This is a genomic window from Kineococcus esterisolvens (genome assembly GCF_050871405.1).
GTDB lineage: Bacteria > Actinomycetota > Actinomycetes > Actinomycetales > Kineococcaceae > Kineococcus.
Window position 1 is genome coordinate 57,672 of sequence record NZ_JBJLRI010000005.1, and the last position, 57,671, is coordinate 115,342.

A 57,671-nucleotide genomic window follows, 5' to 3' on the forward strand; every position below is an offset into this window, starting at 1 on the left:
GCCGTCGTCGGCCTGCTGCCGTGGCTGTCCGGGCGCGACCCGGCGCTCACCGTGCTGCGCGGGCGCTCCGCCGAGCAGGAGGCCACGCCGGAGGCGCTGGCGGCGGTGCGCGAGCAGCTCGGCCTGGCCGACGGCCCGCTGGCCCTGCTGGTCCGCTGGGCCGGCGGCGCGGTGCGCGGCGACCTCGGCACCTCCTGGGTCAGCGGCGCCGAGGTGCTGCCCGGGGTGCTGTCGGCGCTGGGGGTCTCGGTGACGCTCATGGCGTTCTCCTTCGCCGTGGTGCTGGCCGTGACCGCCGCCGTGGTGGCCCCGTCCCTGGCGGGCGTGCTGCGCGGTGCGCCGCGGCGCACCTCGGGCGCCGCCGCGGCGGCGCTGACCGCGCTGCCGGAGTTCCTGCTGGCCACCGCGCTGCTCGTCGTGCTGGCCGTGTGGGTGGGCTGGTTCCCGCCCTACGGCTGGTCGGGGTGGTCCAGCGCGGTGCTGCCGGCGCTGGCGATGGGCCTGCCCGCCGGCGGCCTCGTGGGCCGGCTCATCGCCGACGCGGTCGCCACCTCCGGCGCGGAGGCGTGGGTGACGACGTGGACGGCTGCGGGCGCCCCGCGCGGTGCGCTGGCTCGCGGGGTGCTGCTGCGGGCGGTGCCGCCGGTGCTGCCGCAGGTGGGCCTGGTGGTCGTCGGGCTGGTCGGCGGGGCGGTCGCGGTCGAGCGGGTCTTCGCGATCCCCGGCCTGGGCCGCACCACGTTGGGGGCGGCGCAGACGCAGGACCTGCCGGTGCTGCAGGCCGGGATGCTCGCGCTCATCGCGCTGGGCGCGCTGCTCGGCGTGGCGACCGACCTGGTGCGCCGCCTCGTCCTGGGCCGCGCCGCGCGCGCCGGCGGGCTGGTGATCCCCTCCTCCGGGCACGCGGTGCGCGGCCGGGACCGGCTCGTGCCGCTGGCCGCGCTGGTGCTCCTCGCCGCCCTCGTGGTGGGCGGGTTCGCCGGGGACCCCTACGCCGCCGACCGCGGGCGGCTCACCGCGCCGTCGGCGGACCTGCTGCTGGGCGCCGACGCCTCCGGTCGCGACCTGCTGGCCCGGCTCGGGCAGGGCGCCGGCACCACGATCGCCACCGCGGTGCTGGTCTGCCTGGCCAGCTACGTCGTGGGCCTGCTGGCGGGGCTCACGCCCGACCTGACCGCCGGGCCGGTGGAGGTCGCCAACGCCGCTCCCCCGGTGATCTCCGGGCTGTTCGTCGCCGCCGTCACCGGGCCGTCGGCCACCGGCGCCGCGATCGCCGTGCTGCTGGTCAGCTGGGCCCCCCTGGCCTCGCACACCTCCGCGCTGGTGGCCGAGGCGAACGCGCAACCGCACGTGCGGGTGCTGCCCGTGCTGGGTGTCGGACGGGCACGGGCCCTGCTCGTGCACGTGCTGCCGATGGTCGCCGGGCCGGTGCTGCGCAACGCGTTCCTGCGCCTGCCGGGCGTCGCGCTGGCCCTGGCGGGGCTCGGTTTCCTGGGACTGGGCCCGCAGCCGCCGACGCCCGACTGGGGCCTGGTGCTCGCCGAGGGCGTGCCGTACGTCGAGCGCGCCCCGTGGGTCGTGCTGGCGCCGGCCGCCTCGCTGGTGGCGCTGTCGGTGCTGGCGGTCAGCGCCTCGGCGCTGGCACCGGCACCGCGCGGGCGAGGACGGCGAGACCGGCGGCCGACGCCAGCGGCAGCAGCGCCAGCAGTGCCCACGGCGTGACGGCGCCGGGTTCGAGCAGCGCACCGGCTCCCGCCGAGCCCAGCAGGACCGCCAGCCCGCCGGCGGAGGCCAGGGCCCCGTAGTGGGCGCCGACGTGCCGCTCACCGGCCAGCGGAGGGACGAGGTCGCGCGCCACCGGCCCCGCCAGCGCCGAGCCCAGGTGCAGCAGCACCACGAAACCCGCCGCGGGGGCCAGGGCGGGCACCCACCCCGGCACGGGCAGCGCGATCGCGGCGGCCACCAGGGCGAACGCGGCGGCGGTGACGGTGAACCCCAGCGGCAGCGCGGTCGCCGGCCCGCGCCGGCGCGCCCAGCGGGCCAGCGGCACCTGCAGGCAGACGGTCACGACGGCCGCCAGCACGAACGCGGCTCCCAGCGCTTCCTGCGAGCCGGTGGCGCGCTCCAGCTCCACCGGCAGGGCCAGGTACATCTGGTTGTAGGCCAGCAGGAGCGTCGAGTACAGGCCCGTGAACACCAGGAACCGGCGGTTCCGCAGGACCGCGCCCCACCCCGCGGACACCGACACCTCCCGCGGCGCCCCAGCACCCTCGCGCGGGGCCCACCGGGCGTTGGCCGCGAGCACCACGGCGAAGATCGCCGCGGCGACCAGGCAGGTGGTGGTGAAGTCCACCCCCAGCAGCGCCGCGCCCAGTGCCGGGCCGAGCAGGGAGCCGACCTTGCCGACGACGGCGTCCAGCGCGAACAGCTCCGCGCGGGTGACGCCGCCGGCGTCCTCCAGGCGCCGGCCCTCGTGGGCCAGTCCGGTCTCCACCGCCGGGGAGAACAGGGCGGCCGCGAAACCCGTCAGCACCGTCCCGGCGAACACACCGGGCAGCGACGTCGCCCACCCCAGCACGCAGAAACCGGCGATGCGCACCGCGCAACCGGTCAGGAGCACGCGGCGCACGCCGAAGCGGTCCGTCAGGGCACCGCCGATGAGGAACAGCCCCTGCTGGCTGAAGGTGCGCACCCCGAGCACGACGCCGACGAGCCAGCCCGCGATCACCAGGTCCTGCGACAGGTGCACGGCCAGGAAGGGCACGACGAGGTAGAAACCGACGTTGAAGGCGAGCTGGCTGGCCAGCAGCAGGCGCACGCCGGCGGGCAGGCGCCGCCACGATCCCCGCCGCCGCTCGGTCGAGGGTTCGCTCACGCGGCGGGGTCGGGACGGGTCACAGCCCGACGCTACCCACCGGGACGCCCCTGCCGGGGAACGGCCACCGGGCTGCGCAGCACCGATCGCAGCACGAGGAAGTTGACCAGGCCGACCAGCCCGGTCACGACGTGCACGACCAGCAGCCCGCTGAGGTCGCCCGCCCCCGGCACCAGGTGGTGCCACGCGGTCAGCGCCGAGGTGCTCAGCACCAGGCCGGCGACCGCCGCGGCGCCACCGACGCCGTGCCCGGCGAACCAGGGGGTGCCCGGTGCGGCGCGGAAGGTGAACCGGCGGTGCAGCTCGTTGGCCACGAGCGTGGAGACCACCGTGGCGGACACGTTCACCGCAGCCACGGGGAGCGGCGCCCACGCCCCCAGCAGCAGGAACACCACCGCGTGGGCGGCGTTGCCGGCCAGGCCGGCCAGCACGAAGCGCGGCAGCGCCCGCCCCCCGGGGGCCCGCCGGGGCGCTGCCGGCACGCACGGGGCGGACGGGGTGCGTTCCGGGGAGGTGGGCGCCGGTGCGTCGCGGGTAGCGGTGTCCACGGCACCACCCTCACGCACGGGGGGTGCCCACCGCGTCCTCCCCCGGCACGGTCCTCACGTCCACCCGGCGGTGGACCCGACGACGTGCCGCGTCCACCGACCGTGACGACCGGGGCGGCACCCCGCCACGCGCCCGGGAGCAGCGGTGGGGCGCTCAGCCCTGCGTCGCCGGTCCCACGTCCTCCTGGCTCCCGGGGTCGGGCACCCCGCTGACCACGCGGGTGCCCTCCACCGCCGCCTGCGGCGAGCCGCCCACGGCGGACAGCGCCGCGATCAGCGCGGCGAAGGTCAGCGTGGTCGCGGTGGTGCGCATGCGGTCCCCCTGGTGACGGCGTCGTCCGGTGCCGGTGCAACGCGCGGGCCCCCGCCCCGTGTTCCACGACGTCCCACCGGGTTCCAGCGGCTCGTCACGCCCGGTGGGCGCCGAGCAGCCAGGCGACCTCGCGCTGCAGCAGCCCCCGCCGCGAGGGGCTGTCGTAGGAGCGGGGGTCGTGGCCGAGCGCGTCGTACAGCACGCGGCCCGGACCGCCGGACTGCCACACGACCGGGTGCTCGGTGCCGTCGTGCTCGGTGGTCAGCAGGACCCGCGTCCCCGGCTCGGGCTCCAGCAGGCAGTAGCGCTCGTCGAACGCCTCGACGGCGTCGAGACCGGCGGTGACGGGGTGCTCCTCGCCCGGGACGGGGCGGAAGGTCGCCGGCCCGATGGGCGGGTGCGTCGAGCGCCCGGGGACCCACCGGCCGCCGACGAGCGCCGCCCAGCCGGGGGCGTCGGTGAAGGTGTTCGCGGCCTGGTGCAGGGCGAGCAGCGGGACCCCCTCCCCGGTGACGAACGCGGCGAGCCTCGCGTGGAACGGCGCCCACGCCTCGTCGTCGCCGTCCCAGCCGGGGTCGACCCGGCCCGTGCCGGCGACGACGGCGAGCAGGGCGAGCCCGTCGGCGTCGTCGAGCGCGGCCGGGGCCGTGCCGCGCACCTCGGGCTCCAGCCCCGCCGCGGCCAGCGCACCCGCCAGCAGGTGCCCGGTGGCCGCGTCGTCGTGCCACCGGTCCTGGTAGCGGCCGCGGCCCACGAGCACCAGCGCCCGTCCGGTCATCGGGGTCCTCCTCGTCGTCGCCCGCTGCGTCGCCGCACGCTGCGTCGTCGCCTCCCGCCGCACCGTACGGGAAGGGGGCGCGGGGACGGCGCGGTCGCCCCCGGCCCCTCAGAGCAGGTCCGCGAGGTCGGCGGCCCACTCCTCCTCCGGGGAGCCGGGTCCGCCGGCGTCCGGGCGCGGCTCGAACCACACCACCTTGCCCGGTCCGCCGCCCACCGGCGGTTCCTCGACGCCCCAGGCGGTGGAGACCGACCCCACCAGCCGCAGCCCGCGGCCCGTCTCGGCGCCCGGGCCGAAGCGGCGCTCCTGCACGGGGGTGCCGGAGGAGTCGGCCACCTCGATGCGCACCCGCCCGCCGGGCGCGGTCCGGACGCTGACGGTGGCGGTGGTGCGGGCGTGCAGGACCACGTTGGTGACGAGTTCGGAGACGCCCAGCTCCGCGGGTTCCTCCAGCTCCTGCGCCCCGGCGTCGCGCAGGACCCGGCGCACGTGCCGGCGGGCGGCGGAGACGGCGCCGGCCTCCGGTTCCAGGTGCAGGGCCGGCCCCGCGGGGCGCCACGCCCCGCCCCCGGCCCCCGGGTCCACCGGTCCGGGCCGGCGCCAGGGCCGGGGCGCCCCGCCCGCGAGCTGGTGCGCGAACTCCCCGAGGAGCCAGTCCCGGTAGGCGACGAGCGCGGGCGCCGGGGGCAGGGTGAGCAGGTGCTCCTGCGCTCGGCAGAAGTCGTCGGCCTCCTCCAGGGCGGTCAGCAGGCGGTCCGCCAGGGCGGACGCACCGGCCGGCACGTGGTAGGTGACGTCGCAGGACTCCCGGCCGGCCTCCGCGGCGGCGGCCACGACCTCCGTGGGCCGCGCCAGCAGGCGCGCGTAGGTGCTCTGCAGCTCCGCCGAGAGGTCCAGCAGGCGCTGCGGCGGAGCGGGTGCGGAGGTGCGGCGGGCTCCGGCGCGCAGCAGCGCCAGTTCCCGCAGGAGCCCCTCGGTGTGCTGGACGAACTGCGTGCCCAGGTGCAGCGGCAGGTTCGCGAGGTGCACCCGGGACAGCTCCTGCCCCGGTGGGGGGGCGGGCGCGTCGGGGGTCCCCAGGCGCGCGGCGAGGACGGCGATGTCGTCCTCGCCGCTGGGGGCGGCGCACTCCAGCAGTTCCCGGCACAGCCGGTCCAGGGGTTCGCGCTCCAGGCCCGCGGCGGCCCGCTGCAGCCGCTGCAGGCCCTCGGTGAGGGACTCGCCGGGGTGCTCGACGAGCCCGTCGCTGTAGAACACGAGCACCGCCCCCGCGGGCAGCGCGGCGTGCGAGTCGTGCCGCGGCAGGTCGGCGACCCCGACGGGCAGGTCGGCCTCGGCCTGCAGGAAGCGCGGTCCGGCGCCGGGCACCAGCAGCAGCGGCGGCGGGTGCCCCGCGCAGGACCACTCGGCGCTCCACCCGCCGGGGCCGGGCCGCACGCGGGCGTGGACCAGGGTGACGACGTCCTCGGGGGCGAACCGCTGCAGCACCCGGTCCAGGCGGGTGAGGACCTCCGAGGGACGGGTGACGCGGTCCGCGGCGATCGCGCGCAGCTTGTGCCGGACCGCCCCCATGCGGGTGGCGGCGTGCAGGTCGTGCCCGGCGACGTCGCCGGTGACCAGGGCGACGCTGCCGTCGGCGAGCGCGAACGCGTCGTACCAGTCGCCGCCGACCTGGGCGAGGTCGCTGGCCGGCCGGTACAGCCCCGCGAGCCGCAGCCCACCGATCCGCTCGGGCAGCTCCGGCAGCAGGGCCCGCTGCATCTGCTCGGCGCGGTGCTGCTGGCCCTGCAGGAGCCGGGCGGTGTCGACCGTGGCGGCCGCCCGCCCGGCGAGGTCGGCGACGAACGCGACGTCCTCGTCCCGGAAGGGCCGGCCCGCTCCGGTGCGCACCAGGGTGAGCGCCCCGAGGGTGCGTCCCCGGGCCCGCAGGGGCGCGACGATCCCCTCGGTGGCGCCGAGGGAGCGCACGAGCGAGAGGCGCTCGGTCCACGACGCGTCGGCCGGGTCGTCCAGGGCGGCGAAGTCCCGCACGTGCCGCAGCGGGCCACCCAGCAGGACCGCCGCCAGGGGGCTGCGCGCCTGCGCCTCCAGGGGCGGCAGCGGGCCCAGCTCGGCGCGCAGGCGCTCCTGGACGACCGGGTCGTGGTGCACCAGCGCCACCCGGCGGGCGCGGGCACCGTCCTGCTCCAGCAGGTCGATCGCCACCCAGTCCGCCAGCGCCGGGGTGACGCGCCGGGCGAGCGCCTCCAGCGCGGGGTGCAGGTCGGCGGGGGCCTCGGCCAGGAGCTGGGAGACGTCGGCGAGCAGGGTCAGGCGCAGGTTGGCGGCCTCGGCCAGCACCAGGCGCCGACCGCGGCGCGAGGCCTCGTCGCGCTGGGCGTGGACGTCGTGGAAGGTGAGGACCCCGCCGGTGAGGGTGCGGGCGAGGACGACGGGCGCGAACGCCCAGGAGACGAGCAGCAGCGAGCCGTCCTCGCGGACCAGGACGTCCTCGTGCTCGGAGGCGGGACGGGCGGCGGCGAGAGCGGCGACGACGGGGCAGTCCTCGCGGGCGAGGGGGCGGCCGTCCGCGCGCTGGTGGTGCAGCCGCTCGTGCAGGGGCTCGCCGAGCAGGTCGCTCTCGGAGTAGCCGAGCAGCACCTCGGCGCCGGGGGTCAGGGCGGTGACGAGGCCGTCGCGGTCCACGGCGATGACGGCGACGGACTCGCCGTCGAAGAGGGAGGGCAGCAGCGCGGCCTCGATGGCGACCCGGGTGTCGCGGCTCTCGCCGCGGGGGGCCGCGGTGGCGCCCGGCCCGGGGGACGAAGCACCCACCGCTGTCACGCTGGGTAGCTGCTCATTCACTCAGCGAATGCTACGGGGTCGGCACCCCGGAGCCGGTCAGAGCTTGTTCAGCTTCAGCCCGTTCACCTGGCGGACCTCGCCGGAGGAGAAGCGGACGGTGACCCACTCGTCGGCACCGATGGACACCACGGTGCCCATGCCGTGCCGGTCGTGGGTGACGCGGTCGTCGGGAGCGAAATCCTCCGCCTGCGGCCGCGGTGGTGCAGGGGCGAACGGGCTCGTCGGGAGGTGACGCCGGGTCGCACTCGCGCGGGGGGACATGGTTCGAGTGTCCCCCACGCGGCGACCCCCTGGGAACAGCTGGCGCCGGACCGGCTCGCGCACCCGCCGGATTCCCACCCGTTCGCCGCACCCGCCCCGCCGCCGCTCGCGGCGGGGCGGCCCGGGCCCGACACTGGGGTGGTGGACTCGACGACGGCAGGTGGACGGGACGGCGCGCTGCTGTCGTGGTGGGCGGCGGCGTCCCCGGCGCAGCGGCGGCAGGTCGCGTCCCTGCACGACGGCGAGGCCCTGCCCCGGCACCTGGCGCGGTCCATGGCCGAGGCCGGGGTCGGGCTGGAGCTCGTGCTCGTCGCCGAGCACGACCGCATCGTGCGCCGCTACGGGCAGCCGGCCCGGCTGAGCACCCTGGGCGAGCCCCCGCCCGCGCGGTAGCCGGCAGCGGGCGGGCCCCGTGGTGGGCGCGGGTCGCCGGCACGTGGTTCAGCGGGCGGGCCGGGCGCTCCTGCGAGAGCCTGGGCGCTTCCACACCACCCCGCTCAGGCCTGCGCCCGCAGGGATGGCGGGACTGCTCCAGGGAGGTTCCCCGTGTCCGAACGTCAGACCCTGATCCGCTCCATGCACGACATCGGCCTGGCCGCCTGGTTCGGCGGCTCGCTCTTCGGGGCCGTCGGCCTCAACGGCGCCTCCGCCGCCGTCTCGGACCCCGCAGACCGCACGCACGTCGCCACCGCCGGCTGGGCTCGCTGGGCGCCCGTGAACGCCGCCGCGATCGCGGTGCACGGCATCGGCGGCGTCGGGCTCATCCTCGGCAACCGCGGCCGGGTGGCCGGACAGGCCGGCACGCGCGGCAACACCGTGGTGAAGGCGGCGATCACGCTGGCCGCGATGGGTGTGACGGCCTACTCCGGCTCCCAGGGCGCGAAGCTGGGCAAGGACTCCCACGCCCCCGCCGCCTCCGGGGTCGACCCCGCCGAGGGCACCCCCGAGGACGTCGCCGCAGCGCAGCGCCGGCTGAAGGTGCTGCAGTGGACCATCCCCGCCCTGACCGGCGTGCTGCTGGTCATGGGTGCCCAGCAGGGCGAGGACCAGAAGGCCGGCCAGGTGGCCAAGGGCCTGCTGGGCAGCCTCAAGCACTGACCCCGCCCGGCGCCGGCCGGCCCCGCCCGCGCCGCCGGCCACCGCGGCCGGCGGCGCGGGCGGGTCCGGCCGCGGCTCAGCGGACCGGGGCGAACCCGGGCGCGGGGTCGGCGCCCACCGCGGCCGGTCCGTGCGCCCGGGCCGGGCCCAGCACGCGCTCGGCGTACTCGCGCGCGGGCAGCGGGCGCGAGAACAGGTAGCCCTGCCCGAAGCGCACGCCGAGCTCGACCAGGCGCGCGCGCTGCGCGGGCGTCTCCACCCCTTCCGCCACGACCTGCAGGTCCAGCGCGGCGGCCATGGCCTGGACGCCGGCGACGAGCTGGGCACCGTCCCCGGTGACCGCGCTCACCACGGAGCGGTCCAGCTTCAGCACCTGCACCGGGAAGCGGCGCAGGTAGCCCAGGGACGTGTACCCGGTGCCGTAGTCGTCCAGGTGGATCTCCACCCCCGCGGCGCGCAGGCCGGCCAGCGACGCCGCGGCCGGACCGTCCTCCGACACCTGCTGGTGCTCGGTGATCTCCAGGTGCAGCTGCGACGCGGGCACGCCCGCGTCGGCCAGCAGGGACAGGACGCGCCCGGCCAGCGCCGGGTCCTCCAGGCTGCGGCGCGTCAGGTTCACCGCCACCGGCAGCTCCCGCCGGCCCTGGTCGCGCCAGCGGGCCAGCTGGTGCACCACCTCGTGCAGCACGACGTCGTCCAGCTGCGCGTCCAGGTCGTTCGTGCTGACCAGGGCCAGGAAGGCGTCGGGCGGCAGCAGTCCGTGCTCCGGGTGGCGCCAGCGCACCAGGGCCTCGGCACCGACCACCCGGCCCGAGGCCAGGTCCACGAGCGGCTGGTGGTGCACCTCCAGCTGCCCGACGTCGGGGGCCCGCCCCGCCAGCAGCCGGCGGACCTGCGTGCTGAGGGCGTAGCGGCGGGCCACCTCCTCGCGCATGGCGGGGTGGTAGGTCGCGACGCGGTCACCGCCGGACGTCTTCGCCGCGTACATCGCCACGTCGGCGCGGGTGAGCTGCTCGGCCAGCGGACCCGGCGGCCCGGCGTCGGGCAGCGCGGCGCCGACGCTGCCCCCGGTGCGCAGCACGAGGCCGCCGACGACGACGGGGTCGCGCAACTGCTCGAGGACGCGCTCGGCGACGTCCCGGGCGCTCGCGGCGGCGGCCAGGACGACGAACTCGTCCCCGCCCAGCCGAGCCACCAGCTCGTCCGGGCCGGTGGCCGCCAGGAGCCGCTCGCTCACCTGGAGCAGCAGGGCGTCGCCGACATCGTGGCCGTGGGCGTCGTTGACCTGCTTGAAGTCGTCCAGGTCCAGCAGCAGCAGCGCGCACGGCTCCTGCGCGGCCCGCTCGGCGTGCACGCGGGCGAGACCGCGCCGGTTGGCCAGGTCGGTGAGCGGGTCGTGCTCGGCCAGGTGCTCGCTGGCGCGCAGGGCGGCCGCGGCCCGCAGCAGGCACAGTCCCGCCACGAGCGTGCCGGTCACCGGCACGGACCAGCCCGGCAGGCCCGGGACGCCGCGGGCCTGCGCCACCCACCACAGCGCCGCGGGCACCGTGACCAGGGGCAGCAGCCCCAGCAGGGCCGCCGAGGGGCTGCGGCGGCGCGCGAACGTCTCGGCGGCGAAGGCCGCCGTCATCGACGGGTGCAGCGCGGCGACCGCGAACAGGGCCAGGGACACCAGCCCCAGGCTCTGCACCGGGTGGCCGGGCGGGGCCGGGCGGCCACCGCTCAGCGCGCAGGTCAGGTCGTAGAGCACGGTGAGCAGCGAGGCGGTGAGCAGCAGCCACGAGCTGACCGGCAGGGCGCGGCGCGAGACGGCGAAGCGCAGCAGCAGCCCCAGCAGGGCGACGTCGAGGCTGGCCACCAGGACGCCCGCCACGTCGTCGTGGTCGGCGAGCACCACCGCCACCAGCTGGGCGCCGACCAGCGTCAGGACCGCGGCGATGACGACGAGGTCGAGCCGGCCGCCGGGCGAGGGGTCGCGGCCACCGGTGCGCCCGCGCACCACGTGCAGCACGATCCCCGCCGCCACCGCCTGACCGGCCCACAGGAGGCCGCTCGCGACCCCGGGGGCCGGGTGGAACCGTCCCAGGCACGCACCGGCACCCCACGCCGCCAGCATCAGCGCCACCAGCCACCACGCGGCCCCGCGCGGGCGGTGCAGCGCCACGCCGACCCCGATCACCAGCACCGAGGCGGTCGGGACGACGAGCACCGCCGGTGCCCGCCAGGCGGGGACGGCCTGCACCAGCACCGCTGCGGCCAGGACCACGGCGAGCAGCAGCCAGGTCGCACGGGCGCTCCACACGGCGCGGCTGGTGGTCACGCTCCACCGTCGGCTCCCCGCGACGACGGCTTGACCCCGCCTCCCCCGGACGGGTGCGGGCGCGGGCGGTGCCGGCCCCGTCCGCGCCCCTCCCCGCGGGGTGCTGTGATGCACGGGCGCGCCGCGCGCACCGCTGCCGTGGCCCGACGAAGGAGGCACCACCGTGCGAGAGACCCCCGCCCCGGGCGCGAACCCCGCCGCGCCGGAGTTCCCCACCGACCCCGCCGCGGTGAGGGACCCCCCTCCGCCCGGGGTGCTGCACGGGCGCTTCGCCGGGCGGACCGTCGTCGTCACCGGCGCGGCGGGCGGGATGGGCCGGGTGACCGCGCTGCGCCTGGCGCGCGAGGGCGCGCGGGTGGTCGTCACCGACGTCGCCGCGGAGGCGCTGGAGCGCTTCGCGGCCGAGCACGCCGACCTGGACCTGGTGCCGGTCGCCGGCGACGTCACCCGCGAGGGGGACGTGCAGCGCGTGCTGGCCGTCGCGGGCGAGCGCGTGCACGGGCTGGCGAACGTGGCCGGGGTCATGGACGGTTTCCTGGCCCCGTCCGAGGTGGACGACACCACCTGGGAGGAGGTCCTCGCCGTCAACGTCACCGCCCCGATGCGCCTGACCCGCGCGGTGCTGCCGCGCATGGTCGAGGCCGGCGGCGGCGCGATCGTCAACGTCACCTCCGAGGCGGGCCTGCGGGGTGCGGCTGCCGGCGCCGCCTACACCGCCTCCAAGCACGCGCTGATCGGCCTGACCCGCAGCACCGCCGTCATGCACAAGGGCCAGGGGGTGCGGGCCAACGCGGTGGCGCCCGGCGGCGTGCTGACCGGCATGGAGGCGCCGATGCGCTCCCGGCTGGCCCCGGCCGTCCTCGGGCCGGTGCTGCAGACCGTCGTGCCCGCGCCGGCGAGCCCCGAGCAGGTCGCCGCGCTCATCACCTGGCTCCTCAGCGACGAGGCGTCGAACGTGAACGGCGCGATCGTGCCCTGCGACGGCGGGTGGTCGGCGATCTGACCGGGACGGGCCCCGGGACCGCAGCGGTCCCGGGGCCCGTCCGCGGGGCGGTCAGGAGTACAGCGCCTCCACGTCGGCGGCGAAGGTGCGCAGCACCTCGTGGCGCCGCATCTTCAGGCTGGGGGTGAGGCAGTCGTTCTCCACGGTGAAGTCCCCCTCGAGCACCCGGAACCGGCGGATCGACTCGGCCCGGCTGACCAGGCCGTTGGCGTGGTCGACCGCCGCCTGCAGCTCGGCGAGCACCGCGGCGTCGTCCTTCGCCGCCGCGACCGTCAGCCCGCCCCGGCCGTGCAGCTGGCCCCAGGCCGCCACCGCCGCCTCGTCGAGGGTGACGAGGCAGCCGACGTAGGGGCGCCCGTCGCCGACGACGACGCACTGCGAGATCAGCGGGTGCGCGCGCAGGCGGTCCTCCAGCGGGGCCGGGGCGACGTTCTTGCCGGCGGCGGTGACGATGATCTCCTTGGCGCGCCCGGTGATGGTGAGGTTCCCCGCCTCGTCGAGGGAGCCGAGGTCGCCGGTGCGGAACCAGCCGTCGCGGAACGCCTCCGCCGTCTCCTCCGGGCGGTTCAGGTACTCCTTGAACACCCCGATCCCGCGGCAGAGGATCTCCCCGTCCTCGGCGATCGCCACCTCCGTGCCCGGCAGCGGCAGCCCGACGGTGCCGATGCGCTGGTCGCCGGGGCGGTTCACGCACGCCGGCGCCGCCGTCTCCGTCAGCCCCCAGCCCTCGAACACGGTGATCCCCGCGCCGCGGAAGAAGTGACCCAGGTACTCCCCCAGCGACGCCCCGCCGGAGACGGCGCGGGTGAGGCGCCCGCCCAGGGTGGTGCGCAGCTTGGCGTACACCAGGCGGTCGAACACGGCGTGCCGCGCCCGCAGCACCCGGCCGGGGCCGCCGGTGTCCAGGGCCCGCGAGTACGCCACCGCCGTCGCCTCGGCCCGGGCGAACAGGGCCGCGCGCGCCCGGCCGCCGGTGGCGGCCTTGTGCTGGGCGGCGGCGTGGACCTTCTGGAACACGCGCGGGACGGCCAGGACGAACGACGGGCGGAAGCTCTGCAGGTCCGCGACGAGGTCCCTGGTGTCGGGCGCGAAACCCATCCGCACCCGCGCCGACAGGCACAGCACCTCGACGAACCGTGCCAGCACGTGCGCCAGCGGGATGAACAGCAGGGTGGAGGCCCCCGGCTCGTCGAGCATGTCCGGCATCACCGCGTGGGCGTTGCGCGCCAGGTCGACGAAGTTCGCGTGGGTCAGCACGCAACCCTTGGGCCGGCCCGTGGAACCGGAGGTGTAGACGATCGTCGCCGTGTCCGAGGGGCCGGCGCTGGTGCGGGCCGCCTCCAGGGCCTCGTCACCCACCTCGCGGCCGGCGGACGCCAGCGCTTCCAGCCCGCCCTCGTCGAGGGTCCACGACTCGCGCAGGGTGGGCACCTGCTCGCGCACGCCCGCCAGCAGCGCGGCGTGCTCCGCCGTCTCCACCACGCAGGCCACGGCGCCGGAGTCGGACAGGACCCAGGCCACCTGCTCGGGCGAGGAGGAGTCGTAGACGGGGACGCTGACGGCGCCGGCGAACCAGCAGGCGGCGTCCACGACGGTCCACTCGTAGCGGGTGCGGGACATCAGCCCCACCCGGTCACCGGGCTGCACCCCGGCGGCCAGCAACCCCTTGGCCACCGACCGCACCGTCTCCAGGAACGCGCTCGTGGTGACGTCGGCCCAGCGCCCCGCGGGGTCCTTGCGGCTCAGGCAGTGCGCCTCGGGGGCGTCGCGCACCCAGTCCAGCAGCAGGTCGCTGAGGTTGCCGCCGGCGGCCGGGACCACCTGCGGGGGCTGGCTGGAGACCACCAGCGGTGCGCCGCTCCCCGACCGCGCGGTCGTCGTTGCGGGGCTGCGCGGCGTCGTCGTCGACACCTCGGCAGACGTCATCGGCTGCTCCTCGGTCCACGTCCCCGACCGGCGGGGGCGTCCTGCTGGTCCCCGGATGATGCGCCTGCACCCCCGGCCGGTCAAGGCGACGCACCCCGGGCGGCGCAGCGCCCCCGCCGCAGCACCTCGCGGGGGTGCTGCGCCGGGGGCGCCCGCGGCCCCGGGCGCGCTCAGGCGGTGGCGCCGGCGTTCTCCTGCGCGGCGGTGAGCGCCCGCGGGTCCCGCGTGCGTGCCGCGGCGATGACGGCGGCGCCGATCACACCGGCGACGGCGAACATCACGAAACCCCACCTGGACGCACCGGCGGCGATGAGCAGGCCACCGATCCAGGGGCCCGCGACCGCGCCCCAGCGGCCGATGCCCGCCGCCCAGCCGACGGCGGTGGCGCGGCTGCGCGCCGGGTAGGTGGTGCCGACCGCGGCGTACACGAGGGTCTGCGCGCTGAACAGCCACGCGCCGGCCAGGAAGACCACGAGGTAGATCAGCAGCAGCGGCATGCGCAGGGGGAGCAGCCCGACGGCCACGGCGGTCAGCAGGAACCAGACCACGGCCACGGTGCGGGCGCCGATGCGGTCCGCCAGGCGGCCGGCGACGAGCATGCCGACGATGCCGCCGACGTTGATGACGACGAGGAAGCTGACCGCGGAACCGAGCTCGTAGCCGGCGGCGCGCATCATCGTGGGCAACCAGGTGCTCACGCCGTACACGAGCACCAGGCCGAAGAAGGAGCCGATCCAGAACAGGACGGTGACCTTGCGCAGCCCGGGGGCGAACAGCCCGCGCAGCCCGGAGCGGTCCGTCTCGCCCTCGGAGCGGGCCGGCGCGTACGCCTCCAGCGGCACCCCGTAGCGGGTGGCGACGCGCTGGGCGCGGTCGGTGCGGCCCTCGGCGATCAGGAAGGTGATCGACTCGGGCAGCATCACCCACAGCACCGGCAGCACGAGCACCAGGGGCAGGGCACCGAGCCAGAACACCGCGCGCCAGCCCAGCGCCTCCACGACGCTCATCGCGAGCACACCGGCCAGCGCACCGCCGGCCTGGTGGGCGGTCATGAGCAGCGTCACGGTGATGTTCTTGCGACCCGCGGGTGCGAACTCCAGGACCGTGGTGATGGCGGTGGGCAGCAGCCCGCCCAGACCGAACCCGGCGATGAAGCGTGCGGCGCCGAAGGCCGCGGCCCCGGGGGCCAGCGCGCAGCCGGCCGAGGCCAGGGAGAACACCGCGACACCGGCGAGCAGGATGCTCCGCCGCCCGACGCGGTCGGTGATGACGCCGGAGGTCAGGGCGCCGAGCAGCATGCCGAACGTGGTCAGGCTGCCGATCTCGCCGGCGGTGGCCGCGTCGAGGCCGAAACCCTCGTCGGCGAGCACCGCGGGCAGCACCGCGCCGTAGGAGAACAGGTCCAGGCCGTCGACGAGGACGGTGAACCAGCACAGGGCCAGGACGCGGGTGGCGAGGCGGGCCGTGGCGGGTGAAGCGGTCAGCGGGGATGGCGAGGACATCGTCGTACCTCCGTCGGAAGGATCGTGTTCGACGGGCGCAGGCCCGTGGTGGCGCGCTCAGCGCGCGGCGGAGCGGTCGCGCAGCTCGGCCAGCAGGTCGTGCGCGGCGGTGGCGACACGGGGCTCGACCCCGAGCTCGCGCAGCTGCTCGGCGGCGGCGGCCATCTCGTCGGTGCGGCGGCGGGCGTGGGTGTGGGTGCCCTCGACCAGCCGGACCAGGGTGCTGCGGTCGAAACCCGCGAGCTCGTCGGCGACGTTCTCGCGCAGCCAGTCCTCCACACCCGCGGCGCGGGCGCCCTCCAGGGCCTCCACGACGGCCGCGGCCAGGCCCTTGTAGAAGACGCTGCGCAGCAGCTTGCGGCAGATCGCTGCACCGGGCGGGCCGTCGAGGACGTCCACGGACGCGCCCCAGCCGCTCAGCAGCCGGGCGTACCGCTGCGCCCCGGGGCCGGAGACCACCATCGGAGTGCGCAGGCCCTTGCCGGGCACCGGCGCCATCAGCGCGACGTCGGCGACCGGGACGTCCCGGCCGGCGAGCCGTTCGGCGAGCTGCTGCTTGACGCCCGGCGAGGCGGTGTTGAGGTCGGCCCACACGGTCCCGGGGCGCAGGGCGTCCAGCGCCGCCTCGAGCGCCGGCAGCGCGTCGTGGGAGCTGTTGACGCTGAGGACCAGGTCGGCGTCGCGCACCGCGTCGCGCTCGTCGCGGCGCGCGGCCACGCCGGCCGGCGCACCGGCCACGGGGTCGTACCCGCGCACGTCGGCGCCGGCGGTCGCCAGGTCGCGGGCGATCTCCGAACCGGCCTCACCGAGTCCCAGGACGGCGACGCGCGCGGTCGAGGAGACCTCGGTCACCACGCGTCGCCCTCGGCGGGGTCGCTGGCCACCGTGACGCGCTCGCCCTGCGGCACGGGCGGGGTGCCGTGGGTGTGGAAGGACTCGATGGTCTTCAGCCCCCACGCCTGCCCCTTGGCCCGTTCGGCCTCGGTCCAGTCCACCGGCTGCCAGTCGGGCGCGATGACGAGGCGGGCGCCGGCGTTGCACAGCTCGATGCGGTTGCCGCCGGGCTCGTAGACGTACAGGAAGAACGTCTGCTGGATGGCGTGCTTGTGCGGGCCGGTCTCGATGAACACGCCGTGGTCCAGGGCGAGGTCGGCCGCGCGCAGGATGTCCTCGCGGGTGTCGGTGGCGAAGGCGATGTGGTGCAGGCGCCCGGAGGAGCCGGTCCAGTCGCGGGTCCAGACCGCGTCGTAGCCCTTGTTGGTGAACGTCGTCCAGCTGCCGGCGGTGGTGCCGTCGTCCAGGACGATCTGCTCGGTGACCAGGGCGCCCAGGGTGTCGCGGAAGTAGTCGCGGTTGGGCACGACGTCGGCGCCGAGGTAGTTCACGTGGTCCAGCCGGCGCACCGGCACGCCGTGGGCGGGCCGCGCGGCGGCCTGGTTCTTCAGGGACGGTGCGAGCTCGGCGGGCGGGGTGTACCACTCCGACTCGTAGTACACGCCCATCTCGTGCCCGTCGGGCTCGGTGAAGACGTACGTGGGCCCGCACCCCGGGTCGCCGTCCTGCCAGCCGGTGCCGCGCCCGCTCGCCTCGATTCGCTGCACCAGCCGCTGCAGCGCCTCGGGGCTGGCGGCGCGCAGGTTGGTGCGCCCGATGCCGGAGGTGGTGTGGGCGGTGAGCTTGATCGTGGTGCGCTCGTAGTCGTCCCAGGCGTGCAGGAACACCGAGTCGCCCTGCGAACCCACCTCGGTCAGTCCCAGGTAGCCGGTGAAGAACTCCAGGCTCTGCTCCGGCACGGGGGTGCGCAGCTCGACGTGGGCCAGGTGGGCGATCTCGTGCAGCGGGGGCATCGTCGTCTCCGGGGGGGTGCGGGGTGCTGTGGGGGGGCTGGCTCAGGCGCGCGGGTAGGCGGTGCCGTCGAAGAGCTTGCGGGCGGTGCGCACCACGCCGGAGCGCACCGCGCGCGGCGGGTCGACGGTGGCGTCGACGACCACGTCGGCGAGGAGGTGGCCGCTGGGGTGCTCCACGTCGACCGTCGTGGTGCCGCTGGGCCAGTGGCGGGTCAGCTCGTGGCCGACCGCACCGGGCAGCAGCACGCCGGTCACGGCGCTGACCGCGGCCAGCACCCCGATCGAGGTGTGCGGGTGCACCGGGATGAACGAGCGGGTGCACAGGTGCCCGCCGTCGGCCGCCGGCGAGAGCAGGATCGTCTTGGGCACCGAGGAGCCGGTGACGTCGCCCAGGCCCATGAGCGCGCCCGCCTCCACACGGAGGGCGTCGACGCGCTGGAGCAGTCCCGTGTCGGCGGCCAGGTCCTCGTGGCTCTCGTACCCGGTCAGGCCGAGGGAGGAGGCCAGCGCGAGGACCACGGGCATGCCGTTGTCGACGCAGGTGACGTCCACGCCGGCGACGTGGTCGCGCACGTTCCCGGTGGGCAGCAGGGCCCCGGTCGCCGAGCCCTCGGTGCCGGCGAAGTCCAGCACCACCGGCGCGGCCGTCCCGGGCACCCCTGCGACGGCCACCCCGCCGCGGTACTCCACGCGCCCGCCCGGGGTGGGGAAGGTCGCCGTGGCCAGGCTGTCGGAGTTCACCATCCTGATGCGCACGCGGGTCTCGCGATCACCGGCGGGCACCAGTCCGCGCTCGACGGCGAAGGGACCCACGCCGGCGAGGACGTTGCCGCAGTTCTGCTTGTCGCTGACCGCCGCCTCGTCCACGCCGAGCTGCAGGAAGAGGTAGTCGACGTCCGCGTCGGGGTGCCCGGAGGGGCCGACCACGGCCACCTTGCTCGTCAGGGAGGTGGCGCCGCCGAGGCCGTCGATCTGGCGCGGGTCGGGGGTGCCCATCAGGCGCAGCAGCAGGTCGTCGCGCTCGGCGGGATCGGCCGGCAGGTCGCGCGCCTCGAAGAACAACCCGCGCGAGGTGCCGCCGCGCAGCATCGTGCAGCGCACCCCGGTGTCGTCGTAGTTCACGCCCGTTCCCCGGTGAACTCCGCGTGGGTCACGTACTCGATGCCGAAGGCGGCGAGCTTCTCGCGCATCCCGTACACGTCCAGGCCCAGTTCCCCCGCCTGGAACCTGGCGCGGTTGGCCTGCTCCTTCTCGGTGCGGGCCCTCGAGGCGGTCAGCACCGCGCCGGCCCGCTCGCGCTCGACGCGCACCACCCCGTCGTCGTCGGCGACGATCACGTCGCCGGGGTGGACCACCTGCCCGCCCAGGGTGACGGGGACGTTGACCGCACCCGCGGTGGCCTTGACCGTGCCCTGCGCGCTCACCGCGGTGGACCAGGCCGGGAAACCCGTCTCGCGCAGCTCGGCGACGTCGCGCACCCCGGTGCCGAGCACGACACCGCGCACCCCGCGCTGGGCCAGGGAGGTGGCGAACAGCTCACCGAACAGCCCGTCGCTGGACGGGGAGTTCGTGGCCACGACCAGGACGTCACCGGCTCGGCACTGCTCGACCGCGACGTGGATCATCAGGTTGTCCCCCGGCCAGCACAACGCGGTCACGGCCGTGCCACCGATGCGTGCGCCCGGCCAGGCGGGCCGGAAGGCCGGGCCGAGGTACCCGGTGCGGCCCTGCGCCTCGTGGACGGTGGCCACGCCGAACTCACCCAGCGCGGCGGCGGTGGCCGGGTCCGCGCGCGGCGGATCGGTGACGACGACGTTCCTCATGCCGGAACTCCTTCTCCTCGAACGCTCCTGTCGCGGTCCCGCTGCAGGGCCGCTGCCAGGCGCGGGTAGACGCGGCGGGCGTTGAGCTCGTACACCTTCGCCCGGTCCTGCTCGTCCAGGCCCAGGGCGTCGACGTAGCGACGGGTGTCGTCGAAGTGGTGGCCGGTCCTGGGGTCGATCCCGCGCACGGCACCGACCATCTCGGAACCGAAGAGGACGTTGTCGGGGCCGATGACCTCGAGGAGGAGGTCGATGCCGGGCTGGTGGTACACGCAGGTGTCGAAGAAGACGTTGCCCATCAGCGACTCCTCCACCGGCGGCCGGCCGAGCATGTCGGCCAGGCCCCGGAACCGGCCCCAGTGGAAGGGCACGGCTCCCCCGCCGTGCGGGATGACGAACCGCAGCCCGGGGAAGTCGCGGAACAGGTCCGCCTGCAGGAACTGCATGAACGCCGTGGTGTCGGCGTTGAGGTAGTGCGAACCGGTGGCGTGGAAGTTCGGGTTGGTCACCGCCGAGACGTGCACCATGGCGGGCACGTCCAGCTCCACCATCGCCTCGTAGAGGGGGTACCAGCTGCGGTCGGTCAGCGGCGCGGACGTCCAGTGCCCGCCGCTGGGATCGGGGTTGAGGTTGCAGCCGACGAACCCGAGCTCCTCGACGCAGCGGCGCAGCTCGCCGATCGAGTTCGCGATCGGCGCGCCCGGCGACTGCGGCAGCTGGCACACGCCGGCGAAGCGCTGCGGGTACAGGTCGACGACCCGGGCGACCAGGTCGTTGCTGACCTGCGCCCACCGGGAGCTGACCTGCTCGTCCCCGACGTGGTGGCCCATCGCCGAGGCGCGCGGGGAGAAGATCGTCAGGTCGACGCCGCGCTCGTCCATCAGGCGCAGCTGGCTGCCCTCGACCGACTCGCGGATCTCGTCGTCACCGATGCGGGGGTACGCCGGCGTCTGCGTGCCGGCCGCGAACGCGTCCTGCTGCGCCCGTCGCCAGGCGGTGTGCGCCTGCGGGGCGGTGGTGTAGTGGCCGTGGCAGTCGATGATCACGTCTCGCTCCTCCAGGGGGCCGGCCGCGGCCCGGGCCGCGAGCTCCCTCGCTCGTCCCGAGGAGGGTAGGAAGCCGGCGGGAGGATTGTCAACAATTTCGTCGCCAATCCCCGGCGCCTGCCCGCGCACCGGCCGGGGCCGCCGCCCGGGCACCTCCTAGAGTTCTCGGGACCCCGCACCGACGCACCGCCGAGGAGAGCACCGTGAGCGTGGCACCGCAGGAGGGAGCCGCCGGCACGCGCGTCGCCCTGGAGGCGCTGCGGGCGGCCCTGCTCACCGGCGACCTCGCCCCCGGCCAGCGGCTCGTGGAGGCCGAGCTCGCGGCCTCCTACGGCGTCAGCCGGGCCAGCGTGCGCGCCGCCCTCATGGACCTGGCGGCGGAGGGCGTCGTCGAGCGCATCCCGAACCGCGGCGCGCGCGTGCGCGTCGTGACCGTCGAGGAGGCGGTGGCCATCACCGAGTGCCGGATGGTGCTCGAGGGCCTGTGCGCCGCCAAGGCCGCCGAGCGCGTCGACGACGAGCAGGTCGCCACGCTCACCGCGCTCGGCGAGCGCCTGCGGCAGGACGTAGCGGCGGGCGACCCCGTGGCGTACTCCGCGCACAACCGGGAGCTGCACCGGCTCGTGCGCGAGTTCTCCGGGCAGGAGGTCGCCACCGGCCTGCTGGACCGCCTCAACGCGCAGATCGTCCGGCACCAGTTCCGCCTGGCCCTGCGGGCCGGGCGCCCCCAGGTCTCCCTGCCCGAGCACCTGGCCATCGTCGAGGCCATCGCTCGCCGCGACCCGGCCGCGGCCGAGCGGGCGGCGCGAGCGCACCTGGTCAGCGTCATCGCCGCGCTGCAGGAGCCGGCGGACGGCTGAGCGCCGCCGTCACAGGACCGCGGCGAGCTGCTCCAGCTCCTGCTCGGGGTCGGCGCCCACGGGGATGAGGACGGCGCTGGTGACGCCGGCGGCGAACAGCTCCCCCAGCCGCGCCCTGGCCCCGTCGGGGGTCCCCGCCACCGCCAGCCGGCGCACCCACTCCTCCGGCACGCGGCGCGCGAACTCCTCCCGGGTGCCGCACTCGCGGCGCAGCGCGGCCAGGTCCGCGGCGAACGGCAGCGGCTCCAGGTGCGGCGCCCAGTCGGGCTCGCCGATCCACTCCAGCCCGGCGCGCGCCGCGGCCAGGGCGGCGCCCTCGTCGGGGTTCACGGCGGCGGCGTTGTAGGCGACCACCCGGTGGGGGCGGGCGGCGCCGACGCGGGCGAGCGCGGCGCGGACGTACTCGGGGGTGGTGGGCTCGGCCAGGACGGTGCCGTCGGCGACGCGGCCCGACAGGGCCAGCGAGCGCGCCCCGCGCACACCGGCCAGCAGCGGCGGGACGTGGGCGGGGACGGCCGAGGGGTCCAGGCGCACCCCGTCCAGCCGCACGGGCCCGGCGGACGCGGTCGTGTCGGCGCGGGCGCCGCGCAGCAGGTCCGCCAGCGCGACGAGCTGGGCCTCCAGCAGGGCGAGCGGGCTGGCGGGCCACTGCCCCACCGAGCGCATCCAGGCGGGCATCCCGTGCCCCAGGCCCACGTCCAGGCGCCCGGGGAACAGCTGGGCGAGGGTCGCGACCTCCATCGCGGTGAACGCGACGTTGCGCGCGCCCGCCGGCAGGACGCCGATGCCGACGCGCAGGCGGGAGGTGGACGCGAGGACCGCCGCGGCCTGGGCGACCCCGCCGCGGAAGCCGAGGTCCTCCACGACCCACAGCTCGTCGAAACCCAGCTCGTCGGCGCGGCGCGCGAAGGGGAGCACGCGGCCGGCGTCGAGGTCCCGCGGGAGCACGACGCCGACGCGGCCGGCCCGGTCCACCCCCACCCCCGGTCAGCCGTCGGTGCCGACGCGCTCCAGCAGGACGACGGGGATCTCCCGCGACGTCCTGGACTGGTACTCGTCGTAGTCCGGCCACACCTCGGTCATCGACGCCCACAGGGCCGGCTTCTCCTCGGGGGTGGCGACGCGGGCGCGGGCGCGGAAGCGCTCCCCCTTGACCTGCACCTCGACGTCCGGGTCGGCCTGCAGGTTCAGGAACCACGCGGGCGGGGCGTCGGTGCCGCCCTTGGAGGCGACGACGGCGAGAGCCTCCCCGTGGGGGCGGAAGATCAGCGCGTGCGAGCGCTGGGCACCGGACCTGCGACCCTTGGTGAACAGGATCAGGATCGTCGTCCCGCCGCGCCAGTGGTAGCCGTCCTCGCCGTTCGTCTCCAGGTAGCGCTCGACGTGCGGGTCGCCGTGCAGGTCGCTGGCAGGGGTCACGGCCCGACCCTACGTCCTGCGCCACGGGGAGGCGAGGGCCCGCGGCCGGCTCGGCGGCGACGGGTCAGTGGCCGGCGCCCAGGTGGCCGGCCAGGCGCTCGTAGCGCTCGGCGCTGGCCTCGTTCAGCCCCACGATCTCGGCGTGCTTGCCCTTGGCGGCGTACTTGGTGGTGATCGCGTCCAGCGAGGCGACGGTGGAGGCGTCCCACACGTGCGCGGCGGAGAGGTCGATGACCACCTCGGACGGGTCGTTCGCGTAGTCGAACTGGTAGATCAGGTCGTTGGAGGAGGCGAAGAACAGCGCGCCCTCGACGCGGTAGCGGCGCACCCGCCCGTCCTGCTCCAGCTCACCGGTGACGTCGACGAGGTGCGCGACGCGGCGGGCGAACAGCAGGGCCGCCACCAGCACGCCCACGACCACGCCGATGGCCAGGTTGTGGGTGGCCACCACCACCACGACGGTGGAGACCATCACGGCGGTCTCGCTCTTGGGCATCCGGCGCAGGGTGCTCGGCCGCACCGAGTGCCAGTCGAAGGTGCCGACCGACACCATGATCATCACGGCGACCAGGGCGGCCATCGGGATGATCGCGACGACGTCGCCCAGGCCCACGACGAGGATCAGCAGGAACACCCCGGCCAGGAACGTCGACAGGCGGGTGCGGGCGCCGGAGACCTTCACGTTGATCATGGTCTGGCCGATCATGGCGCAGCCGCCCATGCCGCCGAAGAAGCCGGTGATGATGTTCGCCCCGCCCTGCCCCCAGGCTTCGCGGGTCTTGTTCGAGCGGGTGTCGGTGATGTCGTCGACGAGCTTGGCCGTCATCAGCGACTCCATCAGCCCGACCAGCGCCACGGCGAAGGCGTAGGGGGCGATGATGCGCAGCGTCTCGTAGGTCAGGGGCACGTCCGGCAGCAGCAGCGTCGGCAGGGTCTCCGGCAGCGCACCCTCGTCGCCGACGTCCGGCACCACGAGGCCGGTGCCCACCACCGCCACGGTCAGCACCGCGATCGCGATCAGCGGCGCGGGCACGACGGTGGTCAGCCTCGGCAGGAACACCATGATCGCGATGCCGATCGCGACCATGGCGTAGACCGCCCACGGCACGTCGCGCAGGTACGGCAACTGGGACGTGAAGATCAGGATGGCCAGGGCGTTGACGAAGCCCACCATGACGCTGCGCGGCACGAACCGCATCAGCCGCGCCACGCCCAGCAGGCCCAGGACGACCTGGAACACACCGGCCAGGATCACGGCGGCGATGAGGTGGTCCAGGCCGTGCTCGCGCACCAGGGGGGCGATGACCAGCGCCACGGCCCCGGTGGCCGCGGAGATCATCGCCGGGCGCCCGCCCAGGAAGGCGATCGAGACGGCCATGGTGAAGGAGGCGAAGAGGCCCACCCGCGGGTCGACCCCGGCGATGATGGAGAAGGAGATCGCCTCGGGGATCAGGGCCAGGGCCACGACCAGCCCGGCGAGGACCTCGGTGCGCAGCACCTTCGGGGAGGCCAGCCAGGCGGGCCGGCCGGGCCGCCCGGCACCGGAGGGGCGCCGCGGCGCGGGGGCCGGGGCGGCCATCTGCTCAGGGTTGGTCACGAAGTGGCGTTCCGTCCGTGCTCACGGGGCGCGCCGCGGCGCGCCCCTGGTGGGGGGGCTCGTCGATCTCCACCAGAGCGCCGCGCTGCGCCGGTTCGTCCGGGGGGCACCGGGCCGGAGCACCCGGGAGGTGCGTCGACGGGACGGTGGTCCGCGCAGAACCGTACTCTCACGCCACGTCAGAGTCCAACGCCGGCCCCGGGCCCCCTCCCCCGGCCCCCGCGCGGCCGCCGTAGCATCCCGACGACCGGTGACCGACCGAGCGACCTGGAGCCCCCGTGGCGAACCCGCCCCTGCCGAACGACGTCGCCGCGCTGTTCGCGCAGCCCAACCCGGCCGTGATGGCGACCGTCCACCCCGACGGCCACCCCGTCAGCGTCGCCACCTGGTACCTGCTGCAGGACGACGGGCGCGTGCTGCTCAACCTCGACGCCGCCCGCGCGCGCCTGAGGCACCTGCGCGCGGACCCCCGCGTCTCGCTCACCGCCCTGGCGCGGGACGACTGGTACACCCACGTGAGCGTCCAGGGCCGCGTCGTGGAGTTCCGCGACGACCCCGACCTGGTCGACATCGACCGCCTCTCGCAGCACTACCTGGGCACGGCCTACCCCACCCGCGACCGCGCCCGCGTCAGCGCGCTCGTCGAGGTGGAGCGGTGGCACGGCTGGGGCGCCGCCCAGCAGGGGTGAGGCACCGGGCCGTCCTACCCTTGGCCCGTGTCAGGACAAGAGCACATCATGGACCCGGACCCGGCCAACCCCCACAGCGTCAACTTCCGCACGCGCAAGTGGGTCCGGCCCGAGGACCTCAACGCCAACGGCACCCTCTTCGGCGGCAGCCTGCTGCGCTGGATCGACGAGGAGGCCGCGATCTACGCGATCCTCCAGCTCGGCAACGGCCGCGTCGTCACCAAGTACATCTCGGAGATCGAGTTCGTCTCCTCCGCGCGGCAGGGCGACCTCATCGAGATGGGCCTGCGCGCGGTGCGGTTCGGGCGCACCTCCCTGACGATGCGCGCCGAGGTCCGCAACATGATCACCCGTCAGAGCATCCTGACGATCGAGGAGATCGTGTTCGTGAACCTCGGCGCCGACGGGCGCCCGGAGCCCCACGGCTACACGACCATCACCTACGACCGCGACCGCATCCCCGCCACCATGCAGGTGGACGGCTGACCCCGGCCGACCGGCCGGTGCGGTGAGTCGTTCGTCACGCCGGTCCCCGGACCGTTGCCCGCCGGCGCAGCCGCTGGCTACGGTCCGGGGACCGCGGCGACCGCACCGCGTCCCGCACCACCCACGTCCCGCACCGGCGCAGGACGACCCCCCGCGCCGCCAGGGACCGCGAACGGCAGGGGGAGCATGTCCAGCACCGCGTGGTCCACGAAGGTGGCGCTCGCCGAGGCGATGGTCCCGCTGATCGGGCGCCTGTACCGCGACCACGGCGTCGTGGTGACCGTCCACGGCCGCAGCCTGGTCGGCAAGTCCGTCATCGGCATCGTCAAGGCGCACCGGTTCGCCCGCCGCGTCGACGACGTGGAACTGCCCCTGGAACCCAGCCTGGAGCTGCTGCGGGTGCTGTGCCGGCTGGCCCCCGGGCCCGCCGCGGTGGACCTGGCGCGCCTGGGCCGGGCACCGGTGGACGAGACGGGCGGGGCGGACCTCGTCCAGCGCGTGCGCGCCGAGCTAGGCCCCGCGCTGGGCACCGCACCCGCCCCCGGCGGGCGCGACGTGGTCCTGTACGGGTTCGGCCGCATCGGCCGACTGCTGGCGCGCATCCTGCTCGAGCGCGCCGACGACCCCCACGGCCTGCGCCTGCGCGCGATCGTCGTGCGCCCCGGTCCGCACGGCGGTGCCGGCAAGGACCTGGTCAAGCGCGCCAGCCTGCTGCGGCGCGACTCGGTGCACGGCGCGTTCGCCGGCACCATCACCGTCGACGAGGCCGGCCGGTGCATCGTCGCCAACGGCACACCGGTCCAGGTGATCCACGCCGACGACCCGGCGACGGTGGACTACGCCCGCCACGGCATCCACGACGCCCTGGTCATCGACAACACCGGCCGGTGGCGCGACGAGGCAGGCCTGGCGCAGCACCTGCGCAGCCCCGGCGCCGCCCGAGTCCTGCTCACCGCGCCCGGCAAGGGAGCGGTGAAGAACGTCGTGCACGGCATCAACGAGGACACGGTCGGCGAGGAGGACCTCGTGGTGTCGGCGGCCTCGTGCACCACCAACGCCATCACCCCGGTGCTCAAGGCCGTCAACGACCGCTTCGGCGTCGTGCACGGGCACGTGGAGACGGTGCACTCGTTCACCAACGACCAGAACCTCATCGACAACTTCCACGCCGGCGACCGGCGCGGGCGCTCGGCGGTGCTCAACATGGTGCTCACCGAGACGGGAGCGGCGAAGGCCGTGGCGAAGGCGCTGCCGGAACTGGCGGGCAGGCTCACCGGGAACTCGATCCGCGTACCGACCCCGGACGTCTCGCTGGCCATCCTGAACCTCACCCTCGCCGAGGGCGTCACCCGGGCCGGGCTGAACGACTACCTGCGCGCCATGTCGCTGGAGTCGGCCCTGCAGGACCAGATCGACTACGTCGACTCCCCCGAGGTGGTCTCCACCGACTTCGTCGGCACCCGCAAGACCGGTGTCGTGGACGCCCTGGCCACCATCGCCGACGGCAGCGCGAACGTCGTGCTGTACGTCTGGTACGACAACGAGCGCGGGTACTCCGAGCAGGTGGTGCGCGTGGCCGAGTCGATGCTCGGGGTGGTCAAGCCCGTCGTCCCGCCGCTGGGCGTCGGCACCCCGCAACCAGCGGGTGCCTGAGCACCCGGCCGTCGAGCTGACGGTCGACGCCGTCCTCGCACCGCTGCTGCCGGCCCGCGCGCGCCGGGCGGCCCGGCTCCGGGTGCGCCACGAGGAGCACGCCACGGCCGGGCACGTCGTGCAGGCCGCGGGGGTCCCGCTCACCGAGGTGGGTCCCCTCACCGTGGACGGCGCTCCCGCCTCCCCCGGTGACCGGTTGCCGCCGGGCGCGGCCCTGCACGCCGGCGCGGTGATCCGCCCGGAAGCGGTGCCGGCCGGGGGTTTCCTGCTCGACGTGCACCTGGGGAGCCTGGCGCGCCGGATGCGGCTGCTGGGCCTGGACGCGGCGTGGTCCGCGCACGCCGACGACCCGGACCTGGTGGTGCGGGCGCGCGCCGAGGACCGGGTGCTGCTGACCGCGGACCGCGGGCTGCTGATGCGCCGGGCGCTGCCCCGCGGTGCGCTCGTGGCCGGCGCCGGCGCTGACGAGCAGCTGACCGACGTGCTGGACAGGTTCCGGCCCGCCCTGGCGCCGCTGACCCGGTGCACCGCCTGCAGCGCGCCGCTGCGCACCGTCGCGAAGGAGGAGGTGGCCGCCGGGTTGCCCGAGGGCACCCGGCGCAGCTGCGAGGAGTTCTCCCGCTGCACCGGCTGCGGACGGGTGTACTGGCGCGGCGCGCACGCGGCCCGCATCGACGACCTGGTGCGGCGCTCCACACCCCCACCCGGCTGAGCGCGCGGGGGCGCCGCCTCAGCCGGCGCTCTGCTGGAACAGCCAGTCGCGCAGTGCGGTGATCTTGTAGGCGGGCTCGAAGGAGGCCATGTGCTCGCTGCTGCCCATCCCGCCCGAGCTGGTGGAGGAGCCGGCGGCCTCCAGCACGGTGCCGGTCTCGAAGGTGGCGAAGTTGATCTCGTCGCCGGCGGCGAACAGCTCGGCCGCGGCGGTGGCGAACTCCTGCGCGGACCAGGTCGCGTCCCAGGTCGCGGCCTGGAAGGAGACGCCCGCGTCGGTGAGCATCGCCTGCACCTCCTCCTGCCCGGCGGAGGCCTTCTCGTCGCCGCCGGCGGCGATGTAGAAGAACTTCTCCTGCGTCAGGTTCTGCAGCTGACTGATGTCCCACTGCCCGGAGACGAACAGCTCGGCGGCGAACAGCTGCGGGTCCTGGGCGGCCAGGTACATCACCGTCATGCAGCCCATCGACTGCCCCGTGCCGTACACGCGGGCCTCGTCGATGCTGTAGCGGCTCTTGACGTCCTCGAGCAGGCGCGGGGTCAGCGCGACGTAGTCGGTGGTGGTGAAGGCGTCGTGGTCGTCGATGATGACCTCGGGGTACTCCGGGACCACGACGATGCCGGCGTGCTTGGCCTGCTCGGCGTCGCTGGCCCAGATCAGGGCGCCGTACTGCGACAGGGGTGCGGTCACGTCCTGCCCGACCAGGCTGGAGTCGGGGATGTAGAGCACCAGCGGGTAGCTCTGCGAGGCGTCGTAGTCGGCGGGGACGAAGAGGTTGTAGGGCACGCTGAGCCCGGTCTGGGCGTCGGTGTAGGTCTCCTGGGTGAACTTGTCGGTGACCTCGGCGACCAGGGTCTCCAGGTCCGGGCTCTCCGCGGTGCTGGTCGTGCTGGTCGTGCTGGTGGTGCTGGCGCCGGCTGCGGCCGAGGACGGGCTCACAGCCGAGCCCGTCGTGGTCTGCGCCGAGCCGCCGCACGCGGCGACCCCGGCCAGCAGCGGGCCGAAGGCTCCGGTGACAGCGGTGCGGCGGGTGAACGTCGTCTCCATGCCCCTACTCTCGGCGCCCCGGGTCTGCACCACCCGTGGCCTCCCTGTGGTCGTGCTGTGACGACGAGGGGCCGAGGAGCGCAGGCCCGCGGTCCCCGGATCATCAGGTCGCGGGTACGCGGTGCCGCGCACGCCGGGCGAGGCGACCGGGCCACCAGAAGCGGTCCCCGAGCAGCGCGACGATCGCGGGCACGAGGAGCGTGCGCACCAGCAGGGTGTCCAGCAGCACGCCGATGCAGACCACGACGCCGATCTGGGTCAGCGTGATGAGCGGCAGCACGCCCAGGACGGTGAACACCGCCGCCAGCAGGACGCCCGCGCTGGTGATGACGCCGCCGGTGACGGCGACGGCCGTGCGGATGCCCTCGCGGGTGCCGGCGGTGAGCGCCTCCTCCCGGGCCCGTGTGACGAGGAAGATGTTGTAGTCCACGCCCAGCGCCACGAGGAACAGCAGCGAGAACAGCGGGACGCCGGTGTCGAGGGCGGGGAACCCGAAGACGTTCTCGAACAGGAGGTTGCCGGCGCCCAGCGCCGCCGCGTAGGTGGACAGCACGGTCACCACGAGGAGGACGGGCCCCACGAGGGCGCGCAGCAGGACCACCAGGACCGCGAGCACGACGGCGACGACGAGGGGTCCCACCACGAGCAGGTCGCGCCGGGCGGCGGTGCGCTCGTCGACGGCCTCGGCCTCGGTGCCGCCGACGAGCGCACCGGCGCCGGGCACCGCGCCCACCGCCTCGCGCAACCGCTCGACGGTCTCGCGCGCGCCGGCCGAGCCGGGCGCGGCCTCGACGGCGACGTCGACCTGCACGAGGTCGCCGGCCTCGCGGACCACCTGCGCGGAGGTGGTCCCCGGCACCGCGGACGCGGCGGCGACGACCTCGCCGGCGGTGCCCGCGGCGGCGACGACCTGCGCGGGCTCGGTGCCCCGGGCCGGGTAGTGCGCCTGGAGGGTCTCGGCGCCCTCGACGGCCTCGGCGGACGTGCGGAACTGCTCGGTGCGCGACAGGCCCTGCTGGACCCCGACCAGGCCGGTGGTCAGCGCGGCCAGCAGCAGCACCGACAGCGCCACGACGGGCCACGGGCGGCGCACGACGCGGTCGGCGATCCGGGCCCACCCGCCGGTGCGGGAGGTGTCCTGCGAGCCCACCCGCGGCACGAACGGCCAGAACAGCCCGCGCCCGCAGACCACGAGCGCGGCGGGCAGCACGAGCAGGCCGAACACCCCGGCCACGACGATGCCGACGGCCACGTCGATGCCCAGGGAGCGGTTGGAGGGCAGGACCGCCGCGAGCAGCGTGAGCACCGCGAGGACGACGGTGCAGGCGCTGGCCAGGATCGCCGGGCCGGCACCGGCCAGGGCGCGGCGCATGGCCAGGCGCCGGTCGGGGGTGCGGCGCAGCTCCTCGCGGTAGCGGGCGATGAGCAGCAGGGCGTAGTTGGTGCCGGCGCCGAAGACCAGGACGCTGGTGATCCCGGTGCTGGAGGGGTCGGACGGGGTGCCCCCGATGCGGTCCACCACCGTCAGCAGGCCGGCGGCCGTCTGGTCGCCGATGCCCACCACGGCCAGCGGCACCAGCCACAGCACGGGGCTGCGGTAGGTCACCAGCAGCAGCAGGGCGACGACGCCGGCGGTGACGAGCAGCAGGCGGGTGTTGGCGCCGGAGAAGGAGCCGGCGATGTCCACGCCGAAGGCAGGACCACCGGTGACCTGGGCGCGCAGGCCCTCGGGCAGGTCCGCGCGGGAGGCGGCGCGCACGTCGCCCACGGCTTGCGCGGTCTCCTCGTCGCTGGTGCCGGCCGGCAGCGGCACGACGGCGAGCAGGGCCCGACCGTCCTCGGAGGGGATCGGCCCGGAGGCCCGCCCGCCGACGGCGAGGGGGTTCAGCCGCTGCACCGCGGCGGCCGCGGCGCCGGTGTCGGCGCCGGTGAGCGCGGCGCCGTCCTCGCGGGTCCACACCACCAGCGCGGGAGCGGTCTGCTCCCCGGGGAGGCCCTCCAGCAGCTGCGCCGCCCGAGCGGACTCGGCGGACGCGGGCAGGCGCGTGCCACCGGCCTGCGAGGGCGGCGCTTCCCCCTTGCCGACCGCGACGGCACCGGCCAGGAGGAGGGCCGCGGCCAGGACGAGCCAGGCGCTGGTGCGGCCGGTGACGACACGGCCCAGCGTGCGGGCCAGCCGGGAGTTCTCGGGCACAAGACACCTCATCGACTGAAAGGTTCAGTGAATGAGATGTCTAGCAGTCGTCGGGTACCCTGGCAAACCGATGAGCAGCCAGCCCCCCCAGCCCGCCGGCGCAGCGGGCATGTACCGCCGGCGCGAGACCCCCCGCGAGCGGCTGCAGGCCGAGGTCCTGGACCTGGTGCGGGACATGGGCGTCCAGGCGCAGCGCGTGGGCGACGACTTCGCCGGCCGGCGCGGGCTGCACCCGACCGACATGCGGGCCCTGCTGCACGTGATGCGCCGCGAGGGGCGGGGTGAGCCGATGACCACCGGCGAACTGGCCACCGCGCTCGGCATCACCTCCGGCGCCGCCACCGGGGTCGTGGACCGCCTGGAGCAGGCCGGCCACCTGCGCCGCGAGCGCGACACCCGCGACCGGCGCAAGGTGCACCTGCGCTTCGGCGAGCACGGTGCCGCCGTGGCGGTGGAGTTCTTCGGGCCCCTCGGGCGGCGCAGCGACGAGCTGATGGCCCGCTACGACGACACCGAACTGGAAGTGGTGCGCCGCTTCCTGAGCGACATGACCGAGGCGCTGCGGGCCCACCGGGGCGACGCCGGCTGAGCCGGGGCGGCGACGGGGACCGAGGTCGGGGAGCCGCGCTCCCCGACCGGGGCCGGGCGGGCCGGTGCGCTCAGACCGTGCCGACCAGTTCCCCGGCCGGCGAGCGCCGCAGGTCCGCGGTGCGCGCGGGAGCCGCGACGACGGCGACGGGGACGTGCGCCCGGTGCAGCACCGCGCGCTCGGTCGACCCGCGCAGCGCGTCGAGGAACGCGGTGCGCTCGTGCGCGCCGACGACGAGCAGGCGGGCCCGGCGGGACCTCTCCACCAGGACGTCGGAGGGGAAGGAGTCCGCCACCACCACGACGTCCACGGCGACGCCGTGGCGCTCACGCACCGCGGCGACGGCCCGCTCCACGACCACGCGGGCGCGGGCGCGGGCCGCCCGGCGCCCCGCGGCGTACGCCTCGGGGTCGGTGAGGGCCAGGTGGTCCACGGACAGGTGGGTGGTGTGCACCACGCGCAGCGGCTGGTTCCACCGGGCGGCCTGGGCGGCGGCGAAGTCCAGGGCGGCCAGGGCGGCCGGGGACACGTCGAAACCCACGACGACGCCGCGGGCGCCGCCGGGCTCGGCGGCGGCCACCACGACGACCGGGCAGGGGGCGTGCTCGGCGAGGAACAGGGCGTTGCGACCCGGGCCGAGCACGAGCAGCCCGGCGCGCCCAGCCGCCTCCAGCAGCACGTCGCGCGGGGTGCTGCGCACGGCGGAGGAGCGCACCGGCACGCCGGGGGCCACGGCCCGCACCTGCTCGGCCGCGCGGCGCAGCGCGACGTCCGGCTCCTGCGGGCGGCCCGGCGGCTCGGTCGGCAGCGGAGCCGCCGGGGCGTGCACCCCCAGCACCTGCGGTACCGCGTACGGCACCTCGTGCGGGACGGCGTGCACCAGGTGGACCTGCGCGCCCCGGGCGGCGGCCTCGGCGGCCGCCCAGCGGACGGCCGCGCCGGACGCGCCCTCCTCGGCCACTCCTACGACGATCGTGCTGTTCCCAGTGCTCACGGCTCCTCCTCGGCGGTCCCCGGCGCCCTCGCGCGGTCCCTCCGGCCGCGACGGCGAGGCCTCGGCCCTCCCATAGTGCGCCGCGCCGCCCCGCAGCGGTAGTCGGAGCGGGTCCCGGGACGAGTCAGGGGCCGGCCCCGGCGCTGGTGCGCCCGGTCCGGCCCCTCCCCCGTGTGCGCGCCGCGGGCCCGTCGGGTGTGGTCACGACAGGCCCGCGACGCAGATCAGAACTCCCAGTCCTCGTCCTCGGTGGCCACGGCCTTGCCGATGACGTAGCTGGAGCCGGAGCCGGAGAAGAAGTCGTGGTTCTCGTCGGCGTTCGGGGAGAGCGCCGACAGGATGGCGGGGTCGACCTTCGCCGTGTCGGCGGGGAACATGCCCTCGTAGCCGAGGTTCATGAGCGCCTTGTTGGCGTTGTAGTGCAGGAACGTCTTGACGTCCTCGGTGAGCCCGACGTTGTCGTACAGGTCCGAGGTGTACTTGCACTCGTTGTCGTACAGCTCGAAGAGCAGGTCGAACGTGTAGTCCTTGAGCTCGTCGCGCCTGGCCTGGTCCACCAGCTCCAGGCCGCGCTGGTACTTGTAGCCGATGTAGTACCCGTGCACGGCCTCGTCGCGGATGATCAGCCGGATCAGGTCGGCGGTGTTCGTCAGCTGGGCCCGCGACGAGAAGTGCATCGGCAGGAAGAAGCCGGAGTAGAACAGGAAGGACTCCAGCAGCGTGGAGGCCACCTTCCGCTTCAGCGGGTCGTCGCCGTGGTAGTACTCCAGCACGATGGACGCCTTGCGCTGCAGCGCCTCGTTCTGCTCCGACCAGGTGAAGGCCTCGTCGATCGCCTGGGTGGAGGCGAGGGTGGAGAAGATCGAGGAGTAGCTGCGGGCGTGCACCGACTCCATGAACGCGATGTTCGTGTAGACGGCCTCCTCGTGCGGGGTCAGCGCGTCCGGGATGAGCGAGACCGCGCCGACCGTGCCCTGGATGGTGTCCAGCAGGGTCAGGCCCGTGAACACCCGCATGGTCAAGGTGCGCTCGGCGTCCGACAGCCGCGCCCACGACTGCACGTCGTTGGACAGCGGCACCTTCTCCGGCAGCCAGAAGTTGCTGGTGAGGCGGTTCCAGACCTCGAGGTCCTTGTCGTCCTGCACGCGGTTCCAGTTGATCGCGTTCACGCGATCGATGAGCTTGATCTTCTCCACCGTCTCGTCCTCGTCCCTCGTCCCGTCCGGCGCCGTCGTCGTGCCCGTCAGAGCATGCAGCTGACGCAGCCCTCGACCTCGGTGCCCTCCAGCGCCATCTGGCGGATGCGCACGTAGTAGATCGTCTTGATCCCCTTGCGCCACGCGTAGATCTGCGCGCGGTTGACGTCACGGGTGGTGGCGGTGTCCTTGAAGAACAGCGTCAGCGACAGGCCCTGGTCGACGTGCTGGGTGGCCGCCGCGTAGGTGTCGATGATCTTCTCGGGACCGATCTCGTACGCGTCCTCGTAGTACTCCAGGTTGTCGTTCGTCATGAACGGCGCCGGGTAGTAGACGCGGCCGAGCTTGCCCTCCTTGCGGATCTCGATCTTGGAGGCGATGGGGTGGATCGAGGAGGTGGAGTTGTTGATGTAGCTGATCGACCCGGTGGGCGGCACGGCCTGGAGGTTCTGGTTGAAGATGCCGTGCTCCATCACGGACGCCTTCAGTGCCCGCCAGTCGTCCTGGGTCGGGATCGCGATGCCGGCGTTCGCGAACAGCTCGGCGACGCGCTCGGTGGCCGGAACCCACTCCTGCTCGGTGTACTTGTCGAAGAAGCTGCCGTCGGCGTAGGCGGAGCGCTCGAAGCCCTCGAACGTGGAGCCCGTCTCGACGGCGATCTCGTTCGAGGCGCGCAGGGCGTGGAACAGCACGGAGTAGAAGTAGATGTTCGTGAAGTCGATGCCCTCGGGGCTGCCGTAGTGCACGCGCTCGCGGGCCAGGTAGCCGTGCAGGTTCATCTGCCCCAGGCCGATGGCGTGCGAGCGCGAGTTGCCGTGGGCGATGGAGGGCACCGACCGGATGTCGCTGGCGACCGAGACGGCCGTCAGCGCCCGCACCGCGGTGCCCACCGTCGCGCCGAGGTCGCCACCGTCCATGGCCAGGGCGATGTTCAGCGAGCCCAGGTTGCAGGAGATGTCCTTGCCGACGACCTCGTAGCTGAGGTCCTCTCCCAGCTTGCTGGGGGTGTTGACCTGCAGGATCTCCGAGCACAGGTTCGACATGTTGATGCGGCCGTAGATCGGGTTGGCCCGGTTCACCGTGTCCTCGAACACGACGTACGGGTACCCGGACTCGAACTGCAGCTCGGCGAGGGTCTGGAAGAACTCGCGGGCGTTGATCTGCGTCTTGCGGATCCTCGGGTCGGCCACCATCTCGCGGTACTTCTCGCTCACCGCGACGTCACCGAAGGGCACGCCGTACACGCGCTCCACGTCGTACGGGGAGAACAGGTGCATCGGCTCGTTGTTCTTGGCGAGCTCGAAGGTGATGTCGGGGACCACGACACCCAGGCTGAGGGTCTTGATGCGGATCTTCTCGTCCGCGTTCTCGCGCTTGGTGTCGAGGAACCGCATGATGTCCGGGTGGTGCGCCGACAGGTACACCGCCCCGGCGCCCTGGCGGGCGCCGAGCTGGTTGGCGTAGGAGAAGGAGTCCTCGAGCAGCTTCATCACGGGGATGACGCCGGAGGACTGGTTCTGGATGCGCTTGATGGGCGCGCCGTACTCGCGGATGTTGCTCAGCAGCAGCGCCACGCCGCCACCGCGCTTGGACAGCTGCAGGGCGGAGTTGATGCCGCGGCCGATGGACTCCATGTCGTCCTCGATGCGCAGCAGGAAGCAGGAGACCAGCTCGCCGCGGGAGGCCTTGCCGGCGTTGAGGAACGTGGGGGTGGCCGGCTGGAAGCGGCCGCTGACGACCTCGTCGACGATCGCGGTGGCCAGCGCCTCGTCGCCGGCGGCGAGGGTGAGGGCCGTCATCACGGCGCGGTCCTCGAAGCCCTCCAGGTACTGCTTGCCGTCGAAGCTCTTCAGCGCGTAGCTGGTGAAGAACTTGAAGGCCCCCAGGAAGGTCGCGAACCGGAACTTCGCGGCGTGGGCGCGGTCGGTGAGCTCGCGCACGAAGGTGCGCGAGTACCGGTCGAGCACCTCGGCCTCGTAGTACCCCTCGGTGACGAGGTGGTCCAGGCGGGCCTCGAAGGTCTCGAAGCGCGGGGTGTTCGGGATGACGTGCTGGAGGAAGTACTGGCGCGCCGCCTCGCGGTCCGCGTCGAACTGGATGCGCCCCTGGTCGTCCCAGAGGTTCAGCATCGCGTTGAGCGAGTGGAAGCCCGGGGAGGCCGAGGTGGCCGGCTGCGGGACGGTCCCGGCGACCTCGGGGGCGTCGGAGGTGAGGGTCACAGCGTGTCCAATCCGTCGCGGACGCGACGCACGTCCTCGGGGGTGCCGAAGAGCTCGAAGCGGTACAGGAGGGGTACGCGGCACTTGGCGGCGACGACGTCGCCGGCCACGGCGTAGTGGGCCCCGAAGTTGGTGTTGCCCGCGCCGATGACCCCGCGCACGAGCGCGCGGTTGGCCGGGTCGTTCAGGAAGCGGATGACCTGCTTGGGCACCGCCCCGGCGCCGCCGCCCCCGCCGTAGGTGGGCACGACGAGGACGTAGGGCTCGGCGACGCGCAGGTGCTCGTCCCCCGCTCGCAGCGGGATGCGCTGCGCCGGGACGTCCAGCTCGCCGACGAAGCGGTGGGTGTTGCCCGAGACGCTCGAGAAGTAGACGACACCGAGCGGCACGGCGACCGCCTCAGGCCGAGACGGCGGCGAAGCGCTCGGCCAGGGCCTCGATGCGGTCGGGGCGGAAGCCGGACCAGTGCTCGTCGCCGCTGACGACGACGGGCGCCTGGACGTGGCCCAGGGCGCGCACCGTCTGCAGGGCCTGCGCGTCGCTGGTGACGTCCACGACCTCGTAGGGCAGGCCCTTGCGGTCGAGCGCGCGGTAGGTCGCCTTGCACTGCACGCAGGAGGGCGTGCTGTAGACGGTGATGCTCATGGGGTGGTCCTTCCCTCGGGTGCGAGCCCGGCGTGCTGGGGTGCTCTAAACACTACCCCTAGGGGGGACGAGCGCAAGGCACCACAAGATGGTGTGTCACATCGGTGTGATTTCCCCAGGCTGTGGACGGGGTGGACAAGCACCCCCCGCGAGCCCGTGACCTGCGCCGTTGCTCCGGGAGCCTGTGGGCGACCTGGGGATGAGCAGCGGAAAGTCACAAGATGGTTGCGTACTGTCACTTCGGCGTGTCGTGCGCGACGCGCCGCCGGGACACCCCGGCACCCGGGGTCCCCGCCTCAGAAGCGGCGGTTCGCCAGCACCGGCAGCACGCCGCGCACGTGCCCCACCTCGCCCGGGTCCACGTCCACCACCAGCCGCCCCGGTGCGGGCCCCAACCCGGCGAGGACCTCCCCCAGCGGGGAGACGACGAGGGAGCGCCCCACCCCTGTCGGCGCGTCGGAGGGGACCCCCGGGTCGGCCTGGCCGCAGGCCAGCACGAAGCAGGTGGAGTCCAGCGCGCGGGCCCGCGCCAGCAGCTCCCACTGCTCGGCCTTGCCCGGGCCGGCGCCCCACGAGGCGGCCACCGCGACCACCGAGGCGCCCCGGTCGGCCAGTGCGGTGAACAGGCCCGGGAAGCGCACGTCGTAGCAGGTCGCCAGCCCCACGCCGACCCCGTCGACGTCGACGACGACCGGTTCGCGGCCGGGCTCGACGGTGTCGGACTCGGCGTGGCCGAACGCGTCGTACAGGTGGACCTTGTCGTAGTGCGCGCGAACGCCCCCGCCCCGCACGAGCAGGGTGTTGCGCACCCGCCCGCCCTCCCCCGGTGTGAAGGCCCCCACCACCACGGTCAGGCCCGCCTCGTCGGCCAGCCGCTCCAGGGTGCTCGCCCACGGCCCGTCGACGGGCTCGGCCGCCGGCGCCAGCGGCACCCCGAACCGGCACATCGCCGCCTCGGGCAGCACGAGCAGGCGCGCCCCGGCGTCGCGGGCGGCGGCGACCTCGGCGGCCACCAGGTCCAGGTTGGCGCGCGGGTCGGCGGTGCTGCTGATCTGGCCGAGCGCGATGCGCACGGTCCCTCCCGTGGGTAGCCGGACGGGGGCGGGCCCCACCGACATCCCAGCAGGCCCGCCGGGGACCCGGGCACCCGGGGCGCCCGGCGGGACCGCGCCGGGGGCCGTCAGTAGCGGAACCGGCCCACGGCCGTGCGCAGCTCGTCGGCCCGGCGCGACAGGTCGCCGACGGCGCTGCGCGTGCACTCCAGGGCCTGCGCCGTCGAGCCCGCGGCGGAGGAGACGCCCGAGATGTTCGCGGCGATCTCCTCCGAGCCGCCGGCGGCCTCGGCCACCGAGCGCGACATCTCCTGGGTGGCCGCGGTCTGCTCCTCGACCGCCGAGGCGATCGTCGTCTGGTACCCGCTGATCTGCTCGATGATCGCGCTGATCCGCTCGATGGCCTGCACGGCACCGCCGGTGTCCGACTGGATCGCCTCCACCCGGCGGGCGATGTCCTCGGTCGCCCGCGCGGTCCCCTGCGCCAGCTCCTTCACCTCACCGGCGACGACGGCGAAGCCCTTGCCGAGCTCCCCGGCGCGGGCGGCCTCGATCGTGGCGTTGAGGGCCAGCAGGTTGGTCTGCTCGGCGATGCCGGTGATCACCTTCACCACCTCGCCGATCTCACGGCTGGAAGCGCCGAGCTTCGCGACCGTCGCCGTGGTGGTCCGCACCACGTTCACGGCCTCGCCAGCCACCACCGCCGCGTCGTTGGCGTTGGCGGAGATCTCCCGGATGGACAGGCCCATCTCGTCCGCGCCGGCGGCCACCGTCTGCACGCTGCGCGAGACCTCCCCCGCCGCCGCGGCGACCACGTCGGACTGCGCGCTGGTCTCGTCCGCGGAGGCGGAGATCTGCGCGGAGGACGCCGAGACCTGCTGCGCCGAGCTGGCCACCGCGTCGGCGGAGGTGACGACCGTCGCCATCACGGAACGCAGGGACGCCATGGCGCTGTCGAGGGCCAGCGCGGTCTGCCCGACCTCGTCGCCCTGCCGGACCCCGCTGTCGCGGGTCAGGTCCCCGTCCGCCAGACGGCCGGCCACCGCGCGCACCTGGCCCAGCGGCCGGGTCACGCTGCGGGCGGCCGCCACGGCGGCGGCCAGAGCCGCCACCAGGCCCGCGACGAGGACCACCGCCAGGACGGTCCGGGTCCGCGCGTAGGCCTGCTGGGCCTGCGCGGCGTTCTCCTGCGCCTGCGCGGCCTCGGTCTGCTGCAGGGAGTCCAGGGTGTCCACCATCTGCGTGGTCAGCGGCACGATCTGCTCGTTGCGCACGCGGGTGAACTCCGTCAGGTCGCCCGCGGCCCGCAGCCCGTCCATCTGCGTGGCCACGTCGAAGTAGGTCTCGAGGTCCTCCAGCACGCCCCTCGCCGCCACGGCCTGCTCGGCGGGCAGCCCTTCCAGCGCCAGGTACGCCCCACCCGCGGCGACCAGGGCCCCGCGGGCGTCGTCGCGGACCACTGTGTACCGCTCCTTGTCCTCGGGGCCGGTGGCGGTGCTGCGGCTCGTGGAGGCGAAACGGACGGTCATCAGCTGGAAGCGCATCTCCTGCGCCAGCTGCACGCCCCGGAGGTGGCTCGCGTGCATCTCCGCGGTGGCCTGGGCGCCGCTGCGCACGGCGCTGAGGCCGATGACGCCGACGACGGTCGCCACGAGCGCGGTCAGCCCCACGGCGATGAGGATCTTGGTGGTGACACCCAGATCTCGCAGCAGCGCCAGCGGGCCGCGGGGGCGGACGAGGTCGTGGGACTGGGACACGGGGGCTCCTGGGGGTGGCTGCACCGGCACCGCGGTTGAGGGACCGTCCCGCGCGTCATCGGCACGGGGGCGGGCGCTCTTGAGCCGGCCGTGCGGCTGCCCGCCCGGCGACGGGCACACTCCTTGCGGTGAGCGCGACGCACCTGCTGCTGGCCCTGGACCTGCTGGGCGTGCTGGCCTTCTCCCTCGACGGGGCGCTGACGGCCATGCGCCGCACCACGCTGGACCTGTTCGGGGTTGTGACGCTGGGCGTCGTCACCGCGATCGGCGGCGGGATGCTGCGCGACGTGCTGCTCGGCGAGCTGCCGCCGGCGGCGCTGCGCACCTGGTACTACCTGGCGACCGCCACGGCCGGCGGCCTGATCGCCTTCTGGGGGCACGCGGTGTTGACGCGGCTGTCGCGGCCGCTGCTGCTGTTCGACACGATGGGGTTGTCGCTGTTCGCGGTCACCGGCGCGCGGATCGCCCTGGAGGCGGGCGTGGGCCCCGGGCAGGCGGTGCTGCTGGGCGGGCTGACCGCCGTGGGCGGCGGGACGCTGCGCGACGTGCTGGTGCGCACGGTGCCGACGATCCTCGCCGGCAGGCTGTACGCGATCCCGGCCCTGCTGGGCGCTGCCGTGGCGGTGCTGGGCCCGCAGCTCGGCGGCCGCCAGCTCGTGTGGGCGCTGGCCGGGGCGGGAGCGTGCGCAGCCCTGCGCGCCGGGAGCGTGCTGCGCGGCTGGCAGGCGCCGCACGCCACGCTGCGCGCTCCCGACGAGCTGGAGGAGTAGGGCTCAGCCCACGGCGGCCACGCGCACCGGGGTCGTGGTGACGCGGTCGAACCCGACGGTGCGCAGCGGCCCGGTGAGCGTGAAGGAACCGGTGCAGGGGGTGTCGGTGGACGACGAGCCGACCATCACCTCGACCTCGCCCGGTTCCACGACGCGCTCACCGCGGCGGCCGGTGAAGCTGGTGCGGTCGGCGTGCAGCTCGAACGTCACCCGCGCCGACGCCCCGGCCTCCAGCCGCACCCTGGTGAACCCGGTCAGCTCGCGCACGGGGCGGGTCACCTGCGCCAGCACGTCGTGCAGGTACAGCTGCACGACCTCCTCGCCGTCGCGCTCGCCGGTGTTGCGCACCGTCACGGACACCTCGACGGAACCGTCGGTGGGCACCTCGGTGCTGGACAGCTCCAGGTCCCCCACCGCGAACGAGGTGTACGACAGGCCGTGCCCGAAGGGGAACAGCGGTGTCGGGTCGAGGTTGCTGATGCCCTGGCTGTCCGCGCCCAGCGGCGGCTGCAGGTAGGTGCCGGGCTGGCCGCCGTGGGTGGCGGGCACCTGCACGGGCAGCTTGCCGCTGGGGTTCACGCGCCCGGACAGCACGCCGGCGATCGCGCTGCCGCCCTCCTCGCCGGGCATGAACGACTGCACGAGCGCCGCGGCACCGGTCAGCCCGCCCAGGGCGTAGGGCCGGCCGGAGACGACGACGAGGACGACGGGGGTGCCGGTGGCGATCAGCTGGCGCACCAGGTCCTCCTGCACGCCGGGCAGGCGCAGGTCGTCGGCGTCGCAGCCCTCGCCGGAGGTGCCGGCGCCGAACATGCCGGCGCGGTCGCCGACGACGGCGACGACGACGTCGGCACCGCGGGCGGCCTCCACGGCGGCGGGGACACCGGAGGCGTCCGGCTCGCGCACGTCGCAGCCGCGCTCGTGCACGACCTCCCAGCCGGTGCCGGGCTCGGCGCGCAGCGCGTCCAGCAGGCTGGGCACCTGCACGCCCAGGCCCAGCTCGGGGAAGCGCGGCAGGACGTGGTTGGGGAAGGCGTAGCAGCCCATGAAGGTGTTCGGGTCGTCCGCGCAGGGGCCGACGACCGCGACGCGGCGCGACCCGGCCGGCGCCAGCGGCAGGGTGCCGTCGTTGGCGAGCAGCACCACGCTGCGCTCGGCGAGCTCGCGGGCGACGGCGCGGTTGCCGGCGGAGTCCAGGTCGCGGCCCTCGCCGGCGGCGACGGAGCCCTCCGGCGTCCAGCCGGCGTCCAGCAGGCCCAGCTCGGCCTTCTGCGTCAGCAGGCGACGCAGCGCGCGGTCGACGTAGGCCTCCTCGACGACGCCCTCGCGCACGGCCGCCACGAGGCGGTCGCCGAAGCAGAGGGTGTCGGGCAGCTCCACGTCGATGCCGGCGCGCAGCGCCTGCACGCCCGCGTCGGTCTCGTCGGCCGCGGTGCGGTGCATCGAGGCGAGGAACGCGATGGCGGAGTAGTCCGAGACGACGGTGCCGGTGAAGCCCCACCGCTCGCGCAGCAGCTCGGTGAACAGCCGCTCGTCGGAGGCGACGGGGACGCCGTCGACGTCGGTGTAGGAGTTCATGACCGAGCGGGCGCCGCCGTGGCGCAGCGCCGCCTCGAACGGCGGCAGCACCACGTCGGCGAACTCGCGCGGGCCCATCGAGACGGGGCCGTGGTTGCGGGCGGCGCGCGAGGCGGAGTAGCCGGCGAAGTGCTTCAGGGTCGCCACGACGTCGGCGCTCTCGAGGCCGCGCACGTAGGCGGCGCCCAGGGTGGAGACGAGGTGGGGGTCCTCGCCCATGGTCTCCTCGACCCGGCCCCAGCGGTAGTCGCGCACGACGTCCAGGACGGGCGAGAGCCCCTGGTGCACGCCGACGGCGCGCATGTCCGCACCGATCGCGGCGGACATGCGCTCGACCAGCTCGGGGTCGAAGGTCGCCGCCCAGGCCAGCGCCGCCGGGTAGACGGTGGCGCCGAAGGCGGTGAAGCCGGTCAGGCACTCCTCGTGCACGATCGCCGGGATGCCCAGCCGGGTGCGCTCGACGATGGAGCGCTGCAGGCGCACGACCTCCGCGCGACCCTCCTCGACGCTGACGGGCCGGCTGCCGAACACGCGGGTCAGGTGGCCCAGGCCGTGCCGGCTGGCCTCCTCGAAGTCCACCGCGCCGGCGGAGAAGACGTCCTGCAGGGGGGCGACGTTGCCGGTGCCCGTGACCTCGGCGGGCGCGACGGCCCCCTCGCCCTCGTGGTCCCCGCCGTGGCTGTTGCCCACCCAGCGGCTGCCGAGCTGGGCGACCTTCTCCTCCAGCGTCATCTCCGCCAGCAGCGCCTCGGCGCGGGCGGCGGGCGGCAGCGACGTGTCGTGCCAGGGGCGGGGCCGTGCGCCGGTCGTCGCGGCGGCCGGCTGGTCGAGCGTGGTCATGGTGCTCCTCGGTCGGGGGCCGCGCCGGGTGCGGGCGGCGGGGTCGTGACCGGCGGGTGGGCCGGCGGTGGGGCGGTCAGGTGCCGTCGGGGCGCAGCACCGTGGCGAGGGCGGCCAGGGTCCGGGCGATGCCCTGCTGCCCGCCGCCCTCGTGGCCGTTGTAGGGGTAGACCTCGATCTGCTTCGGGCCGGCGTAGTGGTGGTGCGCGGCGAAGACCGTCGAGGGCGGGCAGGTGGAGTCCATCAGCCCGGTGGAGAACCACGCGGGCGCGCCGGCCCGGGCGCCGAGGTTCACGCCGTCGAAGTAGGACAGCGTGCGGAACACCTCGTCGACCTTCTCGCGGTTCCCGGCGAGGAACCGGCCCAGCTCGGCGTACGGGTGGGCGTCGGTGATCTCGCTGGCCCGCCGGTAGTGGCACAGGAACGGCACGTCGGCCACGACCCCGCGCAGGTCGTCGGCCAGCCCGGCCACGGCGAGCGCGAGCCCGCCGCCCTGGCTGCCGCCGATCACGGCCACGCGGGTGGGGTCGACGAGCGGGTGGGTGCGCACGGCGTCCACCGCGCGCACCGCGTCGGTGATCAGGCGGCGCAGGTAGTGCTTCTCGGGCGACTCCACGCCGCGGGTGAGGAAACCCGGGGTGGCGGGGCCGGTGCCGCCCTCGTCGACGTCGGGGGTGACGGCGCGGTGGTTGCCACCGCCGCCCTGCCCGCGGCTGTCCACGACCAGGTGCACGTAGCCGGCGGCGGAGGGCACGAGGTTGATCCACGGCTCGCCGCGGCCGCCGCCGTAGCCGATGTACTGCACGACGGCCGGGCCCGGCTCGGTGCGCCCGGCGGGCACGAGGAGCCAGCCGGCGATCGGCTGCCCGCCGTACCCGGGGAAGCGCACGTCGAAGACGTCCACGGTGCGCAGGCCCGCGTCCACCCGCTCGGCGCGCAGCTGCGCGGGGTGGGTGCGGGCAGCGGTGAGGGTCTTCTCCCAGAAGGCGTCGAGGTCGGCGGGCTCGTCGCGCTCGGGCGCGTACTCGCGCAGCCGCTCCAGCGGCCAGTCGACGAAGGCCACGGCTACTCCCCCTCCGCTGCGGTCACGGCACCAGTATGACCGCTGTTTCCGGAAGCAGTACCGGAAAGCGGGTCGGGTGTCGTCGGGGTGCGCAGGACGACCACGTCCCGGGGCGCCAGCCTCAGCTCCTGCCCGCAGGCGACCTCGCGCCCGTCCAGCAGCGAGCGACCGGCGCGGTCGGCGGCCACGACGACCTCCTCCTCGCCGTGGTTGAGCAGGAAGAGGTAGCGGGCGTCCTCGCGCACCCGCTCGGCGGCCTCCAGCCCGCGCACCCAGGCGTGGGGCGGTCGGATGCCCGCGTCGTCCAGGGTGCGCTGCACGACCCACTCCACGCCGTCGGCGTCGAGGTTCGTGGCGACGTACCAGGCCTGCCCCCGGCCGGTGGCGTGGCGGGTGACGGCGGGGGTGCCGGCGTAGAAGTCGCCCGTGTACTCGGCGACGACCTCCGCGCCCTGCGCCTCGACGACGTCGAAGACGAGGTTGCCCGGCCACGGCCCGGCGGTGCCGGGGGCCTGCGCCTGCGCCCAGTCGCCGACCGGGCGCACCGGGTTGACCTCCTCGGCGGGCAGCGCGTCGGTCTCGGTGACGCGGATCCCGAGCACCCCGGCGAGCGGGCCGGGCACGTCGGACAGGAACGCGTTGTCGTCCTCGTCGACGCGGCCGCTGAGCCAGGTCGTCAGGAACGTGCCGCCGTCGGCGACGAAGCGCTCCACGCGCTCCGGGAGGTCGCCCTTGAGGACGTGCAGCACGGGCGCGACGACCAGGTCGTAGCCGTCCAGGCCGGCGTCGACCGGCACGACGTCGACGTCCACGTTCGCCGCGTGCAGCGCTGCGTAGTAGCGCCGTGCGGCGTCGGCGTAGGAGACCAGCCGCGAGGGCCCGTCGGAGATCTCCACCGCCCACCAGGAGTCCCAGTCGAACAGCAGCGCCGCGCGGGCGGGGGTGCGCGCGCCGACGACCTCGCCGCGCAGCGCGGCCAGCTCAGCCCCCAGGGCGGAGACCTCGGAGAAGACGCGGGTGTCGTCACGGCCGGAGTGGTCGATCACGGCGCCGTGGTACTTCTCGCACGCCCCGCGGGACTGGCGCATCTGGAAGAACAGCACGGCGTCAGCGCCGTGCGCCACGGCCTGCCAGCTCCACAGCCTCATGACGCCCGGGCGCTTGACGGGGTTGACGTCGCGGGAGGCGGTGGTGCTGGGCGTCTGCTCCATGAGCCAGAACGGGGCGCCGCCCTTCAGCCCGCGCACCAGGTCGTGCGCGAGCGCCATCTTGTCCTGGGACTTCGCGTCCGGCGGGTAGTTGTCCCAGGAGGCGAAGTCCAGGTGCGGGGCCCAGCGGTGGTAGTCCAGCGGCCGGTAGGCGCCCATGAAGTTCGTCGTGACGGGGATCCCGGGGGTGGCGCGGTTCAGGACCTCCTTCTCCGCCAGGTACGACTCGATCATGCTGTCGGTGGTGAAGCGCAGGTAGTCCAGGGTGATGCCCTGGAAGGCGGTGTGGTTCGGCCCGCGCCAGTGCTCGCTGAGCGCGTTGGGGGGCACCACGTCGTCCCAGGCGTACATGGTGTGCGACCAGAACGTCGTGTTCCAGGCGTCGTTGAGGCGCTCCAGGGTGCCGTAGCGGCGCTGCAGCCAGACGCGGAACGCCGCGGCGCAGTTCTCGCAGTAGCAGGCGCCGCCGTACTCGTTGCCCACGTGCCAGGCGACCACGTTGCCCAGGTCGGCGTAGCGCTGCGCGAGGCGCTCGACGTACGAGGTGGCGAACCGCCGGAACGAGGGGCTGTTGGGGCACGCGTTGTGGCGCTGGCCGTACACGTGCTTGCGGCCCTCGAAGTCCACCCGCGTGACGTCGGGGTACTTGCGGGCCAGCCACGCCGGGTGGGCGCCGGTGCCGGTGGCCAGGCAGACCTCCTTGCCCGCGTCGCGCAGGCGGTGCAGGACGTCGTCGAGCTCGGCGAAGTCGTACGTGCTCTCGTCGCGCTGCAGCAGGCCCCAGGAGAAGACCCCCACGGTGAGGGTCTCGATCGAGGCCTTGTCGAACAGGCGCAGGTCCTCCTCGCGCACCTCGACGGGCCACTGCTCGGGGTTGTAGTCGCCGCCGTAGCGGATCTTGACCTCGTTCACCGTTCTCCCTCGTCGTCGTGCCGGTACGGGTCGTGCGGGTCGTGCTCGTCCCCGGTGAACTCCGCCGCCACCAGGTCCACCGCGCCGCGCGAGACCACGGCCAGCAGCAGCACCCACAGGCTCGCCGCAGCCAGCGCCAGCCACAGCGACGTCAGCACCAGCGCCCCGGCCAGCGCCAGCAGGGCCACCAGGCCCAGTGCCGTGGCCGGCCGGCGGCCCAGCACGTGGACCGCCAGCCGAGCCGCGTCCCGGGTGCGGAACCGGAACGAGGTGACGACCACCAGCGCGCTCAGCGCCACCACGGCGACCAGGGCGGCCGTGACCGTCAGCACGGCGCGCACCACCGCTCCACCGGGGGCGGCGGCGGCCGCGGTCGCCGACAGGGCGAGCACCACGAGCACCGCCACCGCGGGTGCCCACACCCGCAGAGCGTCGGCGGCGTTCAGCCGCCAGCCGCGCCGGAAGGTCCGGGCCGCGGAGGTGTCGTCGCCGGCGAGCTGGCGGTTGGCGCAGTGCAGCGCCGCCGCCAGCGCCGGGCCCAGCGGCAGGGCCGCGGCGCCGAACAGCGGCGCGTTCGACGCCTCGGGCACGAGCGCTGCCGTCAGGGCGATGCCCGGGGCGCAGGCGGCGAGGAAGCACGCCTCCACCACCAGTGCCCGGTACACGCCCTCGCAGGCGCGCCACAGCAGACCCTCGTGCGGCACCGACCGCTGGGCGGTGCTCACGCCGCCGTCACGCCTTCGCCGCGTCGTAGGCCTTGTTGGCCATCTCGACGTAGCGGGCCGCCCCGCGCTCGTCCAGCTCAGCGACGTAGGCGTCCCAGTCGGCCAGGTCCCGCTGGCCGGTGATGAACTGCAGGGTGGACTGGTCCACGAAGTCCTGCAGCGGCTTGGACAGCAGGGTGACCTGTTCCTGCTCGACCTGGCTGTAGGGGTGCGCGGGCAGCGGCTCCACGGGCGTCTTGGTCCGCATGGCCTCCTGGAAGGCCAGCTCCTCCTCGCTCATCATCGAGTGCAGCAGCTCGGTGGAGCCGCCGTACGAGAAGTTGCCCTGCGAGAAGCCGTACTCCTTGCGCAGGTCCTTGGTCCCCGCCGGGTTCAGTCCGGTGTAGTCGATGTCGGGCATCAGCGAGCGCGTCCCGGAGGAGTCCTTGGTGTAGGTGACGCCCTCCACGCCCCACTTGGCGAACTCACGGCCCTCGTCGCTGTAGAAGAACCAGTCGATGAACTGCATCAGGGCCTGGAAGTCGTCGCGCTCGGCGGCGGCCGCCGAGATCATGATGCCGTTCTCCAGGCGGGAGCCGCCCACGAGGTCGCCGGCCGGGCCCGAGGGGACGACGATCTTGGAGATGGCGTAGTTGCCGGCGCCGATGGACTGGTCCATCTGCGCCCGGTACACGGACGGGTCCTGGGAGTTGCCCGAGATGGCGAAGGAGCGACCGCTGGTGAACTTGGCCTGCGCGGCGTCGTCGGTCTGGGTGAAGCTCTCCGGGTCCATGAGCCCGTCGGACACCAGGCCGGCGAAGTACTCCACCATCGACCTGTACTCGTCCGTGGCCGCCGCGAAGACGAACCTGTCCTCGTTCTCGTCGAACTGCAGGCCCTCGCCGTAGCCCCAGCCGCCCACCGTGCCGAAGGCGACCGCGCCGTAGTTGAGGACGCTCTTGCCCTCGTAGCGGTCGGAGAAGGGGATGGAGTCGGGGTTGGCCTGCTTGATCGTGGCCAGCGCGCTCCTCACCTCGTCCCAGGTGGTGGGGATCGCCACGCCGGCCTTCTCGAAGACGTCGGTGCGCACGATGAGGGTGTAGTCGGGCCACAGCGCCTCGTGCAGACCCGGCAGGACGTAGTACTTGCCGTCCTTCTGCTTGAGGGTGTCCAGCTCGCCCTGCAGGTCCCACTTCTCGACCTGGTCGCGGAAGTGCGGCATGAGGTCGGTGTAGTCGCTGACGGGGAGCACCACGCCGGAGGCCACGAACGGCGTCTCCTGGCCGGGGTAGGTCTTGGGGATGATGATCGGCGAGTCGCCGGCGCTGACGACGAGGCTGCGCTTCTGCTCGTAGTCGCTCGCCGGGATGATGGTGAACTCGAGCGCCGTGTTGGTGCGCTCCTGCAGCGCCGTCCAGAACAGCCAGTCCGCCTTGTACGGGTAGGTCGGCTGGTCGGAGAAGAGGCTGGTGTAGGTCAGCGCGGTCGTCGCCTTGAAGGCGGTGCCGGCGTCGTAGTCCTGCATCGCGCCGGTGGTCTTGTCGCTGACGTCGGCGCCGTCCTCGCCACCGCCGCCGCAGGCGACGAGGGCGCCGCCGGTCAGGGCGACGAGGCCGGCGAGGGTGGTGCGGCGGCTCAGCGTGCGGGTCGGGGTGCGGTTCACGGTGTGCGCTCCAGGGATCGTCGTCGATCGGGGGGTCACTGCTGGGGTGTCACTGCTGGGGTGTCACTGCTTGACGGAGCCGAGCATGACGCCCGACACGAAGTACTTCTGGATGAAGGGGTAGATGCAGACGATGGGCAGCACGGTCAGCACCATCGTCACGGACTGGATGTTGGCCGAGATCATGCCGACGTCGGCGGCCTCGGCGCCGGAGCCGGCGGTGCTCGACACACCGGCGATCATGTTGCGCAGGTAGATGGTGACGGGGAAGAGGTTCTTGTCGTCCAGGTAGAGGAACGCCTGGAACCAGGAGTTCCAGTGGCTGACCGCGTAGAAGAGCAGCATGGTCGCCAGCACCGCCTTGCTCAGCGGCAGGACGATGCGCAGCAGGATGCCGTAGGTGTTCAGCCCGTCGATGGACGCGGCCTCCTCCAGCTCCTCGGGCATGGCCTCGAAGAAGGTCTTCATCACCAGGACGTTGAAGACGCTGATCGCGCTGGGCAGGACGACCGCCCAGATGGTGTTGCGCATGCCCAGGCTGGTGATCAGCACGTAGTTGGGGATGATGCCGCCGTTGAAGAACATGGTGAAGACGGCGAAGGTGATGAAGAACTTGCGGCCCTTGAGGTGCCGCTTGCTGGTGGCGTAGGCGAAGCACGTCGTCAGGGCCATCGAGATCGCGGTCGCGACCAGGGTGTAGACGATGGTGTTGCGGTACCCGGTCCAGAAGTCCGCATCGCTCATGACGACGCGGTAGGTGTCCACGTTGAACCCGCGGGGCACCAGGTTCACCTTGCCGGCCGCGATGCTCGTCGAGTCGCTGAACGACTGGGCCAGGACGTTGACGAACGGGTAGAGGGTCGCCGCGACCACCAGGGAGAGCACGACGACGGCGAAGACCTTGAAGCGGCGCTGGCCGGGCGTGTCGGCCACGACGGAGACGGTGGGCTGCTGCTCGCGCCGGCGACCGCGTCGCTGCGGCGGCGCCTGCACCGCGCTCACCACAGGCTCGATCCCGCGACGCGGCGGGAGACCGCGTTCGCCGACAGGACCAGGACCAGGCCGATGACGGACTCGAAGAGGCCGATGGCGGTCGCGTAGCTGAAGCTGTTCGACTGCAGACCGACCCGGTACAGGTAGGTGGAGATGACGTCACCCGTCTCGTAGGTGAGCGGGTTCTGCAGCAGCAGGACCTTCTCGAAGCCGACGGCGAGGAAGCTGCCGATGTTGAGGATGAGCAGCGTGACGATCGTGGGAGCGATGCCCGGCAGCGTGACGTGCCAGGTCTGCTGCCAGCGGTTGGCCCCGTCGATGCGGGCCGCCTCGTACAGCGAGTCGTCGATGGTCGTCAGCGCCGCGAGGTAGAGGATCGCGCCCCACCCCATCGTCTGCCAGACGTCGCTGGCCACGTAGATGGTCCGGAACCAGTCGGGGTTCTGGATGAAGCTGATCGCGTCCCCGCCGAAGAAGCCGATGACCTGGTTCACCGTGCCCCGCAGCGACACGAGCTGCATGACCATGGCGACGACGATGACGATGGACATGAAGTGCGGCAGGTAGGACGCCGTCTGCACGAACTTCTTGAAGCGCCTGGCCTTCAGCTCGTTGAGCATCAGCGCGAAGATGATCGGCGCGGGGAAGCCGATGAGCAGGGTCAGCGCGCCCAGGACCAGGGTGTTCTGGAAGACCGCCCAGAAGGTCGGGTCCTCGATGAACAACCGGACGTAGTCGAGCCCGACCCACTCCTCGCCGAACACGCTGCCACCGGGCACGAACCTGCGGAAGGCGATGACGTTCCCGGCCATCGGCAGGTACTTGAACACCACGAACCACAACAGCGGTAGGACCAGCAGCGAGTACAGCCGCCAGTCCTTGCGCAGCGCGTCGCGCCACGTCGTCCGGGGCGCGCGCGTGGCCGCTGCGTCGGCCAGCGGGGCGCGTGAGCGCAACCGCCTGGCCGGCGCCGGGCTGCTCACAGCCATCTCGTCCTCCTCGTCGAGTGCTTCGGGAGCCGGCGCGTCAGTGGATGCGCCGGCCGGCGGCGTCGGGGACGCCGGACTTGCGGAAGAAGTAGGTGTTGACCTGGTCGCGCCACTCGCGGGCGCTGCGCAGCTGCTCGGCGAACCGCTGCCGGACGTTCTCCGCCGTCGCCGCCGGCACGTGCCCGGCGATGCGTTCCCAGGTGGCGGCGGACTCCTCGACGGCCTCCACGCCGGCGAAACGGGTGTCGTACACGTGCTGCACGACGGTGCTGCCGCCGGCCAGGACGTGCGAGTAGGGCACGTGGTGGAAGAACAGCAGGAGCTCGTCCGGGCAGGTCCGCACGTCCTCGTAGACGCGGGCCCACCCCGCCGGGTACTGGGCGGTGTACCCGGTGCCGGTCGCGACGGTCCGGTCCACCCCGATGCCGTCGCGGTCGGCGAAGTGGTAGGTGCCCCACGGGGTGTACTCGTAGCCGTCGACGTCCGGGCCGTAGTGGTGACCGGGCCGCACCATCCACCCCACGCCGAGGGGCGCGGTGTACGACTCGTACACCGCCCACGACCGCGACATCACCTCCACCAGTTCACCGGCGAGGTCCGCGGGCAGCTCGAACGTCTGCTCCACCCACTCGCGCAGGAGCAGGTCCGGGTCCAGCCCGGGGTCCCACGCCAGGCGCCCGAAGGCGTAGAGGTTGGCCTGCGCCAGCGCGTGCCCGGTCCAGTTGGCGTCGGTGCCGACGTTGGCGACGCCCACGACCCCGGTGAGCGCTCCCCCGGCGCGGCGGCTGCGCGCCGCGACGTCCGCGACCCGCAGCGGCTCTCCGCCGCCGTGGGCGTGCAGGTCGAAGCGCAGCACCTCGCTCCACTGCTGCCCGAGGTGGCACAGGTGCTTCTGCTGTCCGGTGTACTCCTGGGTGATCTGGAACTCCACCGCGACCCCGGTGCGCGGGAGCGCGCCCAGCAGCGGGGAGACGGGCTCGCGGACCTGGAAGTCCATCGGGCCGTTCTTGACCTGCAGCACGGCGTTCGGGGCGAACTGCCCGTCCAGGCGGGCGAAGTGGTCGTGCGCGGCGCGGGCCCGGTCGGTGGAGCGGTCGCGCCAGTCCTGGTGGCAGTCGTAGACGAAGCAGCGCCAGAACACGACCGCGTCGAAGGGCGCCAGGGCTGCAGCCAGGCAGTTGGCGCCGTCGGCGTGGGTGCGCCCGTAGGTGTGCGGGCCGGGCCGGTTCTCGGAGTCGGCCTTGACGACGTACCCGCCGAAACCGGGCAGGGTGGTCGCGACCCGCTTCGTGACCCCGGCCCACCACGCGGCGACGCGCTCGTCGAGGGGGTCGGCGGTGTCCAGCCCGCCCAGGGAGATCGGCGCGGAGAAGTCGACGCTGAGCAGGGTCCGCACGCCGTGGGCGTCCAGGACGGCGGCGACGCGCGCCACGTCGTCGAGGTGCTCGTCGAGCAGGTGCGCCTCGGCGGCGTGCACGTTGACGTTGTTCAGGCACACGGCGTTGACGCCGATCGAGGAGACGAGCCGCGCGTAGTCGCGCACCCGGGCCAGGGCGGCGGCGTCAGTGCGGACGCGGCCGTCGGCGAAGAAGATCGAGTCCCCGGCGTACCCGCGCTCGACGACGCCCATGGGGCCGTCGGTCATGTTGTCCCAGTGGTCCAGCACGCGCAGGTCCACGCGGGGTTCCTCGACGTGCACGAGGTCGCCCGCCGGCCAGCCACCCGGCTGGCTGCGCAGCAGCCAGCCCAGGCCGTGGCGGAGGCCGGCGGGGCGGGCCGCGGTCAGCAGGACCCGCCCGCCGCGGGCGAGCACGGCGAAACCCTCCCCGGCGGGGACGTCGGCGGAGTCGAGGGCGGCGGTGAGTTCCGTCCCCAGCACCTCCGGGGTGAGCCGCTCCAGGGTGCCCACCACCAGGTGCCGCCCGGTGGTGTCGTCCTCGGCCGGGCCCGGGCCGCCGGTGGGCCCGGCGAGGGCCCGCAGGTCCTCGCCCAGCGCGGCGGTGACGGGGTCGTCGCCGAGGAGGGTGGTGCGGGCGGCGGCGAGCCGGGCCGCGCGTCGGGCGGGCAGCCAGCAGGGGTCGCTGCCGGTGAACCAGGCGACCTCCTGGTCGTCCTGCTGTCCGTAGGGCACCATTGCCTCCAGTCGAAACTTTCGGCCTCATGCCGATAGGTTCGAGACTAGAGAGCCGCACCCTCGAACGTCAACGGAGTCGACACCGTCCACCTCCGTGGACAGGAGGGGTGCGGCCGGACGACGACCAGAGGAGACGGCGTGGCCCCGCCCCGCGTGACCATGGCTCAGCTCGCCGCCGAAGCGGGGGTCTCCGTGCCCACCGTGTCGAAGGTGCTCAACGGGCGCGGCGACGTCGCGGAGAGCACCCGCGCCCGCGTGGAGCGGATCATCTCCCAGCACGGCTACCGGCAGCGCCGGCGCAGCGCCCCGGCGGCCGGGCCGCGGCTCATCGACCTCGTCTTCAACGAGCTCGGCAACCCCTGGGCCGTCGAGGTCATCCGCGGCGTGGAGCGCACCGCCCGCCCCGCGGGCGTCGAGGTCGTCCTGTCCGAGTGCCTCGGCGCGCACCGCCCCCGCCAGGAGTGGCTCACCAGCGTCCTGGCGCGCCGGCCCGCCGGGGTCATCATGGTCTTCTCCGACCTCGAGGACGGCCAGCGCACCCAGCTCGTGGCCCGGGGCGTCCCCCACGTCATCGTCGACCCCATCGGCGAGGTCGACCCCGGGGTGCCCTCGGTCGGGTCGGCGAACTACCACGGCGGCCTGCTCGCCACCCGGCACCTGCTGGAGCTGGGGCACCGTGACGTCGCCGTCATCACCGGGCCCCTGGACACCTTCTGCAGCCGCGCCCGCCTGGGCGGCTACCGCGACGCCCTGGTGGAGGCCGGCCTGCCCTACCGGGAGGACCTCGTGCGCACCGGCGACTTCTCCGTGGAAGGCGGACAGGAGGTCGCCCACCAGCTGCTGCGCGGGCCGCAGCGGCCCACCGCGGTCTTCGCGTGCAACGACCTCATGGCCTTCGGCGTCCTGCGCGCCGCCCGGGAGCTGGGCGTCGGCGTACCCGCGGAGCTGTCCGTCGTCGGGTACGACGACCTGCCCGCCGCGCAGTGGGTCGGGCCGGAGCTGACCACGGTGCACCAGCCGCTGCACGAGATGGCCGAGGCCGCCACCACGCTGCTGCTCGCGCTGGCCGACGGGGCCGCGCCGACCGCCCCGCGCATGGACCTGGCCGTGGACCTGCGGGTGCGGGCCAGCACCGCTCCCCCGGCACCGCGCTGACACCGGGCGACGGGGCGCCGACCGCGAGGGGTCAGCGCTCGAGCCCGCGGTCGCTGGAACGGCGCACCACGAGTTCGGGCTCGAACACCAGCTGCCGGGCCGCCCGGCCCTCCACCTGCGCCAGCAGCAGCTCGACACCCGTGCGGCCCAGCACCTCGCGCGGCTGACGCACGGAGGTGAGCGGGACCGCCGCGGTGGCGGCGAAACCGATGTCGTCGTAACCCACGATCGCCAGGTCGTGCGGCACGCGGACCCCGCGGCGCACGCACTCGTTGAGCACCCCCATGGCCAGGAGGTCGTTGGCGCAGAAGACCGCGCTGGGCGGCGCGTCCCCGGCGAACAGCGCCGCCGCCGCCTGCGAGCCGGCGCGCACCGTCAAACCGCTGGCGGTCACGGCGTCCACGGTGGCGACCGCCCCCGTGGCCTGCCGCAGTCCCGCCAGGCGGTCGTCGACCTGCCGCAACCCGGCCGCGACGCCGATGAAGGCGATCCGGCGGTGCCCGCGCTCCAGCAGGTGCTCCCCGGCGAGGCGGCCGCCGAGCACGTCGTCCACCGCGACGGAGGAGTTCTCGGCGTCGGGCGCGCCGCGGTCGACGAGGACGACCGGCGTGCCGTGCGAGCGCACCGATTCCAGCGCGGTGCTCGGCGCGTCGCGCACCGGGCTGAGCAGGACGCCGAGCACCCGCTGCTGCTGCAGCCGCAGCAGGTGCCGCGCCTCCCGCTGCGGGTCGTTGGCGCTGTTGCACAGAACCACGAGCGCCCCGTGGCGCTCGGCGACCTCCTCCGCTCCGGCCACGAGGTCGGTGAAGAAGGGGTTGGCCACGTCCAGGACCACCACGGCGATGGTCCGGCTGACCCCGGCCCGCAGCTGCCGCGCGGACTCGTTGCGCACGAAGCCGAGCTCGGCGATGGCCTGCTCGACGCGAGCGCGCAGCGCCTCGGAGACGACCTCGGGGCGGTTGAGGACGTTGCTCACCGTGCCCAGCGAGACCCCGGCCCGCTGAGCCACCTCCTTGACGGTCGCCACGACGGACAAGGGTGCCAGGCCGGCAGCCCCGTCCGGCGCCGGTCCGGCGCCGGACGGGGCCGGGGCGGAGCTCACCGCCCGCTCCGCCGGCCGGTCAGGACGCCGTGACCGGTGCCGTCACGCGGTGGGTGCCCGCGGGCAGCTCGCGCTCGTCCTGGCCGGGCAGGCGCAGCACGGCGGTGGTGCCGGCCGGGACGGTGACCTCGGCCTCCAGCCCCGCACCGCCCTGCTCCCAGCGCACCGCCAGCCGCCCGTAAGGGGTCTGCAGCGCCCCGCGCGCCCACGTCAGGCCACCACCGGGCCGGGGGGCGATCAGGGAGCGCCGGTAACCCGGCTCGAGCGGTGACAAGCCCACGACGGTGCGGTGCACCCAGTCCGCCACCGCGCCCAGCGCGTAGTGGTTGAAGCTGGTCATCTCGCCGGGGTTGATGGAACCGTCGGGCAGCATGGAGTCCCACCGCTCCCAGATCGTGGTGGCCCCCATCGTCACCGGGTACAGCCACGACGGGCAGCCCTGCTCCAGCAGCAGCCGGTACGCGGCGTCCAGGTGCCCGGTGCTGCTCAGCGCCCCGGTCACGTACGGGGTGCCGGCGAACCCGGTGGAGACCCGGTAGCCGGCCTTCTCGGCCAGCTCGGCCAGCCGCTGCCCGGCCCAGGCGCGCCGCTCCCCCTCCAGCAACCCGAACTCGATCGCCAGGGCGTACACCGTGGCGCAGTCGCTGAGCACGAGACCCTGCGCATCGACGTAGTGCTCGCCGAACGCGGTGCGCAGGCGCTGGGCGAGGGCGTCGAAGCGCTCGGCGTCCTGCTCGTGCCCCAGGGCGCGGGCGGCGTCGGCGGTGGTGCGGGCGCTGCGGTAGGCGCACGCGGTGGCCACCACGCCCTTGTCCGCCTTGGCGTCGGCGGGCTTCTCCGGCGGCGCGTCCGGGTCGAGCCAGTCGCCGAACTGGAACCCGGTGTCCCACAGTCCGGTGGGTGAGAGCAGACCGGCCACCCGGTCGACGTGGGCGGTCATGGCCGGGTAGTGCTCGGCCAGCAGGTCGTCGTCGCCGTAGGCCTGGTACAGCGCCCACGGCAGCCACACCGCCACGTCGGACCAGATCGCGGTGCTGTCGGGGCCGGGGAACTCCGGGGGGTGCTCCATGAACTTCAGCACGTCCGGGATCACGAAGGGCACCAGGCCGTCCTGCGCGCGCTGCTCGGCGGCGAGGTCGCGCATCCAGTCGCGCAGGAAGTCCTTCACGTCGAACAGGTACGCCGCCGTGGGCGCGAAGACCGCGAGGTCGCCGGTCCAGCCCAGGCGCTCGTCGCGCTGCGGGCAGTCGGTGGGCACGTCCAGGAAGTTGCCCTTGGTGCCCCACACCACGTTGCGGTGCAGCTGGTTGACCAGATCGTCCGAGCACTCGAACTCACCGGTGCGGCGCAGCTCGGAGTGCACCACGACCGCCTGCAGGTCCTGCGGGCGCAGCTCACCGGGCCAGCCGTCCACCTCGGCGTAGCGGAAGCCGTGGAAGGTGAACGTCGGCTCGAAGGTGTCCTCACCGCCGGAGAGGGTGAACCGGTCGGTGGCCTTCGCGCTGCGCAGCGGGCGCACCCCCAGCTCCTCCTTCTCCAGCACCTCCGCGTGCCGGATCGTGATGGTGCTGCCCGCCTCCCCGCGCACGGTGAAGCGCAACCACCCCACGAGGTTCTGCCCGAAGTCCACCAGGGTCTTGCCCGACGGGGAGGTCCACACCCGCTGCGCGGGCAGCACCTCCTGGCGGCGCACCGGCGGGCCGACGTGCTCGGTGAGCACCGCGGTGTCGAACTCCAGGGCGCGCACCCCGCCCCAGCCCTCGGGTGAGCCCTCGACGGTGGCCCACGCCGGGTCGAGACGGCGCGCGTCCACGCTCTGCCCGTCGTACAGGTCGTTCGCGGTGACCGCCGAGGCGCGCGACTGCCACGAGGTGTCGGTGACGACCAGCTGGGTGTGCCCGTCGGCGAACTCGACCTCCAGCTGCGCGAACCCGCCGAGGTCGTCGCCGTAGAAGGCGCCCCGACCGCTCCAGCCGAGCCGGCCGCGGGACCAGCCGTTGCCCAGCGCCAGGCCGAGGACGTGCTCGCCCCCGCCGGCCAGGGCGTCGGTGACGTCGTGGGTGCGGTAGCGCAGGCGCCACTCGTAGCTGCTCCAGCCCGGGCTGAGGACGTCGTCGGAGACCGGACGGCCGTCCAGGTGGGCTTCGACGACACCGCGGGCGGTGACGTGCAGCACGGCGCGACGCACCTCGCCGTGACCCTCGTCGAGGGTGAAGCGGCGCCGCAGCAGCGGGGCCCCGTCGTGGTCGGCGTCGGCGGAGATCATCGTCGCGTGCCAGGTGGGCATCGTTCCTCCGTGCGTGGTGGGTTCGGTCGAGCGGTTCGGGGTACGGGTTCGGCCTACGCGGGTACGGGTGCGGCTCAGGCGGGCGACGGGACCGGAGCGGGGGCGGGTGTCGTGGCGACCTCGAAGCGGTGCCGGCCGGCACCGACCTCGCTGACGGGACGGCCGGGCAGGTCGACGGCGGCGCGGACCCCGAGCGGGACGTCGACGTCGACGACGAGCCGGTCGCCGTCACGGCGCCAGCTGACGGCCGCGGTCCCGCGGGGGGTCTCGTGGCGCGCCGCGGCGGACGTCAGGCCCGGCCCGGGGCGCGGGCGCACCAGCAGGCGGCGGTACCCGGGTTCCGCGGGTGCCAGGCCGGCGACGGTGCGGTGCATCCAGTCGGCGATCGATCCGAGGGCGTAGTGGTTGAAGCTGGTCATCTGCCCGGGGTTGACGGTCCCGTCGGGCAGCATGGAGTCCCACCGCTCCCACGTGGTCGTGGCGCCCATCGCGACCTGGTAGAGCCAGGACGGGCAGCCGGTCTCGGTCAGCAGGGCGTGGGCCGTCTCGTCGTGCCCGGTCGTGGTCAGCGCGTCGGTGACGAGGTTCACCCCCGCGAACCCGGTGGCGACGCGGTTGCCGTCCTCGGCGACCAGCTCGGCCAGGCGCCGGCCGGCGGCCTCGCGCTCGCCCTCGGGCAGCAGGTCGAAGACGAGCGCCAGGGCGTAGGCGGTCTGCGCGTCGCTGCTCAGCCGGCCGCCGGGACGCAGGTGCTCACGGGCGAAGGCCTCGCGCACCTCGTCGGCCAGGGCTCCGTACCGGGCGGCGTCCTCCTGCTCGCCGAGGACGTGCGCGGTGCGCGCGAGGGTCCGCGCGGAGTGGGCGAAGTAGGCGGTGGCGACCAGGTACCTGTCGGTGCGCGCCTCGGCGGGCCGGTCCGGCGGGGCCGCCGGGTCGAGCCAGTCGCCGAGCTGCAGGCCGCTGTCCCACAACCGGTCCGG

Annotated in this window: 48 protein-coding genes (2 of these 48 cut by a window edge); 12 read left to right on the forward strand and 36 right to left on the reverse strand. The window is 74.6% G+C overall.

Going from position 1 to position 57,671, the window contains the following annotated elements; all coding sequences use genetic code 11:
* Positions 1-1,722, forward strand: partial view of an ABC transporter permease subunit gene (locus ACRYR8_RS03460; protein WP_432482677.1) — the 3' portion only. The gene continues 66 nt to the left of window position 1, outside the view; only the last 1,722 of its 1,788 coding nucleotides appear in the window; its start codon lies off the left edge, out of view; the stop codon is at positions 1,720-1,722.
* Here the strand turns inward: ACRYR8_RS03460 and ACRYR8_RS03465 are convergent.
* The 5 genes from ACRYR8_RS03465 to ACRYR8_RS03485 all read right to left on the reverse strand — a co-directional run bounded on the left by ACRYR8_RS03465 (position 1,625) and on the right by ACRYR8_RS03485 (position 7,328).
* The gene (locus ACRYR8_RS03465) at positions 1,625-2,875 is read right to left on the reverse strand and encodes an MFS transporter (RefSeq protein ID WP_432482678.1); all 1,251 of its coding nucleotides are present in this window, start codon (positions 2,873-2,875) and stop codon (positions 1,625-1,627) included. The two genes, ACRYR8_RS03460 and ACRYR8_RS03465, sit on opposite strands and share 98 nt — an antisense overlap.
* A 32-nt stretch (positions 2,876-2,907) precedes the next feature.
* Positions 2,908-3,423: a GtrA family protein gene (locus ACRYR8_RS03470; RefSeq protein WP_432482679.1), complete on the reverse strand. Its 516-nt coding sequence runs from the start codon at positions 3,421-3,423 to the stop codon at positions 2,908-2,910.
* A 154-nt stretch (positions 3,424-3,577) separates the two neighbouring features.
* A complete protein-coding gene (locus tag ACRYR8_RS03475; RefSeq protein ID WP_432482680.1) occupies positions 3,578-3,736 on the reverse strand; it encodes a hypothetical protein in 159 nt (52 codons plus the stop codon).
* Between the two features lie 94 nt (positions 3,737-3,830).
* The gene (locus ACRYR8_RS03480) at positions 3,831-4,514 is read right to left on the reverse strand and encodes a ThuA domain-containing protein (RefSeq protein WP_432482681.1); all 684 of its coding nucleotides are present in this window, start codon (positions 4,512-4,514) and stop codon (positions 3,831-3,833) included.
* Positions 4,515-4,622: 108 nt separating this feature from the next.
* Positions 4,623-7,328, reverse strand: a complete 2,706-nt coding sequence (locus tag ACRYR8_RS03485) for an ATP-binding SpoIIE family protein phosphatase (RefSeq protein WP_432482682.1) — start codon at positions 7,326-7,328, stop codon at positions 4,623-4,625.
* A gap of 432 nt (positions 7,329-7,760) precedes the next feature.
* On the opposite strand from ACRYR8_RS03485, the gene ACRYR8_RS03490 reads away from it, so the two are divergent.
* Together ACRYR8_RS03490 and ACRYR8_RS03495 are read left to right on the forward strand one after the other, a co-directional pair.
* Positions 7,761-8,012, forward strand: a complete 252-nt coding sequence (locus ACRYR8_RS03490; protein ID WP_432482683.1) for a hypothetical protein — start codon at positions 7,761-7,763, stop codon at positions 8,010-8,012.
* A gap of 153 nt (positions 8,013-8,165) precedes the next feature.
* Positions 8,166-8,717, forward strand: coding sequence for a hypothetical protein (locus tag ACRYR8_RS03495; protein ID WP_432482684.1), 552 nt, complete (start codon positions 8,166-8,168; stop codon positions 8,715-8,717).
* A 76-nt stretch (positions 8,718-8,793) separates the two neighbouring features.
* On the opposite strand, the gene ACRYR8_RS03500 is transcribed toward ACRYR8_RS03495, so the two are convergent.
* Positions 8,794-11,037, reverse strand: a complete 2,244-nt coding sequence (locus tag ACRYR8_RS03500) for a putative bifunctional diguanylate cyclase/phosphodiesterase (RefSeq protein ID WP_432482685.1) — start codon at positions 11,035-11,037, stop codon at positions 8,794-8,796.
* Positions 11,038-11,266: 229 nt separating this feature from the next.
* On the opposite strand from ACRYR8_RS03500, the gene ACRYR8_RS03505 reads away from it, so the two are divergent.
* Positions 11,267-12,040 carry an SDR family NAD(P)-dependent oxidoreductase gene (locus tag ACRYR8_RS03505; protein ID WP_432482723.1) on the forward strand — a complete coding sequence of 258 codons (774 nt, stop codon included), beginning with the start codon at positions 11,267-11,269 and terminating at the stop codon, positions 12,038-12,040.
* Between the two features lie 51 nt (positions 12,041-12,091).
* On the opposite strand, the gene ACRYR8_RS03510 is transcribed toward ACRYR8_RS03505, so the two are convergent.
* The 7 genes from ACRYR8_RS03510 to ACRYR8_RS03540 form a co-directional block, all read right to left on the reverse strand.
* Positions 12,092-13,966, reverse strand: coding sequence for an AMP-dependent synthetase/ligase (locus ACRYR8_RS03510; protein ID WP_432482686.1), 1,875 nt, complete (start codon positions 13,964-13,966; stop codon positions 12,092-12,094).
* Between the two features lie 170 nt (positions 13,967-14,136).
* Positions 14,137-15,468 (reverse strand): MFS transporter, encoded by a 1,332-nt coding sequence (locus tag ACRYR8_RS03515; RefSeq protein WP_432482687.1) that lies wholly within the window; start codon positions 15,466-15,468, stop codon positions 14,137-14,139.
* 57 nt (positions 15,469-15,525) lie between these two features.
* Positions 15,526-16,323, reverse strand: a complete 798-nt coding sequence (locus ACRYR8_RS03520; protein WP_432482688.1) for a DUF1932 domain-containing protein — start codon at positions 16,321-16,323, stop codon at positions 15,526-15,528.
* On the reverse strand, positions 16,317-17,315 hold the full coding sequence (locus ACRYR8_RS03525) for a VOC family protein (RefSeq protein WP_432482689.1): 999 nt from the start codon (positions 17,313-17,315) through the stop codon (positions 16,317-16,319). Before ACRYR8_RS03525 ends, ACRYR8_RS03520 begins: the two co-directional genes overlap by 7 nt.
* A 42-nt stretch (positions 17,316-17,357) precedes the next feature.
* A complete protein-coding gene (locus ACRYR8_RS03530; RefSeq protein ID WP_432482690.1) occupies positions 17,358-18,437 on the reverse strand; it encodes a 4-oxalomesaconate tautomerase in 1,080 nt (359 codons plus the stop codon).
* Complete coding sequence (locus ACRYR8_RS03535) at positions 18,434-19,138, reverse strand: 4-carboxy-4-hydroxy-2-oxoadipate aldolase/oxaloacetate decarboxylase (RefSeq protein WP_432482691.1); 705 nt, start codon at positions 19,136-19,138, stop codon at positions 18,434-18,436. Before ACRYR8_RS03535 ends, ACRYR8_RS03530 begins: the two co-directional genes overlap by 4 nt.
* A complete protein-coding gene (locus ACRYR8_RS03540; RefSeq protein ID WP_432482692.1) occupies positions 19,135-20,184 on the reverse strand; it encodes an amidohydrolase family protein in 1,050 nt (349 codons plus the stop codon). Before ACRYR8_RS03540 ends, ACRYR8_RS03535 begins: the two co-directional genes overlap by 4 nt.
* Positions 20,185-20,387: 203 nt before the next feature.
* Between ACRYR8_RS03540 and ACRYR8_RS03545 the strand changes: the two genes are divergently transcribed.
* Positions 20,388-21,044 (forward strand): GntR family transcriptional regulator, encoded by a 657-nt coding sequence (locus ACRYR8_RS03545; RefSeq protein ID WP_432482693.1) that lies wholly within the window; start codon positions 20,388-20,390, stop codon positions 21,042-21,044.
* A 9-nt stretch (positions 21,045-21,053) separates the two neighbouring features.
* Here the strand turns inward: ACRYR8_RS03545 and ACRYR8_RS03550 are convergent, their stop codons facing one another.
* The 3 genes from ACRYR8_RS03550 to ACRYR8_RS03560 all read right to left on the reverse strand — a co-directional run bounded on the left by ACRYR8_RS03550 (position 21,054) and on the right by ACRYR8_RS03560 (position 24,042).
* Positions 21,054-22,019: an LLM class flavin-dependent oxidoreductase gene (locus ACRYR8_RS03550; RefSeq protein ID WP_432482694.1), complete on the reverse strand. Its 966-nt coding sequence runs from the start codon at positions 22,017-22,019 to the stop codon at positions 21,054-21,056.
* Positions 22,020-22,031: 12 nt separating this feature from the next.
* The gene (locus tag ACRYR8_RS03555; RefSeq protein ID WP_432482695.1) at positions 22,032-22,463 is read right to left on the reverse strand and encodes a nitroreductase family deazaflavin-dependent oxidoreductase; all 432 of its coding nucleotides are present in this window, start codon (positions 22,461-22,463) and stop codon (positions 22,032-22,034) included.
* 64 nt (positions 22,464-22,527) lie between these two features.
* Positions 22,528-24,042 carry a SulP family inorganic anion transporter gene (locus ACRYR8_RS03560; RefSeq protein WP_432482724.1) on the reverse strand — a complete coding sequence of 505 codons (1,515 nt, stop codon included), beginning with the start codon at positions 24,040-24,042 and terminating at the stop codon, positions 22,528-22,530.
* A 296-nt stretch (positions 24,043-24,338) separates the two neighbouring features.
* On the opposite strand from ACRYR8_RS03560, the gene ACRYR8_RS03565 reads away from it, so the two are divergent.
* The 4 genes from ACRYR8_RS03565 to ACRYR8_RS03580 all read left to right on the forward strand — a co-directional run bounded on the left by ACRYR8_RS03565 (position 24,339) and on the right by ACRYR8_RS03580 (position 27,600).
* A complete protein-coding gene (locus ACRYR8_RS03565) occupies positions 24,339-24,749 on the forward strand; it encodes a TIGR03618 family F420-dependent PPOX class oxidoreductase (RefSeq protein ID WP_432482696.1) in 411 nt (136 codons plus the stop codon).
* 48 nt (positions 24,750-24,797) lie between these two features.
* Positions 24,798-25,235 (forward strand): acyl-CoA thioesterase, encoded by a 438-nt coding sequence (locus ACRYR8_RS03570; RefSeq protein ID WP_432482725.1) that lies wholly within the window; start codon positions 24,798-24,800, stop codon positions 25,233-25,235.
* Positions 25,236-25,421: 186 nt separating this feature from the next.
* A complete protein-coding gene (locus ACRYR8_RS03575) occupies positions 25,422-26,888 on the forward strand; it encodes a glyceraldehyde-3-phosphate dehydrogenase (RefSeq protein ID WP_432482697.1) in 1,467 nt (488 codons plus the stop codon).
* The gene (locus tag ACRYR8_RS03580; protein ID WP_432482698.1) at positions 26,881-27,600 is read left to right on the forward strand and encodes a Mut7-C RNAse domain-containing protein; all 720 of its coding nucleotides are present in this window, start codon (positions 26,881-26,883) and stop codon (positions 27,598-27,600) included. Before ACRYR8_RS03575 ends, ACRYR8_RS03580 begins: the two co-directional genes overlap by 8 nt.
* Before the next feature lie 18 nt (positions 27,601-27,618).
* On the opposite strand, the gene ACRYR8_RS03585 is transcribed toward ACRYR8_RS03580, so the two are convergent.
* Together ACRYR8_RS03585 and ACRYR8_RS03590 are read right to left on the reverse strand one after the other, a co-directional pair.
* Positions 27,619-28,647 (reverse strand): carboxylesterase family protein, encoded by a 1,029-nt coding sequence (locus tag ACRYR8_RS03585; protein ID WP_432482699.1) that lies wholly within the window; start codon positions 28,645-28,647, stop codon positions 27,619-27,621.
* A 103-nt stretch (positions 28,648-28,750) separates the two neighbouring features.
* Positions 28,751-30,841 carry an MMPL family transporter gene (locus tag ACRYR8_RS03590; protein ID WP_432482700.1) on the reverse strand — a complete coding sequence of 697 codons (2,091 nt, stop codon included), beginning with the start codon at positions 30,839-30,841 and terminating at the stop codon, positions 28,751-28,753.
* A gap of 70 nt (positions 30,842-30,911) precedes the next feature.
* Here ACRYR8_RS03590 and ACRYR8_RS03595 point away from each other — a divergent pair, with 70 nt between their 5' ends.
* The gene (locus ACRYR8_RS03595; RefSeq protein ID WP_432482701.1) at positions 30,912-31,430 is read left to right on the forward strand and encodes a MarR family winged helix-turn-helix transcriptional regulator; all 519 of its coding nucleotides are present in this window, start codon (positions 30,912-30,914) and stop codon (positions 31,428-31,430) included.
* A gap of 70 nt (positions 31,431-31,500) precedes the next feature.
* Here the strand turns inward: ACRYR8_RS03595 and ACRYR8_RS03600 are convergent, their stop codons facing one another.
* The 7 genes from ACRYR8_RS03600 to ACRYR8_RS03630 form a co-directional block, all read right to left on the reverse strand.
* Entirely contained in the window at positions 31,501-32,424 is a 924-nt protein-coding gene (locus ACRYR8_RS03600; RefSeq protein ID WP_432482702.1) for a universal stress protein, read from the reverse strand.
* Positions 32,425-32,648: 224 nt separating this feature from the next.
* Entirely contained in the window at positions 32,649-33,620 is a 972-nt protein-coding gene (nrdF, locus tag ACRYR8_RS03605; RefSeq protein WP_432482703.1) for a class 1b ribonucleoside-diphosphate reductase subunit beta, read from the reverse strand.
* Positions 33,621-33,667: 47 nt separating this feature from the next.
* On the reverse strand, positions 33,668-35,839 hold the full coding sequence (nrdE, locus tag ACRYR8_RS03610) for a class 1b ribonucleoside-diphosphate reductase subunit alpha (RefSeq protein ID WP_432482704.1): 2,172 nt from the start codon (positions 35,837-35,839) through the stop codon (positions 33,668-33,670).
* The gene (gene nrdI / locus ACRYR8_RS03615) at positions 35,836-36,228 is read right to left on the reverse strand and encodes a class Ib ribonucleoside-diphosphate reductase assembly flavoprotein NrdI (protein WP_432482705.1); all 393 of its coding nucleotides are present in this window, start codon (positions 36,226-36,228) and stop codon (positions 35,836-35,838) included. The genes nrdE and nrdI overlap by 4 nt, the downstream gene beginning before the upstream one ends.
* A 10-nt stretch (positions 36,229-36,238) precedes the next feature.
* Positions 36,239-36,484, reverse strand: a complete 246-nt coding sequence (gene nrdH / locus ACRYR8_RS03620) for a glutaredoxin-like protein NrdH (RefSeq protein ID WP_432482706.1) — start codon at positions 36,482-36,484, stop codon at positions 36,239-36,241.
* A 296-nt stretch (positions 36,485-36,780) separates the two neighbouring features.
* Positions 36,781-37,557, reverse strand: coding sequence for a carbon-nitrogen hydrolase family protein (locus ACRYR8_RS03625; protein WP_432482707.1), 777 nt, complete (start codon positions 37,555-37,557; stop codon positions 36,781-36,783).
* A gap of 107 nt (positions 37,558-37,664) precedes the next feature.
* Positions 37,665-39,293 carry a methyl-accepting chemotaxis protein gene (locus ACRYR8_RS03630; protein WP_432482708.1) on the reverse strand — a complete coding sequence of 543 codons (1,629 nt, stop codon included), beginning with the start codon at positions 39,291-39,293 and terminating at the stop codon, positions 37,665-37,667.
* Between the two features lie 128 nt (positions 39,294-39,421).
* On the opposite strand from ACRYR8_RS03630, the gene ACRYR8_RS03635 reads away from it, so the two are divergent.
* Entirely contained in the window at positions 39,422-40,063 is a 642-nt protein-coding gene (locus ACRYR8_RS03635) for a trimeric intracellular cation channel family protein (RefSeq protein ID WP_432482709.1), read from the forward strand.
* Positions 40,064-40,066: 3 nt separating this feature from the next.
* On the opposite strand, the gene ACRYR8_RS03640 is transcribed toward ACRYR8_RS03635, so the two are convergent.
* The 8 genes from ACRYR8_RS03640 to ACRYR8_RS03675 all read right to left on the reverse strand — a co-directional run bounded on the left by ACRYR8_RS03640 (position 40,067) and on the right by ACRYR8_RS03675 (position 52,147).
* The gene (locus ACRYR8_RS03640; protein ID WP_432482710.1) at positions 40,067-42,481 is read right to left on the reverse strand and encodes a beta-xylosidase/alpha-l-arabinosidase; all 2,415 of its coding nucleotides are present in this window, start codon (positions 42,479-42,481) and stop codon (positions 40,067-40,069) included.
* Between the two features lie 76 nt (positions 42,482-42,557).
* Positions 42,558-43,544, reverse strand: coding sequence for an acetylxylan esterase (locus tag ACRYR8_RS03645; RefSeq protein ID WP_432482711.1), 987 nt, complete (start codon positions 43,542-43,544; stop codon positions 42,558-42,560).
* A 2-nt stretch (positions 43,545-43,546) separates the two neighbouring features.
* Positions 43,547-45,664: a beta-galactosidase gene (locus ACRYR8_RS03650; protein WP_432482712.1), complete on the reverse strand. Its 2,118-nt coding sequence runs from the start codon at positions 45,662-45,664 to the stop codon at positions 43,547-43,549.
* A complete protein-coding gene (locus ACRYR8_RS03655) occupies positions 45,661-46,389 on the reverse strand; it encodes a hypothetical protein (protein ID WP_432482713.1) in 729 nt (242 codons plus the stop codon). Before ACRYR8_RS03655 ends, ACRYR8_RS03650 begins: the two co-directional genes overlap by 4 nt.
* A 7-nt stretch (positions 46,390-46,396) precedes the next feature.
* Positions 46,397-48,031 (reverse strand): ABC transporter substrate-binding protein, encoded by a 1,635-nt coding sequence (locus ACRYR8_RS03660; protein ID WP_432482714.1) that lies wholly within the window; start codon positions 48,029-48,031, stop codon positions 46,397-46,399.
* Positions 48,032-48,094: 63 nt separating this feature from the next.
* Positions 48,095-48,964, reverse strand: coding sequence for a carbohydrate ABC transporter permease (locus ACRYR8_RS03665; protein ID WP_432482726.1), 870 nt, complete (start codon positions 48,962-48,964; stop codon positions 48,095-48,097).
* A 65-nt stretch (positions 48,965-49,029) separates the two neighbouring features.
* Entirely contained in the window at positions 49,030-50,013 is a 984-nt protein-coding gene (locus ACRYR8_RS03670; RefSeq protein ID WP_432482715.1) for an ABC transporter permease, read from the reverse strand.
* A gap of 37 nt (positions 50,014-50,050) precedes the next feature.
* A complete protein-coding gene (locus tag ACRYR8_RS03675; protein ID WP_432482716.1) occupies positions 50,051-52,147 on the reverse strand; it encodes an alpha-glucuronidase in 2,097 nt (698 codons plus the stop codon).
* 138 nt (positions 52,148-52,285) lie between these two features.
* Here ACRYR8_RS03675 and ACRYR8_RS03680 point away from each other — a divergent pair, with 138 nt between their 5' ends.
* The gene (locus ACRYR8_RS03680; RefSeq protein ID WP_432482717.1) at positions 52,286-53,302 is read left to right on the forward strand and encodes a LacI family DNA-binding transcriptional regulator; all 1,017 of its coding nucleotides are present in this window, start codon (positions 52,286-52,288) and stop codon (positions 53,300-53,302) included.
* A gap of 31 nt (positions 53,303-53,333) precedes the next feature.
* Here the strand turns inward: ACRYR8_RS03680 and ACRYR8_RS03685 are convergent, their stop codons facing one another.
* The 3 genes from ACRYR8_RS03685 to ACRYR8_RS03695 all read right to left on the reverse strand — a co-directional run.
* The gene (locus ACRYR8_RS03685) at positions 53,334-54,329 is read right to left on the reverse strand and encodes a LacI family DNA-binding transcriptional regulator (protein ID WP_432482718.1); all 996 of its coding nucleotides are present in this window, start codon (positions 54,327-54,329) and stop codon (positions 53,334-53,336) included.
* Between the two features lie 94 nt (positions 54,330-54,423).
* On the reverse strand, positions 54,424-56,691 hold the full coding sequence (locus ACRYR8_RS03690) for a family 78 glycoside hydrolase catalytic domain (protein WP_432482719.1): 2,268 nt from the start codon (positions 56,689-56,691) through the stop codon (positions 54,424-54,426).
* 74 nt (positions 56,692-56,765) lie between these two features.
* On the reverse strand, positions 56,766-57,671 hold the 3' end of the coding sequence (locus tag ACRYR8_RS03695) for a family 78 glycoside hydrolase catalytic domain (RefSeq protein ID WP_432482720.1). Its footprint extends 1,776 nt past the window's final position; the window shows 906 of its 2,682 coding nt (coding positions 1,777-2,682); its start codon lies off the right edge, out of view; it ends in the stop codon at positions 56,766-56,768.

Excerpts from the sequence above, each read along its gene's own strand:
- ACRYR8_RS03475 (WP_432482680.1), bottom strand. The coding sequence starts at position 3,736 with ATGCGCACCACCGCGACCACGCTGACCTTCGCCGCGCTGATCGCGGCG.
- ACRYR8_RS03480 (WP_432482681.1), bottom strand. The coding sequence starts at position 4,514 with ATGACCGGACGGGCGCTGGTGCTCGTGGGCCGCGGCCGCTACCAGGAC.
- ACRYR8_RS03510 (WP_432482686.1), bottom strand. The coding sequence starts at position 13,966 with ATGACGTCTGCCGAGGTGTCGACGACGACGCCGCGCAGCCCCGCAACG.
- ACRYR8_RS03515 (WP_432482687.1), bottom strand. The coding sequence starts at position 15,468 with ATGTCCTCGCCATCCCCGCTGACCGCTTCACCCGCCACGGCCCGCCTC.
- ACRYR8_RS03525 (WP_432482689.1), bottom strand. The coding sequence starts at position 17,315 with ATGCCCCCGCTGCACGAGATCGCCCACCTGGCCCACGTCGAGCTGCGC.
- ACRYR8_RS03535 (WP_432482691.1), bottom strand. The coding sequence starts at position 19,138 with ATGAGGAACGTCGTCGTCACCGATCCGCCGCGCGCGGACCCGGCCACC.
- ACRYR8_RS03560 (WP_432482724.1), bottom strand. The coding sequence starts at position 24,042 with ATGGCCGCCCCGGCCCCCGCGCCGCGGCGCCCCTCCGGTGCCGGGCGG.
- ACRYR8_RS03570 (WP_432482725.1), top strand. The coding sequence starts at position 24,798 with ATGGACCCGGACCCGGCCAACCCCCACAGCGTCAACTTCCGCACGCGC.
- ACRYR8_RS03575 (WP_432482697.1), top strand. The coding sequence starts at position 25,422 with ATGTCCAGCACCGCGTGGTCCACGAAGGTGGCGCTCGCCGAGGCGATG.
- ACRYR8_RS03585 (WP_432482699.1), bottom strand. The coding sequence starts at position 28,647 with ATGGAGACGACGTTCACCCGCCGCACCGCTGTCACCGGAGCCTTCGGC.
- ACRYR8_RS03595 (WP_432482701.1), top strand. The coding sequence starts at position 30,912 with ATGAGCAGCCAGCCCCCCCAGCCCGCCGGCGCAGCGGGCATGTACCGC.
- nrdH (WP_432482706.1), bottom strand. The coding sequence starts at position 36,484 with ATGAGCATCACCGTCTACAGCACGCCCTCCTGCGTGCAGTGCAAGGCG.
- ACRYR8_RS03640 (WP_432482710.1), bottom strand. The coding sequence starts at position 42,481 with ATGACCACGCTCGACCAGCCGGCCGCCGCGACGACCGGCGCACGGCCC.
- ACRYR8_RS03670 (WP_432482715.1), bottom strand. The coding sequence starts at position 50,013 with ATGGCTGTGAGCAGCCCGGCGCCGGCCAGGCGGTTGCGCTCACGCGCC.
- ACRYR8_RS03675 (WP_432482716.1), bottom strand. The coding sequence starts at position 52,147 with ATGGTGCCCTACGGACAGCAGGACGACCAGGAGGTCGCCTGGTTCACC.
- ACRYR8_RS03690 (WP_432482719.1), bottom strand. The coding sequence starts at position 56,691 with ATGCCCACCTGGCACGCGACGATGATCTCCGCCGACGCCGACCACGAC.